Source organism: Succinatimonas hippei YIT 12066, assembly GCF_000188195.1.
GTDB classification, from domain to species: domain Bacteria; phylum Pseudomonadota; class Gammaproteobacteria; order Enterobacterales; family Succinivibrionaceae; genus Succinatimonas; species Succinatimonas hippei.
In genome coordinates, this window is the sequence record NZ_GL830951.1 from 1 (window position 1) to 42,876 (window position 42,876).

Annotated in this window: 39 protein-coding genes and 1 tRNA gene; 19 read left to right on the top strand and 21 right to left on the bottom strand. The window is 38.9% G+C overall.

What is annotated here, in order from left to right; genetic code table 11:
- Nucleotides 1-466 precede the first annotated feature (466 nt).
- Both HMPREF9444_RS01420 and HMPREF9444_RS01425 read right to left on the bottom strand, forming a co-directional pair.
- Entirely contained in the window at nucleotides 467-3,553 is a 3,087-nt protein-coding gene (locus HMPREF9444_RS01420; RefSeq protein WP_009142533.1) for a DUF3427 domain-containing protein, read from the bottom strand.
- Nucleotides 3,554-3,727: 174 nt separating this feature from the next.
- Nucleotides 3,728-5,005: an ATP-binding protein gene (locus HMPREF9444_RS01425; protein ID WP_009142534.1), complete on the bottom strand. Its 1,278-nt coding sequence runs from the start codon at nucleotides 5,003-5,005 to the stop codon at nucleotides 3,728-3,730.
- Between the two features lie 477 nt (nucleotides 5,006-5,482).
- Here HMPREF9444_RS01425 and HMPREF9444_RS01430 point away from each other — a divergent pair, with 477 nt between their 5' ends.
- Both HMPREF9444_RS01430 and HMPREF9444_RS01435 read left to right on the top strand, forming a co-directional pair.
- Nucleotides 5,483-6,613, top strand: a complete 1,131-nt coding sequence (locus tag HMPREF9444_RS01430) for a PDDEXK nuclease domain-containing protein (protein ID WP_009142536.1) — start codon at nucleotides 5,483-5,485, stop codon at nucleotides 6,611-6,613.
- A 186-nt stretch (nucleotides 6,614-6,799) separates the two neighbouring features.
- Complete coding sequence (locus tag HMPREF9444_RS01435) at nucleotides 6,800-7,339, top strand: GNAT family N-acetyltransferase (protein ID WP_009142538.1); 540 nt, start codon at nucleotides 6,800-6,802, stop codon at nucleotides 7,337-7,339.
- Between the two features lie 447 nt (nucleotides 7,340-7,786).
- On the opposite strand, the gene HMPREF9444_RS01440 is transcribed toward HMPREF9444_RS01435, so the two are convergent.
- Nucleotides 7,787-8,677, bottom strand: coding sequence for a LysR family transcriptional regulator (locus HMPREF9444_RS01440; protein ID WP_009142539.1), 891 nt, complete (start codon nucleotides 8,675-8,677; stop codon nucleotides 7,787-7,789).
- A 153-nt stretch (nucleotides 8,678-8,830) separates the two neighbouring features.
- Here HMPREF9444_RS01440 and HMPREF9444_RS01445 point away from each other — a divergent pair, with 153 nt between their 5' ends.
- From HMPREF9444_RS01445 to HMPREF9444_RS01455, 3 genes are all read left to right on the top strand, one after another.
- Nucleotides 8,831-9,859, top strand: coding sequence for an alpha/beta hydrolase (locus HMPREF9444_RS01445; RefSeq protein ID WP_009142540.1), 1,029 nt, complete (start codon nucleotides 8,831-8,833; stop codon nucleotides 9,857-9,859).
- Between the two features lie 74 nt (nucleotides 9,860-9,933).
- Nucleotides 9,934-11,148, top strand: a complete 1,215-nt coding sequence (locus HMPREF9444_RS01450) for an MFS transporter (RefSeq protein WP_050778969.1) — start codon at nucleotides 9,934-9,936, stop codon at nucleotides 11,146-11,148.
- A gap of 157 nt (nucleotides 11,149-11,305) precedes the next feature.
- Nucleotides 11,306-11,971, top strand: coding sequence for an endonuclease (locus HMPREF9444_RS01455; protein WP_009142543.1), 666 nt, complete (start codon nucleotides 11,306-11,308; stop codon nucleotides 11,969-11,971).
- 55 nt (nucleotides 11,972-12,026) lie between these two features.
- Here the strand turns inward: HMPREF9444_RS01455 and HMPREF9444_RS01460 are convergent, their stop codons facing one another.
- The 10 genes from HMPREF9444_RS01460 to HMPREF9444_RS01510 form a co-directional block, all read right to left on the bottom strand.
- Complete coding sequence (locus HMPREF9444_RS01460; protein ID WP_040909058.1) at nucleotides 12,027-13,007, bottom strand: ribonucleotide-diphosphate reductase subunit beta; 981 nt, start codon at nucleotides 13,005-13,007, stop codon at nucleotides 12,027-12,029.
- A gap of 4 nt (nucleotides 13,008-13,011) precedes the next feature.
- Entirely contained in the window at nucleotides 13,012-14,787 is a 1,776-nt protein-coding gene (locus HMPREF9444_RS01465) for a ribonucleoside-diphosphate reductase subunit alpha (protein WP_009142545.1), read from the bottom strand.
- Nucleotides 14,788-15,299: 512 nt separating this feature from the next.
- Complete coding sequence (locus tag HMPREF9444_RS01475; RefSeq protein ID WP_232196217.1) at nucleotides 15,300-17,045, bottom strand: ATP-binding protein; 1,746 nt, start codon at nucleotides 17,043-17,045, stop codon at nucleotides 15,300-15,302.
- 5 nt (nucleotides 17,046-17,050) lie between these two features.
- Nucleotides 17,051-17,716, bottom strand: a complete 666-nt coding sequence (locus tag HMPREF9444_RS01480) for a winged helix-turn-helix domain-containing protein (RefSeq protein ID WP_009142548.1) — start codon at nucleotides 17,714-17,716, stop codon at nucleotides 17,051-17,053.
- A 50-nt stretch (nucleotides 17,717-17,766) separates the two neighbouring features.
- A complete protein-coding gene (gene phoU, locus HMPREF9444_RS01485) occupies nucleotides 17,767-18,420 on the bottom strand; it encodes a phosphate signaling complex protein PhoU (protein WP_009142549.1) in 654 nt (217 codons plus the stop codon).
- Nucleotides 18,420-19,175, bottom strand: coding sequence for a phosphate ABC transporter ATP-binding protein PstB (gene pstB, locus HMPREF9444_RS01490; protein ID WP_009142550.1), 756 nt, complete (start codon nucleotides 19,173-19,175; stop codon nucleotides 18,420-18,422). Before pstB ends, phoU begins: the two co-directional genes overlap by 1 nt.
- Nucleotides 19,176-19,180: 5 nt before the next feature.
- Nucleotides 19,181-20,038 carry a phosphate ABC transporter permease PstA gene (gene pstA, locus HMPREF9444_RS01495; protein WP_009142551.1) on the bottom strand — a complete coding sequence of 286 codons (858 nt, stop codon included), beginning with the start codon at nucleotides 20,036-20,038 and terminating at the stop codon, nucleotides 19,181-19,183.
- A complete protein-coding gene (gene pstC / locus HMPREF9444_RS01500) occupies nucleotides 20,038-20,916 on the bottom strand; it encodes a phosphate ABC transporter permease subunit PstC (RefSeq protein ID WP_009142552.1) in 879 nt (292 codons plus the stop codon). The genes pstA and pstC overlap by 1 nt, the downstream gene beginning before the upstream one ends.
- Before the next feature lie 83 nt (nucleotides 20,917-20,999).
- Nucleotides 21,000-21,806, bottom strand: coding sequence for a phosphate ABC transporter substrate-binding protein (locus HMPREF9444_RS01505; protein WP_009142553.1), 807 nt, complete (start codon nucleotides 21,804-21,806; stop codon nucleotides 21,000-21,002).
- 292 nt (nucleotides 21,807-22,098) lie between these two features.
- Nucleotides 22,099-22,175: transfer RNA gene (locus HMPREF9444_RS01510), tRNA-Arg, on the bottom strand.
- 127 nt (nucleotides 22,176-22,302) lie between these two features.
- Here HMPREF9444_RS01510 and HMPREF9444_RS01515 point away from each other — a divergent pair.
- The 3 genes from HMPREF9444_RS01515 to HMPREF9444_RS01525 all read left to right on the top strand — a co-directional run bounded on the left by HMPREF9444_RS01515 (nucleotide 22,303) and on the right by HMPREF9444_RS01525 (nucleotide 24,509).
- The gene (locus tag HMPREF9444_RS01515) at nucleotides 22,303-22,893 is read left to right on the top strand and encodes an NAD(P)H-dependent oxidoreductase (RefSeq protein WP_009142554.1); all 591 of its coding nucleotides are present in this window, start codon (nucleotides 22,303-22,305) and stop codon (nucleotides 22,891-22,893) included.
- A gap of 205 nt (nucleotides 22,894-23,098) precedes the next feature.
- Nucleotides 23,099-23,557, top strand: coding sequence for a single-stranded DNA-binding protein (locus tag HMPREF9444_RS01520; protein WP_040909060.1), 459 nt, complete (start codon nucleotides 23,099-23,101; stop codon nucleotides 23,555-23,557).
- Nucleotides 23,558-23,576: 19 nt separating this feature from the next.
- Nucleotides 23,577-24,509 (top strand): AAA family ATPase, encoded by a 933-nt coding sequence (locus HMPREF9444_RS01525; RefSeq protein WP_009142557.1) that lies wholly within the window; start codon nucleotides 23,577-23,579, stop codon nucleotides 24,507-24,509.
- 172 nt (nucleotides 24,510-24,681) lie between these two features.
- On the opposite strand, the gene feoB is transcribed toward HMPREF9444_RS01525, so the two are convergent.
- The 3 genes from feoB to HMPREF9444_RS01540 all read right to left on the bottom strand — a co-directional run bounded on the left by feoB (nucleotide 24,682) and on the right by HMPREF9444_RS01540 (nucleotide 27,947).
- On the bottom strand, nucleotides 24,682-26,778 hold the full coding sequence (gene feoB / locus HMPREF9444_RS01530) for a ferrous iron transport protein B (protein ID WP_009142559.1): 2,097 nt from the start codon (nucleotides 26,776-26,778) through the stop codon (nucleotides 24,682-24,684).
- 11 nt (nucleotides 26,779-26,789) lie between these two features.
- Nucleotides 26,790-27,011, bottom strand: a complete 222-nt coding sequence (locus HMPREF9444_RS01535) for a FeoA family protein (RefSeq protein WP_009142560.1) — start codon at nucleotides 27,009-27,011, stop codon at nucleotides 26,790-26,792.
- Between the two features lie 153 nt (nucleotides 27,012-27,164).
- On the bottom strand, nucleotides 27,165-27,947 hold the full coding sequence (locus HMPREF9444_RS01540) for an MBL fold metallo-hydrolase (protein ID WP_009142561.1): 783 nt from the start codon (nucleotides 27,945-27,947) through the stop codon (nucleotides 27,165-27,167).
- A 104-nt stretch (nucleotides 27,948-28,051) separates the two neighbouring features.
- Here HMPREF9444_RS01540 and HMPREF9444_RS01545 point away from each other — a divergent pair, with 104 nt between their 5' ends.
- Nucleotides 28,052-28,471, top strand: a complete 420-nt coding sequence (locus HMPREF9444_RS01545) for a MerR family transcriptional regulator (RefSeq protein ID WP_009142562.1) — start codon at nucleotides 28,052-28,054, stop codon at nucleotides 28,469-28,471.
- A gap of 50 nt (nucleotides 28,472-28,521) precedes the next feature.
- Complete coding sequence (locus HMPREF9444_RS01550) at nucleotides 28,522-29,034, top strand: nitroreductase family protein (protein ID WP_009142563.1); 513 nt, start codon at nucleotides 28,522-28,524, stop codon at nucleotides 29,032-29,034.
- 46 nt (nucleotides 29,035-29,080) lie between these two features.
- Here HMPREF9444_RS01550 and HMPREF9444_RS01555 read toward each other — a convergent pair whose 3' ends face one another.
- From HMPREF9444_RS01555 to bioB, 3 genes are read right to left on the bottom strand one after another with little or no spacing between them, the layout of a single operon-like run.
- Nucleotides 29,081-30,244: an anhydro-N-acetylmuramic acid kinase gene (locus tag HMPREF9444_RS01555; RefSeq protein WP_009142564.1), complete on the bottom strand. Its 1,164-nt coding sequence runs from the start codon at nucleotides 30,242-30,244 to the stop codon at nucleotides 29,081-29,083.
- On the bottom strand, nucleotides 30,237-31,532 hold the full coding sequence (bioA, locus tag HMPREF9444_RS01560) for an adenosylmethionine--8-amino-7-oxononanoate transaminase (protein WP_009142565.1): 1,296 nt from the start codon (nucleotides 31,530-31,532) through the stop codon (nucleotides 30,237-30,239). The genes HMPREF9444_RS01555 and bioA overlap by 8 nt, the downstream gene beginning before the upstream one ends.
- Complete coding sequence (gene bioB / locus HMPREF9444_RS01565) at nucleotides 31,522-32,478, bottom strand: biotin synthase BioB (protein WP_040909069.1); 957 nt, start codon at nucleotides 32,476-32,478, stop codon at nucleotides 31,522-31,524. Before bioB ends, bioA begins: the two co-directional genes overlap by 11 nt.
- A gap of 56 nt (nucleotides 32,479-32,534) precedes the next feature.
- On the opposite strand from bioB, the gene HMPREF9444_RS01570 reads away from it, so the two are divergent.
- The 6 genes from HMPREF9444_RS01570 (at nucleotide 32,535) to rpiA (ending at nucleotide 37,874) form a co-directional block, all read left to right on the top strand.
- Nucleotides 32,535-33,713: an aminotransferase class I/II-fold pyridoxal phosphate-dependent enzyme gene (locus HMPREF9444_RS01570; RefSeq protein WP_083801095.1), complete on the top strand. Its 1,179-nt coding sequence runs from the start codon at nucleotides 32,535-32,537 to the stop codon at nucleotides 33,711-33,713.
- Nucleotides 33,710-34,354 (top strand): pimeloyl-ACP methyl esterase BioG family protein, encoded by a 645-nt coding sequence (locus HMPREF9444_RS01575; protein ID WP_009142568.1) that lies wholly within the window; start codon nucleotides 33,710-33,712, stop codon nucleotides 34,352-34,354. Before HMPREF9444_RS01570 ends, HMPREF9444_RS01575 begins: the two co-directional genes overlap by 4 nt.
- The gene (locus tag HMPREF9444_RS01580) at nucleotides 34,351-35,115 is read left to right on the top strand and encodes a methyltransferase domain-containing protein (protein WP_009142569.1); all 765 of its coding nucleotides are present in this window, start codon (nucleotides 34,351-34,353) and stop codon (nucleotides 35,113-35,115) included. The genes HMPREF9444_RS01575 and HMPREF9444_RS01580 overlap by 4 nt, the downstream gene beginning before the upstream one ends.
- 2 nt (nucleotides 35,116-35,117) lie before the next feature.
- Nucleotides 35,118-35,801: a dethiobiotin synthase gene (gene bioD / locus HMPREF9444_RS01585; RefSeq protein WP_009142570.1), complete on the top strand. Its 684-nt coding sequence runs from the start codon at nucleotides 35,118-35,120 to the stop codon at nucleotides 35,799-35,801.
- A 212-nt stretch (nucleotides 35,802-36,013) separates the two neighbouring features.
- Entirely contained in the window at nucleotides 36,014-37,201 is a 1,188-nt protein-coding gene (gene tyrS / locus HMPREF9444_RS01590) for a tyrosine--tRNA ligase (protein WP_009142571.1), read from the top strand.
- A 10-nt stretch (nucleotides 37,202-37,211) separates the two neighbouring features.
- Nucleotides 37,212-37,874, top strand: a complete 663-nt coding sequence (gene rpiA / locus HMPREF9444_RS01595; protein WP_009142572.1) for a ribose-5-phosphate isomerase RpiA — start codon at nucleotides 37,212-37,214, stop codon at nucleotides 37,872-37,874.
- Between the two features lie 74 nt (nucleotides 37,875-37,948).
- Here rpiA and HMPREF9444_RS01600 read toward each other — a convergent pair whose 3' ends face one another.
- Entirely contained in the window at nucleotides 37,949-38,392 is a 444-nt protein-coding gene (locus HMPREF9444_RS01600; protein ID WP_009142573.1) for a GNAT family N-acetyltransferase, read from the bottom strand.
- 11 nt (nucleotides 38,393-38,403) lie between these two features.
- Nucleotides 38,404-39,291 (bottom strand): PHP domain-containing protein, encoded by an 888-nt coding sequence (locus HMPREF9444_RS01605; protein WP_009142574.1) that lies wholly within the window; start codon nucleotides 39,289-39,291, stop codon nucleotides 38,404-38,406.
- 159 nt (nucleotides 39,292-39,450) lie between these two features.
- Between HMPREF9444_RS01605 and HMPREF9444_RS01610 the strand changes: the two genes are divergently transcribed.
- From HMPREF9444_RS01610 to queC, 3 genes are all read left to right on the top strand, one after another.
- A complete protein-coding gene (locus HMPREF9444_RS01610; RefSeq protein ID WP_009142575.1) occupies nucleotides 39,451-40,605 on the top strand; it encodes an MFS transporter in 1,155 nt (384 codons plus the stop codon).
- Between the two features lie 188 nt (nucleotides 40,606-40,793).
- A complete protein-coding gene (locus HMPREF9444_RS01615) occupies nucleotides 40,794-41,918 on the top strand; it encodes a 5-methyltetrahydropteroyltriglutamate--homocysteine S-methyltransferase (protein WP_009142576.1) in 1,125 nt (374 codons plus the stop codon).
- Between the two features lie 97 nt (nucleotides 41,919-42,015).
- Nucleotides 42,016-42,708 (top strand): 7-cyano-7-deazaguanine synthase QueC, encoded by a 693-nt coding sequence (queC, locus tag HMPREF9444_RS01620; RefSeq protein WP_009142577.1) that lies wholly within the window; start codon nucleotides 42,016-42,018, stop codon nucleotides 42,706-42,708.
- Nucleotides 42,709-42,876 lie beyond the last annotated feature (168 nt).

The window sequence follows — 42,876 nt, forward strand, 5'->3', positions numbered from 1 at the left end:
CTGGTAACTTTCACCTAAAGCTTGAGCGGTGGAGACTCCAAAAGTTAATTTATTGAAAAATAAGGAATTACTGCAAAGTAGCCAAATAAATCCAGCTATATTTAACTTGCTGGTAACTTTCACCTGAGGCTGTTGAATGGTGAAGTGTCCTTTGTTCATAAAAGAACTATAGTGACTCATTTTTGACAACAAAAAATTTGAAAAGCTTAAAAAATAGGTTTAATTTAGAAAATTTGAAAAAATAAAAATATTTAATATCAATAAGATAAATTATAAATACTTTTATAAATATTGAGTGGGAATAGTTAGTTTTTAACTTTTTTCATAAAAGGCCCTGATTTACATTTTAAAGGATGTAAGTCGGGGCTTAATTTTTGTTGCTTTCATAAAAAGAAATTCCAGACACTGTCTGGAATATTTGAAGGAAAAAGAACTCTCTTAAATTTCAAGGTGGTTTTCAAAAAGGCTAATTGTATAGAATACTTTTACTTAAATATTTAGCAGGAATTTCATTTTGAAGTTTTAACTTAAAGTTGATTGGAGATTCTCCTTCGTATGAGATAGGAGTTGCAAATCCAAGACAAGCATATGGAGCTCGTGTTTTATTCTTATTGTATTTTTTATCACGAACAAATAGCAGCATATTGTTTTTAGAGTTGATTAAACGTTGTCCCTCTTTAGATTCTATTTTTACATTATTTGACGTTTGCCAGTGGAAGGTTTGGTTGTCGATGGCATAGTCTTCATAAAGGGTGTTTTCGCTGTACTCATTAAGATTCTTATGTAATGTCACCATTAAGATGTTGATGTTATTTTTTTTGTCGTAAAAATGACCTTTGACCTGTGTAGTAGGGTTATCGTAGTCAAGAGCACTCAATAATTGATCTCTTGTATAAGTTCCGTAAAGATCAAGAGGGCTGTTAGTAGTAAGTGGTTTTAAAGGTACATCAATATTATTTTCTAAGACTGCAATTAACTGCTGTAGTTCATCTTTGATGTTTTTACTAAACAAAAATCTCTTAAAGGCTTCAATATCTCCATTCTTTTCATCCCTGTAATAACTTATAAATAGCATTTTAAAAAATTGATTGGTGATATCAATTTGTTCTTCTAAAAGAGATTCTTTAATAAAAGATAAAAAACGCTGACTATTTATGTGACTTATCTTTTGGAAGAATTGAAAGCCTTGTTTTGAGTTGGTATAAAAATCTTCTTTGATGATTAATGCGTTAGTTAGCAATGAGCTAAAACTACGATTATTGTTGTATATATCACCTAAATCTAGTTGATAATACTCTATAAATTCTTGTAAAGAAGGAACTTTTTCAATCTGATCTCTAAGCTGCATTATTTTGGTTGTAAGATTTTTATTAGTATTTTGGGCAGATTTTATGTTGTCTAAAACGTTCTTCATGGCCTCTTTTTGAAGCTCAATAAAGCAATTTGGAGGTAAATTAATAAACCCGTCTTTAATTTCGTCTTGCAGGCTTTTCGTTCCTTTATTAAGAAGAGCTTGAAAACGCGAGCTGTAATTAAAATTGCGAGCTGCTTTTGCAATAAAGTCCAATACAACTAGATGATCTTTTCCAGGATATAAACGCAGTCCACGGCCTAATTGCTGCAAAAATATGGTTAAAGAATTTGTAGGGCGTAAAAAGAGGACAGTATTTACTTGGGGAATATCTACACCTTCATTGTAAAGATCGACTGTAAAGATGATAGAAATTTTTCCATCAATTAGCTCTTTTTGGGCATTGGCACGTTCTTGTGAACTGCTGCGCGAATTTAAGGCTAATGCTTTTATATCGCTGTTTTGGTTAAAAAAGTTAGCCATGTATTGGGCATGCTTTATATTTACACAAAAACCTAAAGCTTTTGTTTTTTCGATATTATCAACATAATGTAAAAGTGTTTTTATTATATTGTCTGCTCTATAGAATGCGCTTTTAGAGTCGTCAACAAATACTTTTTCAAGTTGCTTTGTGTCATATTCGCCATTTTTCATGGCTATAGAGCTTAAATCAACAGTGTCGCTGATGCCAAAATAAGCAAATGGGCAGAGAAGACCTTTTTCTAGAGCTTGCGGTAACCTGATAGCAGCCGTTACTCCGTTATCAAAGTATTGGAAAATTTGGCGGTCGTCGTTTCGCTCTGGCGTAGCAGTAAGACCAAGAAGAATTTTTGGTTTTAAATATTTAAATAAATCTTGATAACTATCAGCTCCGCCATGATGAGCTTCGTCAACGATAATAAAATCATAAAAATTAGCGCCACCATTGACTGTACAAATGTTTCTTACATCTAAGGATTGGATGGTAATAAATAGATTCTCTCGTGAAATTGGTTTTTCACCCGAACAGCATATTTCTCCAAAATTTGGATTTCTTAAAATATATCTAAATGTTTGTAATGCCTGTTCAAGAATTTCTTTTCTATGCGCAACAAAAAGAAGACGCGAGGTCTGTTTGTTTTTATCTTGTTGTTGCTTAAAACGCAGGTAGTCAAATGCAGCAATAACCGTCTTTCCTGTTCCTGTCGCCGCAACTATTAGATTTTTATTGCGGTTATAAAGTGTTCTTTGTATAGCTAGTTTATCTAAGATTTCTTGTTGATAATCATATGGTTTGATATTAAAAAAAGTTGTATTTTGCGTATTTGTAATATTATTTTTTGGATTTTTTTCTTCCTGAAGAGCGTGTCTTAATTTTTCTATTTCTTCTACTTTTCCGCTAAACTCCTCAAAATCTGGAGAATTTAAGAAAAAATCAAAAGAATTTAGGACTTTTTGATATAAAAAGAAGTCGTAAAGTTCAGAAATCTTAATATTCCATTCAAGTCCGGAATTAAGCGCGGATCGTGATAGATTAGAAGAACCTACGTAAGCAGAACCGCAGCCGTTATTTCGTTTGAAGATAAAAGCTTTAGCATGCATGCGAACTTTTTTACTGTCGTAGCATATTTTTATATGAGTATTTTTAAGCTTGGAAAACTCTTCTAATGCGCGAGATTCTGTTGCACCAATATACGTTGAAGTTAAGATTGTCAGGTTTCCGCCTCTATCTAAGAAGTCTTTAAGATCTTTTTCAATTTGCAAGAAACCGTAATATTTTATAAATGATATGAAAAAGCAGATATTATCGGCACTTCTAATCTCTGCTTTAATTTCATTGATAAAAGGGATTTCTCCATTTACGCCAGTAAAAATTTGGTTGATGTTTAAAGGTAGAGAAGGTCTTGAATATGTTGGAATTAATTCACTTTTTCTTATTTCTTGTAATATAGTGAGAGGATTTACAGGAGCGCTAATGGTAGATGATGGTAATTCTCTTATAGTTTGGTTAAGTATTTTGTATAGACTTGGCAGTAGATTTTTATCATCTTCATGTTCATTAATATATGATCTTAAAATGTTTTTAATAAAATTAACAATTGATGAGATTCCCTCTGGATCTGCTCTAACAGATTTAGTTTCTTTGATTGTAATTTTTTCTTCTTCAAGATCATTTAGATCTGCAAGCGTCAGCAAACGATCGTAAATTCCGTTATGTAGCATTTAATTTTGTCCAAACTGTAACATTTATTTATGCAGCATAAGGAAAAATTAATGGCAATTAAATAGTGAAACTCCACAATTTTTAAGTTTGCTTTCTTTTAATAAATATAGGCAAGATAGAAAAGTACATGGAAAGATAAACTTGAACCCATTTAGGAAGGAGTTAGCAATAAATTAATCTTTTAGGCATCCAATCGGAATAACAAAAACACCATCCGGACGTTTATATCCATACTCGGTTCCTGTTAAAACTATTTTAAGGTCAGGTAATCTCATAGGAACCTGTTTTTCTTTTTCGTTATATTGCCTTACTAACTCCTCAATTTTACAGAGGTGTTTTGCTCCAGCATCGATTTCGTTTGAACCAAGCTTAATCTCAATAAGTGCATAACGGCCGTCGCCAAGATGTAATACTGCATCGGCTTCTAAGTCATAGCGATCATGATAGTATGATACTTGTCCTTCTTGGAGGCTTGAGTACACTCTTAAATCACGTATGCACAGAGATTCAAAAAGAAAACCTAAAGTTTTAAAATCAGTATTAAAGTATTCCGGAGTTAATCCTAAAGCGGCAACCGCAATAGAAGGGTCTATAAAATTTCGTTTGTCTTTTGAACGTATTGCTGATTTTGAGCGAATAGCCGGATTCCATGCCGGGACATCTTCAATAATGAAAAGTTTTTCTAGTGCCTCTACATAGTTCCAAAAAGATGATTCTGATATTCCGCAATTTTGAATATCTTTAAAAATTGTTTGTAATGTGCTTAAAGTGCACAAATTACGAGCATATGATCTTATTAGGTTTTGAGTCCATAATTTATTTCTTTTCGTCCCGTCAATGTTTGAAATATCTACAGAGCAGGTCTGGGCAAACAGATCTTTTGCAATTTGTAATTGAGCTATTGGAGTGGTGTTGTTGATTGCGCTAGGCCATCCTCCGCGGCAAATAGCAAAAATCAGTTTATCTATGCTTAAGTCGGAATGGCATCCATCAAATGAGTTAGGATCGTTGAATAATTGAGAAAGAGAAACCGTACCGTTGGATTCTTCACTTTCATAAAGACTCATCGGATACATTTTCATTGTTGAAATTCTGAGCGTTCCGCTATGAGGTGTCTGCACATTTTGTGAAGTTGATCCTGTAAGGATATATAGTCCGTTTTTCTGTTCATCATCGATGGATTTTCTTATAGCTCCCCAAATTTTTGGAGCATCCTGCCACTCGTCAAACAGGCGCGGTTTTTCTCCTATTAATAATTTTGACGGTTGCACTTGAGCCACGGATAGTAAATTATCACGAAGATCTTCATCTTGAAATTCAACAACACTTTTGGCCTTTTGCTTGCCGGTTGTCGTTTTACCGCATCCTTTAGGTCCGGTGATGAGAGTTGCACCGAATGATTCTAATTTTAGCTCTAATAAACCGTCAACAATACGCTTTTTGTAAATCATATTTTTTGCTTTTAACTTATTAATATTTATAATTAATTATAGTTCAAGATTTTTATTGTTACAACTTTTTGCGGTATTTTGTTACAGTAATTTGCGGTATTTTGTTACAGTAATTTGCGGTATTTTGTTACAGTATTTTGCGGTATTTTATTACAGTATTTTGCGGTGTTTCCTTACAGCTTTTTGCGATTCTTGTGGCATATAAATAAGAAAAACGAAAGTAAAATTTTGAACGGTATCGAAAATCTCCAGTAGTCTAGCCATCCTATGCCAATAAATGGGCCAAGTTGTGCCAACTTTTGGGCCGCTGATTTTTAGCTCTTTTTCTTTATACTATTATCTAATTTAAGATTTATTTTTCCATAGTCTCGATTTTGCTGTGTTTATAAGGAAAAATTTATAGCTAAACCATATTTGGCATTCTCCATTCGTGAGGTTTCATTTTGCTCAAAAAAGATTTGTTGCGGCTCATTTTTGATGTCCAAGAATTTTAACACGTTGAATAATAATATTAATTTAGAACCGATCTGGGGTAATTTTATGGTTTTAGAAACGGCAGTTAGAATTAATTCAATGCAAGATGCTATCCATGATATACATCGAATTCTTTTATCTTCTAGAGATAAAGTTGCTCACCGGATCAATAACGAACTTTTATCTGTTTATTGGAATGTTGGTAAAAAAATTTTTGAGTTTCAACAGAAGTTTAAAGATCAAGTTGTTGATGAGCCAAAAAGCTTGAAGGAAATTTCTAAATCCTTAACTAGCGACTTTGGGACTGGTTTTTCAGTTTCAAATTTGCGTTTGATGAAGCTCTTTTATTTAACCTATCCACAGCAACAGACACTGTCTGTTTCGTTATCTTGGGCACATTATTGTGTGCTTTTGACAATTTCAGATCCATATAAACGCAGTTTTTATGAAAAAGAATCTGTTTATGCAAATTGGTCTGTCCGTGAGCTAAAACGCCAAATTGAAAGTTCGTTGTTTGAGAGATTAATGTTGTCACAAGGTGAAGCAAATAAAGAAAAGCTCCTTTCTCTTGCGCTAAAAGACAATGAAATTTCGCAACCGAAAGATATTTTACAAGATCCTCATGTTTTTGAGTTTTTAGGCATTCCGGAAGACAAAACTCTTGTGGAAAGTGATCTTGAAAAAGCACTAGTTCAACAAATAAAGAAATTTCTTTTGGAATTAGGTCGCGGCTTCATGTTTGTTGGAACGCAGCAACCTGTAACCATCAACAATACGCATTATTATGTCGATATGGTCTTTTACAATAAAATTTTGCGGGCTTATGTTTTAATTGAAATAAAGACGACAAAGTTTACTCCTGAGGCTGCAGGTCAAATTAATATGTTCCTTAATTATTATGCTTCTGAAGTAAATGATTATGATGACAACCCACCTATAGGCATTATTTTGTGTACTAACAAAGATAGTGTCTCTGCAGAATACGCTTTAGGTGGGTTGGCGAATAAAATTTTTGCTTCCCGCTATGTTTTGTACATTCCAAACAAGGAACAGCTGATTTCTCAGGCTGAGGCTGTTTTGCAGAAATGGCATGGCAAGTCAGACGATAAAGATGACAAAGATTCTCCCAACTGAAAGTAAAGAGCTGACTCATTTTTGACAACAAAAAATTTGAAAAACTTAAAGAATAAGATTAATTCCGGATATTTGAAAATTTTTGTTAAATATCAATATAATAAACAAAGTCATATGTTAATTAAAATTAAGTGGATATAAGAATAAATCGGCAAAACCAATAAAAATAAGTTGAAAGGTGACAGAATGGTTAATGATTTTTTCTTGATGTCAAACCGGATAGGATTTTCAAAGTGGCAGAAAAGTGATAGTAAATTAGCAGAAATACTATGGGGCGATCCTGATGTTACAAGATATATTTGTGCAAGCGGCGCGTTTAGTGCGGACGACATTTCTGCTCGGTTAGAAAAAGAAATAAATAATGAAAAAGAATATCATGTTCAATATTGGCCTATTTTCGAACTTTCATCAAAGGCTTTTATTGGATGTTGCGGCCTAAGACCATATCGTATGAATAAATATGAAATGGGCTTTCACTTACGTCCGCAATTTTGGGGAAAGGGGTATGCAACAGAAGCCGCAAAGGCTGTAATAGACTATGCGTTTTCTGTTTTGAAAGCAGAAGCTCTTTTTGCAGGACATAATCCCAACAATATTGCATCTTCAAAGATCTTACTTAAACTTGGTTTTAGCTATATCGGCAATGTGTTTTATGAGCCAACAGGTTTAAACCATCCGTCTTATGAATTAAGACAAAAATTTTATAAAACACATATAAAGCTTTGATTTATCGAAAAAATGCAAATTTTGTTGGCTAGGCAAGGATTGAGATATGCAGAATATAAAAATTCTGCATAAAAAGCATAATTCTAAAAAAAACTTACACATGCGTCTGAATATAATGTTTTGTAATTTTTTTTTACTTAAATCTTAAGCATGGTCGCGTTTTTGATATAGCTTAATGTATATCATTTAATCTCCTTAATTTAACCTGCTCAATAATTTAAGAATAAAACTATGCGTAATAAACCTGTTTTTGTTACTCTCTTTTCCATCATTTTAATCGTTTACATTCTGTTTGGCGGTGATTCTGAGGCTGTTTCATTTCTTTAAGCCTTAAAATCGTTTTTATTAGCAAATCCAAAGTTCTTTTCTGCAAAGATATTCTTTGCAGAAAGATTTTCTATTATTGGGAGATCTTTAAGTCAAAGAGAAACTTTTAAGCAAGAAAGATTACTCCTTATTTAGAACACGTCTAAGATTCTCAATAAATTTTGTAGCGGCTTTGCTTGGTGTTCTTTGCTCTTTCCATACTAAAAAACCAGAAGCTTCAAGAGCGGGTTTTAGCGGTATGAATTTCATTTGCGAATTTTGTTTTAAGTTTACGCAGTCTTTAAGACATACCATGTCGGCAAGATTGGCTTCAGCTAGCATATAAGCGTTTTGCGGCAGATTATAAGTACAAACTATATTAAGTTTTGAAGTGGGGGCATTAAGCCAGGAACGAAATTCTTCGTTTCTTAGTGATTGGCTAGAAAACAGCAGCGGAACTTTTTTTAAATCGTCCGTAGTAACACATTCTTTATCATATAAGGGACTTTCAGGACGTACGAGTACACCCCAGGAATTTTTAAGCGGCAGCGTCAGGTATGAGTATTCGTTAAGTCCGATTTCACTTGCTGAGATCATGACGCCGAAATCACAAACTTCGGTTTTAAGAAGATAACGCACAGTATCATCATTGCAGCTTACTATGTTGAATTTTAGTTTTGGATATTTTTGTTTTAACTCCGTCAGATTGTGGGCCAAAAAATTCAGTACCGGTGATTCGCCCATAGCTATGCTGATAGTGCCGCTTACTTCATCGTTTTCTGCGCCGATCTCGGCTTTGGTGTTGTTGAATAATTCCAAGATCATTAAAGCTCTGCGGTAAAACAATTCTCCTGCATCAGTAAGCGTGATACGACGGCTGCCGCGTTCGAAGAGTTTTTTCCCAAGCTCATCTTCAAGCTCTTTAAATTGCCGGGATAAAGTAGGTTGGGTAATGTGTAAAGCTTCAGCAGCTGCAGTGACGCTTTTAGTTTCAGCGACGGCAATAAAATAGCGTAATACCCTGATATCCATAATATTTTATCCTTAAGAACAAAATTCTAAAGCATGCTTTGTAGGCATGAAATTACATAAAAAGATAGTATTTGATTATAGATTAACACTAATTCATACTTAAATCACATAAAGAACTTCAATTATTCATCAAAAGCATGGAAGGAGATAAGTATGAAAAAGATTATTAAGGTCTTGGTATTAAGCTCAGCTTTATCTTTAGCATTAGGCGTATCAGCTGCCGAAGACCCTGATAACTTTTATAAAAGTGATGTAGTTTATTTACAAAAGGTAAGTTTTAATAACTTGTTCCAAATGAAGGTTGGGGCAAATCTTTATCTGCCTAAAGATTACAAACAGGGAGTTAAATATCCTGCAGTGATTATCGGTCATCCGATGGGTGCGGTTAAAGAGCAGGGATCAAACCTTTATGCACAAAAACTTGCCGAAAAAGGCTTTGTTACCTTGGCAATTGATTTAAGTTTCTGGGGTGATTCTGAAGGTCAGCCGCGCAATGCCGTATTGCCTGATGTTTATGCCGAGGATTTTTCGGCTGCCGTTGACTTTTTAGGCAGCTCGGATTTTGTTGATCGCGATAAAATCGGTGTTTTAGGTATTTGCGGTTCAGGATCTTTTGCAATTTCTGCAGCTAAGATCGATCCTCGTATCAAGGCCGTAGCGACCGCTAGTATGTACAACATGGGCAATGCCGTACGCCACGGACTTAACAATTCATTTACCAAAGAACAAAGAGATGAACTGTTAGCACAGGCTGCAGAGCAAAGATATGTCGAATTTGCAGGCGGCAAGCCTTTGTATACTTCAGGCACACCGCATGAAATTAATGACAAGTCATCTGATATTGAAAAAGAATTTTACAGCTTCTATCGCACCGAGCGCGGTGAATTTACTCCTGAAGGTGTAGATGAGAGTACTACCACTCATCCGACATTAACCTCGCACGTTAAGTTCATAAACTTCTATCCCTTTGAAGATATTGAGACAATTTCTCCGCGTCCGATGCTCTTTATCACCAGTGATAACGCTCATTCAAAAGAGTTCAGTGAAGACGCTTATAAGAAAGCAGGCGAGCCTAAGGAGCTTTATATCGTCAAGGGAGCAAATCACGTTGATTTGTATGATGATACCTCCAAGATCCCTTTTGATAAGATAGCCGATTTCTTTAATAAGGCTTTTAATTAATTTTTGATTTTCTTTAATCGCTAAAAATAAGGTCGGAGCGATCCGGCCTTTTTCTGTTCTAAAAAAGTTAAAAAATGCAGACAATTATTAAAAGTTCACCGCAAAACGCGTTAAGCCCGGTACTTATTACTTTATGTTTGGGCGTAACCTGTCTTATAGCTTCAGAATTTATTCCCGTAAGCTTGTTGTCGCTTATTGCTGAAGATTTGGAGATTTCTAAAGGAACAGCAGGACAAACGGTAACTGCCGTAGGCGTGGTTTCGTTTTTCTCAAGCTTGTTTTTATCTTCACTTTTTAAAAATTGGGATCGAAGAACCTTACTGCTGTTGTTGGCTGTAATTTTAGTTGTGTCTAATTTAATTATTGCGTTTTCCTTTAATGCGATAAGTTTGTTCACGGGGCGGGCGCTTTTGGGAATTAGCGTAGGAGGTTTTTGGTCATTATCAAACGCACTGGTGCAAAGACTAATCGTACCTGAAAAATTGGCTCAAGGATTTAGCACAATGCTTTCAGGTGTTTCGATAGCGACGATTATCGCCCTGCCGTGTGCCAGTTGTTTGTCCCTTTACATTTCTTGGCGAACTATCTTTGTTTTGACGGCAATCGTAAGTACTTTTACTTTTATAGCTTTGCTTGTGACTTTGCCTTCATTACCTCCAAAACAAGGTACGGGGATGAAAGTCCTAAAGGAGCTCATTACAACTAAAATTGTATTTTTCGGGCTCTTGGGTACGTTTTTAAGTTATATGGGCTACCACGTAATTTTTACTTATATAAGACTGTTTTTTGAAGAAAAACTACATCTTGCAGATGAGTTTTTAACTTTTGCTATGCTGTTTTACGCAGGATTAAATATTGCAGGAACAATAGCGGCAGGAAAATTATTTTCCCGATCTTTTAAACGCTTTTTCCGCTTGCTGCCGCTTTTCATGCTCGTATGCGTCATGTCGATGCTGCTTCTTAATAACTCGTTATTGATGGCACTTCCTTTGTTTTCCTTTGCTTTTGGGTTCGGTCTTATTCCTGTTGCCTGGTCTTTGTGGGCAATTTACGTCATTCCGGATAAAACGGAAAGTGCAGGAGGACTCTCGGTTGCAGTAACTCAGCTTGCAGTGGCTTTGGCGGCACTTATCGGCGGCAGGGTGTATGATTCCTTTAATCTTGATTATATTTTGTATGTGGCGCTTGCAATTGAAACAGCATTATTTTGCATTGTCGGTAAGTGTCTTAAAAAAGAAAGAACAACCGTAACTTGTGAATATAACAAAACAAGCGAATCATTAAGCTAAATCCTAGTAAAATTCACAATTAGTTGGTGTAGCCCTGAGTTTGCGGATAGTAAAATCAGGGTATGCTTTTGTTGAAATGTTTTAATCGGTATTGTTATCAAAAGTGCGCTTACATTTTTTAATTTCATTATGTTCACTGTCGCTATCCTGTTTTGCAATGCTAGGCGGTGCAGCACAGGCAATGGATTCATTTAATGCAGCCAAAAAGATTTTGCCTTCAATTTATAAGCAATTGGATGAACCCAAAAGCGTTTATTGCGGATGCGATCTTAATATAACGCGCAATCGCTTTTCAGTTGATCTAAAGTCCTGCGGCTATGCCGTACGTAAACAGCCTAAACGAGCTGCCCGCGTGGAAATTGAGCATATTATGCCCGCATGGGAATTTGGACATCAATTAAAATGCTGGCAGCAGGGCGGGCGCAAAAATTGCTCTAAAAACAGTAAAGAATTTAAGGAAATGGAAGGCGATCTGCACAATCTTTTTCCGTCGGTAGGAGAGGTTAACGGTGATCGATCCAATTATCGCTTTCAATTGTGGAACGGTAAGCCTTACCAATACGGCAAGTGCGAAATGTTGGTTGATTTTAAAGGTCGGCGGGCACAACCGCCTGAAAGATCGCGCGGCTTAATTGCCAGAGCTTATCTTTATATGGTTTCGCATTATGAGGGTTTGACTCTGGCAAGACAGCAAAGGCAGCTGTTTGAAGCGTGGAATAAAATGTATCCGCCAAGTGAGAATGAATGTCTGCGCAACGAACTGATTAAAAAGAAGCAAGGGAACGATAATCCTTTTGTAACCGAGAAATGTGTAAGCAAATAAGCGTTGTTACTTATTTGCTTACAGTATTGTTTTGTCGGTATATCAAGGTTTTGGATTAAGCACCTTTGCCCCAAACGTCTGACCAGTCGCCTGACAAAGCGCCTTTGGCATAGTCCACCACACGATTTTCAAAGAAGTTCGTGTGGGTGACTCCGAGCATGGCATCCACCCACGGCAGTGGGTTTTTCTTTTCGTTGAATATTGCTTTCATTCCCATTGCCGATAATCGGCGGTCGGCAATAAAGCGGATATATTTTTTTACATCTTCTTTTGCAAGCTTTTGCATCTGGTTTACGCCAAAAGCCAGATCGATAAAGCTGTCTTCAAGTTCTACCATTTTTTCTGCAATAGAGTAAATGGTAGACTTTAAATCATCATTCCACAGCTGAGGATTTTGTTCTATATATTCACGAAAAAGCTTAATCATGGACTCTGTGTGCAAGGTTTCATCATTGATGGACCAGGCTATGATCTGTCCCATGCCGCGCATGGTTCCGTTGCGGGTAAAATTTAACAGCATGACGAAGCTTGAAAAAAGCTGCATTCCTTCGGTAAAAGCGGAAAAAGCCGCCATTTTAGCAGCGATGTTTTCGTTTTGATTAAGTCTTAAGCCGTGAAAAAACTCATGTTTGGCCGCCATAGCTTCATATTGCAAAAACTCGTTGTATATAGCATCCGGCATGCCGATGGTTTCAATTAAATGAGAATAGGCGGCGATATGTACGGCCTCTCTTGCGGCAAAGCTTGAGAGCATCATCCTTATTTCAGGCTGCGGAAAAGCGGGAAGATAGGTATGAACATAGGCGGAGCTGACATCAATGTCGCCTTGGGTGAAAAAGCGGAATACCTTAGTCAGAAAGTCGCGTTCATTATCGTTAAGACGCATTTTCCAGTCTTTGACGTCTTCAACCATCGGAACTTCGGTCCACAGCCAATGCATTTGTTCGCTTTGCATGAATGCTTCGTAAGCCCAAGGATAAACGAATGGTTTGTAATAGTCACGGCTTTGCGTTAAAAGATTGCGTTTTTCTGTCATGTTTTTAACCTTCACAGGCAAGGCAGGTGTTATCGTTAAGCAAAGACTGCATATTGATATCGTCTTCGATTTTTTGTCTTTTGATGCTGATCCCGATGCGATCGGCTTTACGCAGTTTATCGCTGCGGCAATAGTAAAGAGATTTAAGTCCCTTTTTCCATGCTAGATAGTGGCAGGCATGCAAATACTTTATTGACACGTCAGCAGGGAAGAACAGATTGACTGATTGCCCCTGATCGATAAATTGCTGTCTGTCGGCGGCAAGATCGATGATAAAGCGTTGATCTATTTCCTGTGCGGTTTTGAATACGTCGCGGATTTGCTGCGGCAGGATATCAAGGTGCTGTACACTGCCGTCATGCGCAATGATATCCGTCCAAATTTCTTCGGTATCAAGATTAAGCTCTTTAAGCGCTTGCTGTAGGTGGCGATTTTTCGTGATATAGGCACCTGAAAGCGTATCTTGACGGTAAACATTGGCTCGACGCGGTTCAATTGACGGTGAGGTATTGCCGACAATTAAGCTTGAAGAGGCATTCGGGGCTATCGCCATCCAATGCGAGAAGCGACGCATTACTCCGGCATCGGACGCATCTGGACAAGGTCCTCTTAATGCGCACAGCCGTTTATCAGCAAGCTCACAACATTGTCTTATATGTGAAAAAATTTGTTTGTTGATGCTTTTGGCGATAACGCTTTCAAAGGGGATCCCCTTCTTTTGTAAATAAGAGTGAAATCCCAATGCGCCGAGGCCTACCGATCTTTCTTTGAATGCTGACAATTTGGCTCTTTTAATAGAATTGGGCGCATGTTCAATAAAGTATTGCAGTACATTATCCAAAAACTCCATGACATCGTCTATAAATTGAGAATCATGGCGCCACTCGTCAAAATACTCAAGGTTTAAAGAGCTGAGGCAGCAAACGGCGGTGCGCTGCTCATTTGTCGGTAAAAATATTTCCGTACATAAATTAGAGCCGTTGATATGCAGATTTTTTGTTTTAAGCCAATGTGGAAGAGCTTTTTCTGCAGTGTCGGTAAATATTAGATAGGGTTCGCCGGTTTGCATGCGCAATTCTAAAATTCTTTGCCACAGATCGCGTGCACTTACGGTTTCAATAATTTTTTTGCTGTGCGGGTCGATAAGCTGCCAAGAGTCATCCGCATTGTCATCCTGCATGCATTTTGTAATTTTTTGCATGAAAGCGTCGGAAATATTGATTCCGTGGTGCAGGTTTAACGTGCGCATGTTTTGATCGCCCGTCGGTTTACGCATTTCGATAAAAGGAATGATGTCAGGATGAGAAATGTCTAAAAAAGCGGCATAAGATCCGCGACGGGTTGTTCCCTGACGGTAAGCAAGACATGCCGCGTCGTAAATTTTAAGATGGGGCATGACGCCTACGCTTTTTTCGTCGGCGCTGCGGATCCCTAAATGAATACCGATGCCTCCGCCTAACATTGAAAGGCGGTTTACTTCAGATAAGGTTTCAATAAGTCCGTCTGCACTGTCTTCCATATATGAAAGAAAGCAGCTTACCGGCAATCCTTGCGAAGTTCGTCCAAAAGAGAGTATTGGCGTAGAAAAACTCAGCCAATGACGGGACGCGTAATCATAAATTCTTTGAGCATGTTCTTTATCAGAACCGAAAGTTTCGGACACAAAAGCAAAACGCTCTTGAGGGGACTTTTCTTCAGGTCGCATATAACTTTCTTTAAGACGCGTAATTCCCAGGTCATCAAATAAATTATCTTTGGTTAAATCTATTTTTAAGGACATCTTTTTTTCCTAAATCCGCATTGAGCGCTAAAGGATACAACAGCATGTGATTATTTGCCTAGGAAGGTTTTGATTAAAAACAAGCAAATAATAATTTTTATCTAAAGAGATCAGTGGCAAAAACCACGTTCTTCAGTCGGAGATCTCCACGGAAATAAAACCGGTTGTTAAGTCGGCGTTTTTTGCTGCTCAATATATTGCCAGATAGTGGATATGGGAGTCCCGCTGCAGGAGAAAGCGAAAAAAAACGGCGACCGTAAAGCATTTCCTCATGCAAATGGACTAATGAAAAAGTTGATTTAGGCGTATTGGAACATTTGTCTTTAAAAAGCAAATTGTTTCCTTGTTTGCATAATCATTTGTTTGTTTTTGCAAAAAACGGCTTTACTCAAGGTTGCAAAGAAAAAGCAAAAAAGATGGGAAATGTGTCTTTAGTGACATTTTCTGAAATGGCAGAAGCGTTTGACTGAAAATTTCTCTTCCGATTAAGGAAGAGAAATATAAATCTACGGTTATTCCTTATTTTGCTCTTCGGTATCAGCAGCTTGTTCTTGTGTCTTATCCGCGGCCAAGCGTTTTTTAAAGCATACGATAAAGGTAGAACCGACACCTTCTTTACTTTCAAGCTTGATTTTGCCTTTATGGAATAAGACTACACGCTTGACGATGGAAAGACCAAGGCCGGTCCCGCCCATACGGCGGGGGGGACTTTTGTCTACGCGGTAAAAACGTTCAAAAATTCGGGCTTGATGTTCAATAGGTATGCCGATGCCGTTATCTTTTACTTTAATGATGATCTTTTTCTCGGTCTCTTCAGTAATAACTTTGACGTATCCTTGGTCTTTTCCATATTTAACGGCGTTATCACAAAGATTATAGATAAGTTCGTAAAGATAGCGGTAAACTCCGTAATAGGTGATGTCAGGACCTTCTTTTATAAGCTCTATATGATGTTCTTCAGCTTTATGAGCAATGCTTTCAAAGACCTCTTTGGTGATTTGATTAAAACTTACGGTCTCGTGCATGCTTTCATGGAGCTCATCAAGACGGGAAAGAAGAATGATGTCTTCAATAAGTCGCACCAAGCGGGATCCTTGAGAGCGGATCCGTCCGGCAAAAGCTTCCAGATCTCCGTTTTTAACAAGTCCGTTTTCAATAAGCTCGGCACAACCGATAATTGATTGCAGCGGGGTTTTTAGCTCATGGGATACGTTTGCCGTGAATTCCTGGCGCTGCCTCTCGGCTCGACGCTTTTCCGTTACGTCAATAACAATCAAAGCAAAACCGGCAATACGATTATTGACAATGATTTGATTGTATCGAATTTGGTAGTCTCGTCCGTCTTTTTGTATTTCTACGATTTTCTGTTTGGTTTTTTTGTCAAGCAGTAAAAATTCTTGAGTGTAGGTATTGGTTCTGTCGATACTTAGAATGCTTTTGCCGATGCAGTCTTCAGAAACATTGAAAATCTTACGGGCGGTTTTATTGACGGTAAGAATGATGCCTTGGCGATTAAGCAGCAGCAAACCTTCCGTCATGCTCTTGGTAATAACGAGAAATTCCTCGTTTTTACTTACAAGTTCTTCAAGTTGGGATTCAATTTGCAGCTGTTGTTTTTCTATTTTTCTTAAAAACGGTTGTACTTCACTGTATGCATCATTGCATAAAGGATGATTTAAATCGATTTCGTTAAGCGGTTTTACAATTGAATTGGCAAGCCAGGCTGCAAACAGGTATGAAATCATGCCTAAAAATACGATGATTACTGCAAAGTATACTGCCATATGTGCAGTAACCGTCAATAAGCTGACAGTAGTTACAGCAGCACGTAAAATAGCGTCATTATCAAGTTTTACCGCGTAATAATATGTCTGCGTTTCCATAGTGTGGGAAAAGCGCATACCTTCGCCTGTGCCTGAAAGACGTGCTTCTTTTATTTCTTCGCGCTCAAAATGATTTTCCATCGTGCTGGTGTCGCCTTCGTTATCAAACAGCACGGTGCCGTCTTTGGCTATATATGTAAGACGGTATTGATTGTTTATGAGATTGTGCGCGAGGAAGCTTAAGCCTAAATGATTTACTTCGGCTGCGGCATTTTGTGTAAATTGCTGCAGTCGTGTTTTTTCATTGCTTACATAAGAGTTGTGCATGATTACGAGCGCAATGGTAAGAGCCGCAATCAAGACAAGTAAAAAAGAACTAAAGACCGTCCAGAAAATCTTACGCTTCATGCTGATATTGGAGGCCTTTTCAATCACTTTAATCAAAATTCCGCCTTATAGCCGATACCGCGGACCGTTTTAATTATATAGTCCATGGACATGAGTTTTTGTCTTAAGGTTCTTATGTGTACATCAACGGTACGACTCTCGCCGTCATAATCGGTTCCCCAGACGATATCCAGAAGCTGCTCGCGTGAATATACTCGTCCTTCATGCTTTACAAGAAGGAGAAGAAGTTCAAATTCTTTATAAGTAAGATCCACTTCTATGTCATTAACGGAGATGGTGCGGCTTTCTTCATTAATCTTTAGTTTATCGACAGTGATTACGGAAGAGGTATCTTTATGGCAGCGGCGCAGTACGGCTTTTACTCTTGCCGCCATTTCAATCATGGAAAACGGTTTAGCAAGATAATCGTCAGCTCCGATATCAAGCGCTTGTACTTTTTCAAATTCAGCGCCGCGTGCAGTTGCCATTATCACCGGCAGATCTCTTGTTTTATGATTGGATTTAAGGCGTTTTAAAATTTCGATACCGTCAAGATCGGGAAGCATGACGTCTAGAATAACGAGATCGGGAACGTTATTTTCAAGAGCGGTAAAAAAAGCTTTTCCGTCTTCAAAACCTTCGGCTTCAAGACCTAAAGATTTTAAAGTGTAGATTTCTATTTCTCTTATGTTGGTATCATCTTCTACACAGTAAATCATAATGACCTCATAAATGCCCTTAACCGCATTTAAGGCTAAGGGCGTTATCTTTAGATAATTTCGCCGGAGGAATGATGTCCGGTTATTGCGAAAATTATCCAATTGGCGACATTACATGAATGATCGGCGATTCGCTCAAGATATTTGGCAATTAACAGCAAATCAAGAGGAATTCTTGCTTCATGATCGTTTTTCTCGATTAAAGAGATAAGGCGTGAACGCATATTAACAAAATGCTCATCCACAATATCATCTTGAGCTAAAACGTTTTTTGCCGTTTCAATATCTAATTTTACGAACGAGTCGATAGCTTCTTTGAACATTTTTTGAGTCTGTTTGGCCATTTCTGACAGTTCTTTGAAGTTTTCGTTGTCTTCGTATTTAAGACGTAAAGCGATTTCAGCGATATCGCAGGCCTGATCGCCGATGCGCTCTAAGTCAGTGATGATCTTAAAGCTTGATGATATTAAGCGTAAATCGGAAGCAACCGGCTGCTGATGGAGAATCAGCGATAAGCATAATGCTTCAATTTCGCTTTCCTTGATATCGATTTTATCATCCGACTCTGCAATGACTGATGCTTTAGTGTCATCGTTTTGTTCAAAAGCGTCAAGAGCGTCTTTTAACATGTTTTCACATAAAGATCCCATTAAAATGAGTTCTTTTTTAAGATCCTCAAGCTGCTTTGCATAGTTGTTTCTCATTATCCGAATCTCCCGCTAATGTAATCTTCGGTTCTTTTATCTTTTGGAGTGTTGAAAATCTGATCGGTTTTACCGTACTCAATAAGGTCGCCCAATAAGAAGAAGGCTGTAGTATCCGAGATACGGACTGCCTGCTGCATATTATGGGTAACGATAATGATGCTATATTTTTGTTTCAGTTCAAGGACCAGATCTTCAATTTTTGAAGTAGAAATCGGGTCAAGAGCAGATGTCGGTTCGTCCATTAAAAGGACATCGGGTTTTACGGCAAGAGCTCTTGCGATGCACAATCTTTGCTGCTGACCGCCGGATAAGCCTAAAGCTGAAGTCTTAAGACGATCTTTTACTTCATCAAAAATTGCAGCGTCAATTAATGATTTCTCAACGATTTCGTCAAGCTTTGCTTTGCTTTTAATGCCGTGAGTGCGGGGGCCGTAGGCAATATTGTCGTAAATGCTCATCGGAAAAGGATTTGGTTTTTGGAAAACCATGCCTACCTGACGGCGCAAAGAGGTAACGTCAAGGTTCTTGTCTAAAATTTCTTCATTGCGGTACAGAATCGAACCTGTGGTTCTCACTGACGGAATGAGATCGTTCATACGATTTAAAGTTTTAATGAAGGTCGACTTGCCGCAGCCGGACGGTCCGATAAGAGCGGTGATGGCATTTTCATCGATATCCATATTGATATCAATTAGTGCGCGGTGATCGCCGTAATAAAGATTGAAATCTTTAACTTGAAATACTTTAGCCATGAGTATTAACCTTTACTTTTTTGAAATCTTCTGCCCACGTAAGAGGCTGACATATTGGTAATGAAAGATAGTACCAGGAGGATTGCCGCGATAACGAAAGCTACTTCGAACTCACCTTGCTCTTTTGCATAAACGTACAGAGCAACGGTCAAGGTGGCACCGGAGTGAGTTAAAGCGTCAAAGAAGCCGTTTAACGCATGCGCAAAACCTGCGGTAAAGAGCAAAGCGGCAGATTCGCCGATCATGCGGCCGGTTGCCAAAATACAGCCGGTGACGATACCGTCGATGCAGCAGGGCAGAACCACGGTTCTAATCATATGCCATTTGCCGGCACCGAGTCCGAATGCGCCTTCGCGATATCCTTGCGGAACGGTTTTAAGGCTTTCCTGGACGGTACGGATAATGGTCGGCAGGTTCATAATTACCAAAGTTAAAGCACCTGACAGTAATGAGGTCTTTAGTGAAAAGAATTGGCAGAAAATGAGCATACCGGTAAGACCGTAAATAATAGAAGGGATACCGGCCAAAGATTCGATTGCATACTCAATCATACCGACCAGCTTTTTGGATTTTGCGTACTCGGTAAGATAAATGGCAGCACCGATGCCTAAAGGCAGAACGAATACCAAAGTTGTGATAATGATATAAATGGTATTTAAAATATCCGGCAGCACGCCGATGCTGTCATCAAGATAGCTCGGTTTGGTGGTTAAAATTTTGACGGAAAAATGCGGAATTGACTCGACTGCTATGTAAATAATGAGGAAGAAGGTCAAAGCCACGGTAATGCCGGTGCACAGCAGCATCATAAAATTCATGGTGCCGCAGTAGGCTTTACGTCTTAAAGGAAGATTGTTTTGCATTAATTTTTACCTCTATGTTTTAAGACGAGGTTCAAAGTTGCATTAATGAGCATAATGAAAACGAACAGAACTAATGCAATAGAGAACAATGCGTCGCGCTGCAATCCTGAGGAGTAGGACATTTCACTTGCTACAGCGGTTGTCAGGAAGCGAACGCTTTCAAAGAGTGACGGCATGTTCGGAGCATTACCCGCAACCATCATAACAGCCATTGCTTCACCGATGGCTCGGCCTACGCCCAATACCACGGCGGCAGCGATACCGCTCTTGGCGGCAGGAACCATCACTTTGTAATAGGTTTCAATTTCAGTAGCGCCTAAGGCAAGAGAGCCTAATTCATATTCTTCAGGCACGGCTTGAATTGCGGTAATTGATACTTTAATGATAGAAGGCAAAATCATGATTGCCAACACAAGAATTGACGCAAGTAAGCTTGAACCGTCAGGCAAATTGAAAATAACCTGAATTCCCGGAACCAGAACTAACATACCGATAAAACCGTAGACTACGGAGGGAATTCCGGCTAACAAATCAATTAACGGAGAAACGAACTTGTAAACAGGGCGCGGTGCAAATTTTGCAAGATAAACGGCAGTAAAAAAGCCCAAGGGTAAACCGATAATGATTGCGCCTGCAGTACCGTAAATGGAAGTTAAGATAAACGGCAAAATACCGAATTGCGGATTAGCTGCGGTAGATGCCCATTTGGTTCCGAAGAGGAAATCGACAAGACCGATTTCTTTGATGGCCGGAAGACCTGCGATAACCAAGTAGATGCAGATGACCAGCACGAAGCCGACGTTTATGATGCCGAGAAACAAAAACACCATATGGGCGATTTGTTCGACATTAATGCCGGTACCTTGTTTTTTTAGCATATTTTTGTTCCGAAAAAAGCAGGTCATCGGGGTTTACGACCTGCTTGTGGCACATTTGATATTGGTTTTAAGTATTTTTAAGATTACTTCTTGGCAACAGGAACAACACCGGCCTTGATAAGGATAGGCTTGGCTTCCTCGGAGAAAGCAAAGTCGATAAACTTCTGAGCACCTTCAGAGAGTTGGGCACCTTTCTTGGTAACTAAAACAAACGGTCTTTGAATCTTGTAGGTGCCGTCGGCGATGGTCGGCTCGGTAGCGGCGACGCCTTCAACGGTAACTCCCTTGACCTTGTCGTTCATGGAGGCTAAGGAGATGTATCCGATAGCATTTTCATTCTTGGAAACTACGGTCATAACGTCACCGGTGGAGGTGAGTTCCTGACGGTATTTGCAAGAATCTTTGGTGTTGGTGATGGTTTCAAAGCCGTCGCGGGTACCTGAACCTGCTTCACGTCCGATAAGAACGATCGGGGTATCAGCGCCGCCGACATCTTTCCATGAAGTTACTTCGCCTTTGAAAATCTTGGAAATCTGATCAATTGATAAATCGTTTACTTTGTTTGCAGGGTTAACGACAACGACGATGCCGTCTAAAGCTAAGGTGGTGCCGTCCAAAGTCTTGGCTTCATCAGCTTTTAAAGCACGGCTTGACAAACCGATATCGCAGCGTCCTTCTTGAGCTGCGGTGATGCCTGAACCTGAACCGGTAGGATTGTAGGTGAAGGTTACATCGTCATATTTATTGGAAAAAGCTTCACCCAAAGAGCCGATAACCTTTTCCATTGAGGTTGAACCGTCGGTTGAAACGGTCATTTCGGCAAAAGACGGGGTAGCGACAGCTGCAGTTAAGCACATAGCGGCTAAAACTGAAACGATTTGTTTTTTCATAATACACTCCAATTAGTTTTTCGTTGTCGCTAAGATTAAAGGTGAAGTGTAAAATTCAAAGCAGTTAAATGTTAAATTTAAGTTAAACGGCTTATTTATTTGAAATACAAGAAAATTTTCTATTAAAAATTTAAAAAAAATATTTTTTTTAATCTAAATTTAACAATTCATTTAATAATGTTTAATAAGAAAAATTAAAAAAAATGGCACAAATACGCTTTAACTGCAGTATTTAAATGAAGTTTGCACTTAATGTTAAAAAGGGAAATTTTAAAACTGAGCTTCTGTAAAATGGCGTCTCTGGGCAGATTCGAACTGCCGACCCCTCGCTTAGGAGGCGAGTGCTCTATCCAACTGAGCTACAGAGACAAAATATCGGGCTTCATTATAGCAATTACGGTGCGGCAATCAAGGCAAAAGCTTAAGTCTGTAATTAAAATGTTTACTTGGTATGCATTTGAGACTATAACTAAAAAAGTAAAGAGTCTTTGGAGAAATGAACATGAAAAAGGTTTTGATTTTAGATGCCGGATGCAAGATATTCGGAGAAGGCGGATCGCTTAATCATTTTTTTACGTCGGTAATGAAGGAAGAGCTTGAAAAACTAGGTTTTGCAGTAAGTGTAACTAAAGTTGAAGATCCTTATATCCCGGAAGAAGAGGCTCGTAAAATTGCCGGCAGTGATTTTGTTATTCTGCAGATGCCGGGATGGTGGATGTCCGCTCCGTGGCAGTACAAAAAGTATGAAGATGAAGTTTTCGGCCATGAGTTAATCTGCGGCGGTGACGGAAGATCGCGGCATGATGCGACAAAACTTTACGGTACCGGCGGAAAGTGCGTTAATGCTTACTACATGGTTTCATCTACTTGGAATGCCCCTCTTGAGGCTTTCAACGATCCAAAGCAATTCTTTGAGGGTGCTGGAATTGACGGGGCTTTGATGGGAATTCACAAGCCGTTTCAATTTATCGGTATGAGGAAGCTGCCTTCATTTATTGCCAATGATGTAATCAAAAATCCGCAGATTGAAAAGGATACCGAACGTTTGCGTCTGCATATTAAGGATGTTTTCGGACCTTTGGTCTAATGAAGAAAAAGCAATTTGCATTAAAAATATTTTTTAGCTTTTTTTGCGAAATTTTTAATCAAGGAAAAAATACCCCTAAATTTTTTCTTTGATATATAAGCCGTTTGTAAAGAGGTTGTCTCACTTTTGCAGTGTTTCTTAGCTTTCTTCCTATAAATTTCCTGTAAGGTAAGCGTCATTTAAGTTAATGAAAAAGAGGTGTTAATTGATAGCTTGCAACCAGGTGATTTTGATTGGTGAGATTGTTTCTGAGGAAATAAATTTAAGCTCTCAGTCAAACGGCAGTCAGTATTTAGCTTTTAATTTGCTTACTAAAGAGAACTGGTATAACAGACAGACTGGAACCTATACTGAGCATAAAGAAACGCATCGGATAGTATTACGGGACAACGGAGCCTATAAGATGGCTTCTCGCTATAAGAATGTGCTTAAAACCGGTGAAAAATTGCTTGTTTCAGGACGCTTGCGCTATAAGAGTCGTACTCAAGAAGACGGATCCGTAAATCGTTTTGTGGAAATTGATTGTATAGGAATTGAGAAGCTTTATTCTGAAAATGCCGAATTAAAAAGTCAAACGCGTATTGAAGAGAATAAAGAAAGTTCTTTAGCTAATTTTCGATCCGAGTTTAATTCTTTGGGGATAGATTTTTCGGCACAACGTTAAAGTTAATATCCGATTTATTATGAAACATTGTGATTTACAGCAAGCCTTTACGCCGGCAAAGCTTATTGTCAGTACCGTTAAAACGCCTGCAGCAGCATTGGGATTTATTCCCGCAATTGATTCTTCATATGTTTTCAATGAAGAATTTTTAAATAATGTTCTATTGTTTTTGGATAAACCTTTAAATGACGCTCTTTATATTGCAGGGCCTTCAGGCTGCGGTAAAACTTCGGCGGTTTTACAAATCGCCGCACGTTTAAAGTGGTCGGTTGAACAGGTAACTTTTTCAAATCGCAGTGAAGTTCAGGATCTGCTTGGACATTTTAGCGTGCAGGATAGGAATGTAACTTTTAATTACGGTCCGTTATCAAGAGCTATGCTTAACGGTTCGATTTTACTTTTAAATGAAATTGATCTGGTTAATCCCGGAGATCTGGCTCTTTTAAATGACGTGATAGAGGGCAGGCCTTTGTGCATTTTACAAAACGGAGGCGAGATAGTATTTCCTCATCCGTTTTTTAGGGTAATCGCTACAGCCAATACCAAAGGCTCCGGAGATGAAAGCGGTTTTTATAATGGTACCAGAATATTAAATCAGGCCTTTTTGGATAGATGGCGTTTTATTGAATGCAGCTATCCTGATGAGAAATTTGAAAGAATCCTGCTTAAAAATAAAATACCCGGACTAAACGGCGAGCTTATAAATAAGCTTTTGCAGTTTGCTTTAGAGTTAAGAAGGGTAAGCACGGAAAGAACCGAATCGATCGGATCTTTATCCGCACCTTTTTCGACTCGAGTATTATTAAGGCTTGCCGGTCTTTTAGCTCAAAGTTCAAAGCTGAACATTTATGCTGCGCTTGATTTGGCGTATGCTTCGCGCCTTTCTCAAATAGAACGCGAATACGTCAAACGCTTATGTTTTGATGTTTTCGGGAGTCAGGAAAGGCGCTGAAATTTACATATATGACAGAGGATTATCTATTGATTTTTTTGATTGAGCACTTTTGATTATTGCATGCAGTGCAGTCCGTACATTTCTTTTTGGTCCTTTTTATCATACCGAAGATTGCCGCGCTTGAACACGCGGCAATGATTAAAGCTAAAATCAGATCTACAAAACCCATTTATAAAAACAAAGTTCCTGCCGTGTTGTAAATGATAAAGGTTATAACGTATGCCGTTACCAGCTGGAAGGATGCTGATAAGGCCACGTACGCAAAAGAGCCTGATTCTTTTTTGACGGTAGCCAAAGTTGCGACGCACGGAATATACAAAAGGCAAAACACCATGAGGCAATATGCGTTTAATGAGTTAAAGCCGATTGATTGTAACTGCTCTGCAAAAATCTGCATACCGACATCCGAGTTAGCGTTAACGACGCTAAATAAGATAGCCATAGAAGAAACCACGACTTCTTTGGCGACGATTCCTGCAATAAGCGCCAGTACGATTTGCCAAAAACCGAGTCCTAACGGAGCAAATAACGGACTTAGAGCTTGTCCTACTACAGCGCCGAAGCTGTCTGACATGGACAATGTGAAACCGTTTGACCCAAAGTGCAGTAAAGCCCACACGGCAAGTGTCATGACGAAAATAGTAGTTCCTGCTTTGCTTAAATAGTCTTTTAATTTATCCCATACGTAAATGGATACGGTATGCAGATCAGGAAGCTTATAGGCAGGAAGCTCAATTAAAAGATAATTGGTAAGAGATCCTTTTCTGTCTAAGAACTTTAGGATAAAACACACGATAAGCGCTACGACTATACCGATTAGATAAAGTGAATAAGCGACAATCATCGCGTTTTCATGAAAGAACATTTCTGAAAACAGTACGTAGATGGTAAGCCGCGCATTGCAGCTCATAAAAGGAGTCACGAGCATGACTTTTAATTTGTCATGGCGGTGTTCCAAAGCACGGGTGGCCATAATGGCCGGGACGGAGCATCCGAAACCTAAGATCATCGGGATAAAAGCTCTGCCTGAAAGCCCGAGTTTTTTCATGATACCTTCCATTACGTAAGCAACACGTGCCATGTAGCCTGTATCTTCAAGGAATGCAAGGGCCAGAAAGAGCACGAAAAGATTAGGCAGAAAGGTAATTACCACGCCCACGCCGCCGATAATGCCTTCAACGATAAGAGAAATAAACATAGGTGAGGCGTTAAGCGAACTTAAGTAGTCAGAGGCCTTGGTTGAAATTAAATCAATGGCGATTTCAAAAAATCCCTTAATGAAGTCACCGAAATTGAAAGTCAGAATAAAGACTACGGCCATAATGGCAAGGAATGCCGGAATGCCGAAAAAAGGATGGGTGAATACTTTATCGATTTTTTCGGTAAGCTTATCCTGACGTTCTTTGTTAACTAAAACTTCAGTGATGACATCATCGATAAAATCATATTTTTCATTAATGATGCGGGCTTCGAAATTTTTACCGTCAGGAAAAATGTCTTGGGTATCAATAGGGTATTTGCTGCTGATTTCATGATCGCCTTCCAAGGTTTTTATGGCGTAATAGCGATAATTGATAAGATTTGGATATTTTTCCTGGAGTCGCGGGATGATTTGATCGATTTTATCTTCAATAAAATCCGAGTACACCATCGCAAACTCTTGATGGTGATCGTGTTTGTGTTCAAAAGTTTCTTTATGTTCGTGAATTATAGGATCGGGAGTTTTGGCTCCTTGGTGATGAATGGCGGCATGAAGCAGAATATCAAGACCCATGCGTTTTCTCGCCGATACCGGAATAACCGGAATGCCGAGCATTTCAGGCAGACGGTGGAGGTCTATTTCCATTCCCCTTTTCAACACGATGTCCATCATGTTAAGTGCCATGACTACAGGCTTTCCCAGCTCTAAAAGCTGCAGTGTCAGGTACAAGCTTCTTTCAAGAGCGGAGGCGTCTACAACATTTATTATGACGTCAACCTCGCCTGATAGTATGAAATTGCGCGCTACCGTCTCCTCCATTGTGTATGAGGTAAGTGAATAGGTGCCGGGGAGATCGACAAGTCTTATATTGCGGTTATGGGAATGGATGGCGCCTTCAACTTTTTCGACGGTGACGCCGGGCCAGTTAGCAACTTTTAAATTTGCACCTGTAAAAGCGTTAAAGAGCGTGGTTTTTCCGCAGTTAGGGTTTCCGATAAATCCGATGGTTAAATCGGTTTTATTTTGTGTAGTATGGTGCGGCAGAATTGAGTGCAGTGATTTCATAGTCTTTGCGATTAAATCTTTTCAACTTCAATGTTTTTTGTTATATCTTCACCTAAAGCGTATTGAGAACCGCGCAGTTTTATAATTAAAGTTCCTTTCCCTTTGCGGTTAACTACTTCAAGTTTTGAATGTTCGGTCATGCCTAAAGCTTCAAGACGGTGGGCAAGACTTTCTTCAAGATTTAATTTGCAAATAAGGCAATGCTGCCGCTTTTCCATCTGACTTAAAAGCATACATATTCTCCTAAAATGCTTTAGACAAGATAAAAAAGCATGCATATTGTAACAGGATGTATAAAACAGTGATTTATTTTTGTGTTTAAGAGCGTTATTGAAGTGCAAAGACGGCTAAGTTTTTACTTTAGCCGTAAAGGTTGTGCGAAAAAATTAAAAGGAAAAAGTTTGTCCGTCGTTAGGGATCTTCAGTTTGGTTAATTGGTTTTCCCGGGCAAAGTCCCTTAATAATGATCGAGTTACGGTCGCATGCGACACACCTTCGACATGAGTGGCAATGACTTCAATTTCAGGAAACTTTCGCATCAGCACCAAGACGTCATATTGATTCATGATAAGAGCATGTCCTAAAGGAAACTGAGCTCCGGCTGCATTTACGGCGATAACTTGCGGGCGATATTGGCAGATTGCGTTGCTTACTCCCTGGTAAAAGATCGTATCTCCTGCAAGGTAAAAGGTTTTTTCTCCGTTTGCCTTAAACACTACTCCGCAGGCATCTTTTTCAAGATCTGCTTCTTGATAGAAAAAAGAAGTAACTGCATCAGATGATCCGTGATCGCACGGAGTTTTAATTAAAGTGATGCCGCTGAATGTTATGCCGTTTTCATCAAGGATCCTGACATCTTTAAAGCCGGATTCATTGAGCTTTTCGGCATCTTCTGCCGATTGACTGAATAAAGGCAGATGTTTGGGTAAAAGTTTGGCCGCGGTTTCATCAAAATGATCAAAATGCAAATGAGTGACGATAACGGCATCGACATTCAGTAAATCTTCAATCTGACAAGGTAATTCACAATCGGGATTTCCTTTCCCTGTTGATACTGTATAAGGGATAGCAGGATAGGTTCCTTGCGGAGCCAGCATCGGATCTATAAGAAAACGCTTGTCAGCGTAGGTTATGATGGATGTTGCGCTGCGAATTTGTTGAAAAATCATGAAGCTCTCCTTTTTTATGCTAAGTTGCGGATAAAGTTTTTTCTTGTTATCGTCATTATAAAAGCTATAGTAACTATAGGTTCAAGCGGTTTTGAGGACAGATAATGAAAATCGGAGAGTTGTCGGCAAAAACGGGATGTCCCGTGACCAGAATTCGTTTTTACGAACAAAAAGGCGTGATGTTAAAACCAAAACGCGGAATAGGCGGGCAGCGTGAATATGGGGATGAGGATCTTACACGGCTTGAGTTCATTATGTCCTGCCGCGTTAACGGAATGAAGCTTGAATGTGTTAAGCGTTTTATTGAGTATGTAGATAAAGGCAAAGGAACTTTGTGGCTGTACGATAGAGTTAATGAATATTTAAAAGAGGTGGAAATTAAACGAAGGCAACTTGATTTGGTGGAAGATTTTTTGACTAGAGTAAAAATCAGGCTTCAAAACGAGCTTTCCGATAATTGCAGCAAGGTTCTTAAAGATCGCTTTTTAAAAGAGCTGACAGATAGTTCTAAACAGGAAAAATAAGTTTTGTTTGCATAAGATATAATCAATACAAAAGCGTAAGGAGAATTAAAATGAAAGATTTTTTTGATTTAGCTAAAGAAAGATTTTCCTGTAGATCTTATGATCCGACCCCTTTGACTGATGATGAAATAAATAAGCTTTTATCTGCGGCAAAGCTTGCTCCGACCGCGTGTAATCGTCAGCCGTTTACTTTGCTTGTGGTAAGAGGGGAAAGCCTTAAGAAAATTCAAAATTGTGCATGGCTGTACGGAGCTCCGTTAGCGATTGTGGTATGTACTAACGAGAGTGAAGCGTGGCAAAGAAAATATGACAGGCAGAACTTTGCTGTAGTTGACGGAGCCATAGTGATGACGCATATGCTGTTGCAAGCGGCAGATATGGGGCTTGGATCTTGTTTTATAGGTGCGATTAAAACCGACCTTTTAACTGAAGCTTTAGAGATTAAGGAGCCGCTTAGAGCTCAGTTTATTATGGTTGCAGGACATATGGCATCTGACGTAAAGCCCGATAAGCTGCATTTTGAAAGAAAGGATTTAAAAGATCAGGTCATTTATCTTAATTAGGCGGTTATTTTTCGGGCAACATGCAGTTTGCCCGAAAACACAAGTTTTACTTTAAGCGTGATTTGACGAAATTGCCGTTCGGCGCCGGGCAAAGACAGCCTAAAATTGTCGGATATTTTGCTCCTGTGGAATGGGTAAGATCGATTGGCTTGCCGTTTATGCACATATAAGTAAACCAGGCAAAAGCTTCAGCTTCCATATATGCAGGATGAATGCCGACTTCATCGGAGCGCATTACATTTAAATTCAGATTACGGCAATACTCTTCAAAGCGTTGTTTGATTAAAGGGTTGTAAGCACCGCCGCCGCAGAGAATAAGATCTCCTTCCTTTAAGTTTTTAAAATGCTCTTTGATTTTAATGATTTCAACGATAACGGCTTTTACTGAAAACTCACAAAGGGTGGCAAGCAAATCAGCCCCTGATGCTTCTTGGTTTTTTACAAGATTAAGATATTTTTTAACGGTATTTTCGTTAAAATCTTCACGCCCGCTTGATTTGGGAAAATCTCTTTTTAAATAAGGATGAGTTAAAAGCTCGTAAAGCCAATCTTTCCTGACTCTTCCCGTAGAGGCGATTTTTGCGTCTTTATCATAAGGTTCATTAAACAGTACGCGGCAGCTTAGATCAAGCAAGGTATTGGCAGGGCCGCAGTCAAATCCTGCTAGGACTTTCCCGCCTTTTTCAATTACGGTTAAATTGGATATGCCGCCTAAATTCAAAATGTAGCGATCGCGGTAAGCATGTTTTAACATCATTTGATGAAATGCAGGAGTAAGGGGCGCTCCATCCCCTCCTGCAGCAAGATCTGCCGCTCTAAAATCAACTACGGTATCGATTCCGGTTAAAGCGGCGGTAAGCGGTCCGAGATCCAGCTGTTTTGAAAAGCGTAATTTCGGTCTGTGCCTTACGGTTTGACCGTGAGTACCTATGGCGATGATATCTTCATTTTTAAGTTCAGCTTTGGATAGGAGATGATTAACCAACTCTGCTTGTTTTTTGGCGATAAAGACGCAGGCTTTGCCTTCTTTTTCGATTTCATCACTAGAACTTTGACAAAGCTCATGCAAGGCTTTTGCTTCTGCTTCTGACCATTTACAGCTGTCAACGTCAATAACTTCAGGTTTGCCGTTTTGCATATCGATAAGACAGGCGTCAAGTCCGTCAATACTGGTTCCTGACATCAGTCCGATGTAAAGTTCTTTAGACATAAAGATTTTTATTCTCCGTGACTGCGGCAATAGCACTGCACAGCTTTTCGAGCTCTGTATCGCTGATTATAAACGGCGGCATTAAATATATAAGATCACCCATCGGCCTTATCCATACGTTAAGTTCAATAAAACGCTGCATGATTTCCCGCATTTTGACCACTGTTTTAGTTTGAACTACGCCGATAGCGCCTAGTACTCTTACATCTTTTACTAAGCTTTTTGCTTTGAGCGGAATTAAAAGTTCTTTTAACTTTGTTTCAATATGTTTGACTCGTGCTTGCCACGGAGAATTTAAAAGCAGTTTAAAAGAGGCAATTCCAACCGCACAAGCCAAGGGATTTGCCATGAATGTCGGGCCGTGCATAAATGCATAAGGCGGATTATTTGAAATAGCAGCGGCAATTTTGTCAGATGCAAGTACTGCAGATAAGGTCATATATCCGCCGGTAAGTCCTTTGCCGATGCACATTAAATCGGGAACGACATCGGCATATTCAAGGGCAAAAAGTTTGCCGGTTCGACCGAAGCCGGTGGCGATTTCATCAAAAATAAGCAGAATATCGTATTTTTTGCAAAGTTCATTAAGGCGCTTTAAATAAACCGGATGATAAAAGCGCATGCCGCTTGCTCCTTGTACTATCGGTTCAACGATTACAGCCGCAAGCAGATCCTTTTTACTTTCTATAAGCTTTTTCATCGGCAGAAAATCATTTTCATCCCACGGATCATCAAAGCGGCATTGCGGAACCGGAGCAAAGAAACGTACCGGTAAGGCCGAGCCGAAAATTTTATGCATGCCGGCAATAGGATCGCATACGGACATTGCGTTCCAAGTGTCACCGTGATACCCGCCGGAGATTGTCGCAATTTCGCTTTTACGTAAGTTACCTTTGGCAAATTGATATTGAACTGCCATTTTTAAGGCTGCTTCTACGGCAACCGATCCGCTGTCGGCGTAAAAAATTCTGGTCAATTCGTGAGGTACGTACTTTAAGATCATTTTGCCAAGTTCAATTGCCGGATCGTGAGTAAGTCCTCCGAACATCACGTGGGCCATGGATTGTAATTGTTCGCACAGAGCATCATTTAATTCTTTTACGTTGTAGCCGTGAAGTGCGCACCACCATGATGAAGTTCCGTCAATAAGCTTCGTTCCGTCAGATAAAGTTATGGTACATCCTTTAGCTTCTTTGACTTTAAACGCAGGAAGCGGATTTAATATTGAGGTATAAGGATGGATAAGGTGATCTCTGTCAAAGGGATCAATGAGATTATCAAAGTTCATATCCGGCCTCCGCAAAACGCTTTTTGTCAGTATCGATATCCGAGCCTAAAGTGGTAAGTAAATCGCCTACTATTGCCGAGTTTATGCCTGCGTATAAAGCTTGTCTTAAAGTTTTTTCGCTAAGCCGCGCTCTGCCTCCTGCAAGACGCAAATAGGCATGCGGCAGAATAAAACGGAAAAGAGCGACGGTTTTTAAAATTTCCAAGTCACTTAATAAAGGAATATTTTCAAGCGGAGTGCCGGGGATCGGGTGCAGGATATTAAGCGGAACCGATTGAATTTCAAGATCTCTTAATGTAAGAGCTAGATCAGCTCTGTCTTCCATGCTTTCTCCCATCCCGATAATTCCGCCGGAGCAAACTTCAAGTCCGACTTCTTTTGCTGCTTTGATAACCGCAATTTTTTGGCTGAATTTATGGGTTGAACATAGATTTTTGAAATAATTTTCCGAACTCTCCAAATTGCAGTGATAGCGGGAAAGACCTGATTCTTTTAGTTTTTTCAAATCATTTTTATTAAGAAGACCTAAGGATGCGCATAAAGCAATCTTGCTATTTAGCTTCAGATATGTCAGTAAAAGGTTAATTTCTTTAAGCTCATTTGGAGAAGGCTTACGTCCTGAAGTTACCAAAGAAAACCTTTTAACGCCTTTTTTCTCGCAATGGAGAGCTTCTTTAAGACATTCCTCATTATTAACGAGAGGATAAACGGCAATATTTGTTTTATAGTGTGATGATTGGGCACACCATTTGCAGTCTTCCGTGCAAAGACCTGATTTTGCATTTATTATGGAGCAGGAATCAAATTTTCGGGAAGCAAATTTTAAAGTTATTTTATGGGAAGAGAAAATAAGCTCTTCCACATTATCGTAAGCAATAATGTATGATATGTCTTCACGCGTAATTGCTTTTCCATCAAGGATTTTTTGAGTAATTAAATTAAGCATTACGATTTTCCAAAGCGATAAAAAATTTTTCGCAAACAAAGGTAAAAACAGAAAAAATGACGGATCAAATGATAAGCGCCTTTTTAGCTTCATGTAAAGCAAACGGATCTTTGCGATCGGTTAACCCTCATCGTCAAAACGATATTTATATTGATTATAACGGTGAAAAGCTTATTAATTTATCGTCAAATGATTATTTAAATTTAGGTCATGATTTGACTATACGCCAAGAATTTTTAGCATTCCTTTCAGCCTCAGATGCCCTTTTTTCATCAACTAGCTCAAGACTTTTAACCGGTACTTTTGCCGAGCATTCATTATTTGAAGAAAAAGCAAGCAAGTTATTTCATAAATCCTGTCTTATGTTCAATTCCGGTTTTGATGCCAACAGCGGTATTTTGCAGGTGTTGGGAGGGAAAGAAACGTTGTTTCTTGCCGATAAGCTTATCCATGCTTCGATGATTGACGGTATAAAAGGATCCGGCGCTAAATTCATGCGTTTTGCTCATAACGATATTGAACATCTTGAGACTTTGATTGTTAAGTATCAAGAAAAATTTAAGGAAATTATTATCATAACTGAAGCCGTTTTCAGCATGGACGGAGACTTTGCACCTTTAAATAAGCTTGTTTTACTTAAAGAAAAATATCCTTTAATCAAATTGTATGTGGATGAAGCTCATTCCTTCGGTGTATATGGTAAAAGCGGTTTGGGTTTATGCTGTAAACTCAATATATTAGATAAAGTTGATTATATTTTGTGTACTTTGGGAAAAGCTGCAGGCAGCTGCGGAGCTTTTTTCTTGTGCGACGCGATGACAAAAGAGTATTTGATGAATACGGTACGGCCTTTTATTTTTACGACCTCATTGCCTCCCGTTAATGCGCTGCATGCATCGTTTATGCTCAATAAGCTTAACGAAGCAGAGAAAAGACGGGAATCTCTTGAAAAGGCAGCCGGACAAGTGAGAAGTTGTCTTAAAGATCTGGGGTTTAATGTAATAAGCTCAAGTCAGATAATTCCAATTGTCGTCAATACTAATGAAGCTGCTGTCAAAGGTTCCGAGTTTTTTAAAGAGCACGGTTTTTTCGTTCTTCCCATTCGTCATCCTACCGTACCTGTAGGACAGGCACGATTACGTCTTTCATTAAGTGCCGGTATGGATGAAACGGTTATTGAAAAACTTTGCGCAGTAATAGAAAAATTTAAAGACTTTTTAGAGAAGGACAAATGAAAACAAGACTTTTAAAAGGTACGGCTCAAGATACGCTTAAAGTGGTATTTCTGGGGTTCGGTCAGGATTTAACTCCGTTTTTTTCATTAAAACTAAGCTCAGATACTCTTTTTGTTTATGACTATGAAGATGACAGCGCTGATTTTGGTGTTATTTACAAATATGAAAAATATGATGTGATTGCATGGTCGCTTGGCGTAATGATGGCGGATATTTTTGTAAGCAAGACGGAGAGAAAGCCGCGGAAAATGATTGCAATAAACGGTACTCCATTTGGCGTCAACAGTGAAAAAGGAGTAGATTCTGCACTTTATCAAGCTACTTTGGCTAATTTAAGCGAGGACAATATGATGCGATTTTATCGCAGAATGTGCGGACGCGGACAAGAGTTTATTGCTTTTTCTAAAGTTAAGCCGCTACGTTCTATTGATTCATTTAAAAATGAACTTATTTTTTTAGCCGGTAAGTCGGCATCGCATTGCCCCGGTGAAAACATTTGGGATGAGGCTTTTATCGGACTTAAAGATGCTATTATTGCGCCTTTAAATCAAGAGCGCGGGTGGCGGGATCTTGCTTTAAACGTTGTCAAGCTTGATGTGTCCCACTATAGTGCTCAATTTTTTAAAGAAAAATTGGAATGAATAAAAATTTAATTAAAACCCGTTTTTCTAAGGCGGCTTTGAGTTATGAAAATGCCGCTTTTAAGCAAAAGCTTATGGCAGAGGATTTAATTGGGTTAATTGATCCGAAGTTATGTGCAAATAAGGTTTATGAAATAGGCTGCGGTACCGGATTTTTAAGTGAACTTTTACTTAATAAACTTGATATTAAGACGCTTTATATAAATGACATCAGCTCTTTGATGCTAAATTATTGTGAAGATAAGTTACTACATTTAAAAGAAAATATTCCTGAAATTTTTTTTATTGAAGGTGATGCGACATGTTTGTCTCTTAAGCAGTCATGCGATTTAATCGTAAGCAACGCGGTCTTTCAGTGGTTTGTTGATTTTAAAAAGGCGCTTTTGCATATAAAAACCAATTTAAAGCAGGGCGGAACGTTGTGTTTTTCAACTTTTTTAAGCGGTACCTGTGTTGAACTTGAGTCTTTAGGACTGCCATGCATTAAATATTTAACCGAACAAGAACTTTTAAGCATTTTAGAGGAATGCGGCTTTGAGATAGATATTTTTGAGTTGCAAAAACAAAGTCTAATCTTTGAAAATCCGTATAAACTTTTAAAGTTTTTTAAAGAAACCGGAACTAATTCGCTTATTTCTCACCAATGGACTCCTGGGATCCTGAAAAGATTTATGTGGGAATATGAAGCAAAATTTAAAGTACCAAACGGGGTAAATTTAAGCTGGATCCCGTGTTATGTTAAAGCTCGTTTAAGGAATTAAAAATGAAAGCTGTTTTTGTGACCGGTACCGATACCGATATCGGTAAAACCTATGTAAGCGCATTAATATGCAAGTCATTAGTTAAGCAAAATTTAAATGTCGGATATTACAAAGCGGCAATAAGCGGAGAAGACAACATTAAAAACTCTGATGCAGGTTATGTGAAAGATGTCGCGGGACTTAAACAGAGCTATGAAAGCTTATTGTCATATTTGTATCAGGATCCGTTGTCTCCTCATTTGGCTGCACGCATTGAGCAAAGATTCGTCGATCTTAAAAAGGTAAGTGAAGATTTTCATCAAGTAGCAGCGCTTCATGATTATGTTTTAATGGAAGGATCCGGTGGTATCGTTTGTCCTATTGTCTATGAAAAAGACAAGAAAATTTTGCTTGAGGACATCGTTAAGCTTTTATGTCTGCCTGTTGTCATTGTTGCCGATGCCGGTCTTGGTACTATAAATCAGACGACGCTTTGCTGTCATTATTTAAAATCTAAGAGTATCGCAATTAACGGCATAATCCTTAACAATTTTGATAAAAATAAAACGATGCATCAGGATAATCTAGCGATGATTGAAGATATTAATAAAGTTAAAGTCATTGCAACCGTTGCAAGTCAAGCTGCAGAGCTTTCTATGAGAGTAGGCTCATTGTCTGATGCTTTTTCTTTAATTACTAAATTTTAAAAAATGATATATTGATTTGATAGTTATATATACATGCTATAACAAGAGTTTCGTTAAGGCTTGAAAGCATCTTGTCCGAAATCTTAGGCAAACTTTAATTTTACTGTGTATTAAAAGCGGGGGTTTGCGTAAAAACCTTTGTTTTACTGCAAATGACCGTTAAATCGTTTAGAATAGTCTGCATTTTAAAGAATTATTTTTTAGGAGAGTCAATGGTAGACGTACAAACAGCGCTTGACGAGATTTGCCGCGGCGCAGAAGAAATTATCCCGATTGAAGAGTTAAAGAAGAAACTGGAAAGCGGTCGTAAGTTAATTGTAAAACTCGGAATGGATCCTACCGCTCCTGATATTCATTTAGGCCACACCGTTATTTTAAATAAATTGCGTACCTTTCAGGAGCTCGGCCACCAGGTCGTTTTGATTATCGGTGATTTTACTGCATCGGTAGGAGATCCTTCAGGTAAAAACACCACTCGTCCGCAGCTTTCACGCGAGAAGATTTTAGAAAATGCCAAAACTTATGCCGAACAGGCATTTAAAATTTTGGATAAAGACAAGACCATTATCCGTTATAACAGCGAGTGGCTCGGTAAACTCGGGGCTGAGGGCACAATCCGCCTTGCCTCAAAGCTTACCGTTGCAAGAATGCTTGAGCGCGACGATTTTACCAAGCGTTATCAGAGCGGACAGCCAATTGCCATCCATGAGTTCTTATATCCTTTGTTCCAAGGATATGACAGTGTGTGCTTGAAAGCCGACATTGAGCTTGGCGGTACCGATCAGAAATTCAACCTTTTAATGGGTCGTGAGTTGCAAAAAGACGCCGGTCAGGAGCCGCAATGCGTATTAATGATGCCGCTTTTGGTAGGTCTTGACGGCGTTAAGAAGATGTCAAAGTCTGCCGGCAACTATATCGGTGTTCATGACGCTCCTAATGATATGTTCGGTAAGATCATGTCTTTAAGCGACGATTTGATGTGGACTTATTTCGATTTATTGTCTTTCCGTCCTTTAAAGGAAATTGCCGAGCTTAAAGCTAATTGTGCATCAGGGCAGATGAACCCGCGTGATGCCAAGATGGAACTCGGTCGTGAAATCGTAGCCCGTTATCACGGTAAGGAAGAAGGAGATAAAGCAGTAGAGTCTTTTATCAATCAGTTTGCCAAAGGGGCTGTCCCTGATGAAATGCCGGAGCTTACTTTAGATAATGCTCCTCTTCCTACTTTGCTGAAAAACTCACAACTTTGCGCTTCAACTTCAGAGGCTATGCGCATGATTAAGCAAAATGCGGTTAAAATTGACGGTAAGGTAATTGCTGATAAAGATGAGGCAATTGCTAACGGCACTTATGTTTTCCAAGTCGGCAAACGTCGTTTTGCGCGTATTACTTTAAAGTAAGGAGCATCTCATGACTCAGGATGAGTTAAAGGTAATGGTTGCGGAGGAGGCGCTTAAATATATTCCCAAAGACGGAATATTAGGCGTAGGGTCGGGATCTACCGTAGTCAAATTTATTGAAGCAATCGATCGTTTTAAGATTAAAGTTGATGCGGCGGTAAGCAGTTCCAATAAGACCACCAAGATGCTTCAGGATATCGGTATTCGCGTACTCGATCCTAATGATGTAGAGCCTTATGGCGTGTATATTGACGGCGCCGATGAAGTTAATCCTGCTTTTGACATGATCAAAGGCGGCGGAGCTTGCCTTACGCGTGAGAAGATCTTAGCTTCAATGGCAGAGAAGTTTATTTGTATCGTCGATAAGTCCAAATTGGTGCCGACTTTAGGTAAATTCCCGTTACCGGTTGAAGTTATTCCTATGGGGCGAGAGCAAGTTGCGCGTTCTTTAAGAGCTTTAGGCGGAAATCCTATTTTGCGTCAGGGCTGCATTACTGATAACGGCTGTGAGATCCTTGATGTTCATGACTTCATGATTGAAGATCCGTTAGCGATGGAGGCCAAGATTAACGCAATTCCTGGTGTAGTTACCGTAGGACTTTTTGCCAAGCGCGGTGCCGATATGGTGCTTTACGCCACAGAGGAAGGCGTTTCAGTAAAAGTTCGTCCGTAATAAAAATAAATCAAAGTTAAATAGCCCGTAGAAAATTATTCTTCGGGCTTTTTGCTTTTAATCGGCAAAGATTTTCAGGCTTTTTTTAAGTGTAAAATGGGAAAAGCTTTTCTCTGCGGATCGAATTCGTCTCGTCCTATAATTTCATAGCCTTTATTTAAGTAAAAATTAAGTCCCTGTTGATTTTCTTCATTCACGTCAACACGTCCGATGCCTTTTTTAGTGTAGGCAAACTCAAGAAGTGCACTGCCGTAGCCTTTTCCTTGCTGAGCAGGATGCACAAAAAGCATTTCTACCATATGATCACTTAAACCTAAAAAAGCGGCAATTTTGTTGTATTCATCATGGATAACAAATAGTTTGACGGCTTTAAAGTATTGATTGCAAATTAACGGCTTGAAAAAAGCAATGTCTTTTTCACTTAAGAAAAAGTGAGAGCTGCGTACGGCCTTGTCCCATATTTCGATTAATTCGCTTATAGTTTTGTCATCAAGTAAGGTACACGGTTTTATCTGCATGAAAAGTTACTCTAAAGTAAGGATATAAGCTGTTTTTCCATTTCTTCCGCGGTTAAAGTGCAATGATGCTGACCTAAACGTATCGCCGGTTTTATTTTGCCGTGATAATCACTGCCGCAGGTGGTGAAAAGATGATTTTGTTTTACGATATCAAAAATATACGCAGCTTGTTCTTTGGTATGGTAACTGCTGAAAGCTTCAATTCCGTCTATTCCTGCTTTTATGATATCAGTAAGAAGCTGCATCTTGCCTTTAAGGTTGACGCAGGGATGGGCTAAAACTGCATAGCCGTGAGTTTGATGAATGATATCTATGATATTAGTCATGTCGGGATATGAAGCTTTAACAAAGCAGGATCTTCCTTGTGCAAAAAAATCCCAATAAAAATTGGCAAGCGGATTATCGCTGCGCTCCCCTCCTGATCTGAACGGCTTTAATAAAGGATGATCTTTATAATCCGGGTGATTTAAGACAATTTCAGCAAACATTTCACCGGTCCATGTTTCAGGCCAGAAACTGTGTTTTGAAAGAGCATGAAGATCGTCTTCTTTTATATTAAAGCCAAGCTCGCGGATTTTTTGAAGTCGTGAATACGAGATTGTCTGTCCTTGAGTACGGATATTGTTTTCTATCTCTTTGTAGACTGCATCATTAAAATTAATACCTAAACCTAATACATGAAAATTAGTATTTTTAAAAGTGCAGTCAATTTCTATTCCGGGAATATAGTCAATATTATGTTCTAATGCAGATTTCTTAGCTTCACCTGTTGCGGCTACGGTATTGTGATCGGTTATTGCCATGACGTTGATGCCGCTTTTAACGCATTGCCTGACAAGATCTGTAGGTGAATATTCACCGTCATTGCTGTATAAGCTGTGAATATGTAAATCAAACATAATGGACAAGAGAAAAGAAAAAATAAAAGAATATTGTAACGTTGTTGCAATATTTTATCGCGCAGTCTGTGTGTTTTTTGAAGTCGTGTAACTCTTTTTTACAAAGCGAACTTTACTATTAATGCACGATAAAAATAATAAAATCAAAAGGTAAGAATAATGATAAAGACAAATGATTCTAGCAACAAAGAAGAAAAATCGGTAAAAGAGACTTTATTTACACGTAATTATCTTTTAATGATTTTAACTAACGGTTTTTTGTTCTTCGGTTTCCAATTTTACCCATCAGGTTTGCCTCCGTTTTTAAAGTCTTTGGGAGCAGATGATTTTATTTTGGGCTTGGCTACTGCTTTGATTTCAGTTCCTGCTATTGTTTCACGGCTTATTGCCGGAAATCTTCTTGATCGCTTCGGTCGATTTAAGGTGTTGTCCTGCGGCTTGCTTTTAATGACGATCCTGGCTTATTTTTTAGGTGTATTTCAGACGATTTTTATGATTTTGGTGATAAGAACGCTTCATGGAATTGCCTGGGGTGTTGCTGCGACCGGATCTGTAACGGCTGTAACTGATTTTATTCCCCGTTCACGTCTCGGTGAAGGAATGGGGTATTTTTCGCTGTCCTGTTCACTTGCTATGGCGATAGCGCCGGCTTTGGCTTTAAGTCTGCCGTTTGAATGGATGTTTCGTTTAGGGACATTGTTTTTTGCCGGGGCTTTTATCATTTGTCTTTTGGTTAAATATAAAAAGATTGAGGTTAATCCCCATAAAAAGCGTACGCTTATTGAAAAACGTTCTTTAATGCCGTCTTTTATTGTTCTGTGCTCAAATGCCTCCTATGGCGCGATTGTAACTTTTGTAGCCTTATTCGGACAGGAGCACGGGGTTTCGCATGTGGGATTGTTTTTTGCTTTTTTCGCGGCAGCTTTAATGTTCAGTCGTCCGTATATAGGTAAACTTGCAGACAGAATAGGCTGTAAAGCGGTTATCGGTCCAGGAATAATCGCTTTGTCTTTATCTTTGGTTTTACTGTCGTTCTCTTTTAATACTGTAACTTTTTTAATTTGCGGCGTGTTGTACGGTTTGGCACAAGGTGCTGTGATGGCGGCGACTCAGACTTTGGCTGTTTTACGTGCTCCAAGTGATCGCGTTGGGGCTGCAAATGCTACATATTCAAGTTGTTTTGATTTAGGACTTGGACTTGGCGCGCTGTTGTTTGGATTTGTTGCAGAGTTTACAGGATACGGCATGATGTTTTTGATTTGCGGATTATCGCAGGTAATTCCTTATGTAATTTTAAAGCTCGATAAAAAATAGAGTGGTGTAACTTTGCTTAGTTGGATGTTTTAGCAGTATTTTTTTAAGATTAGGTAACTTTTTAATTAAATATGCACTTATTAAGAGCAAATTTTATAGAAACTTAAAGTTTGTATGGATTTAAATTTGGTCATCGGTAACAATCTTAAAGCTAAAAAAATCAACTATAAATTTTAAGGATAAATATAATGGCACATGTTAATCCTCCTTATCGTGCCGACCATGTCGGATCTTTTTTGCGTTCTTCTAAAATTGTAAATGCGCGTCGTTTTTTCCAAGACAACAAGATCACTAGAGCAGAATTAACTCAAATTGAAGATGAGGAAATAGCTGCTTTGGTTAAGCTTGAAATCGATAACGGCTTAAAAGCCGTTACCGATGGTGAATTTCGTAGGGCTTTCTGGCATTTGGACTTTTTGGCAGCATTAAACGGTATTGAGCATATTAAAGCAAAAGCCTGGTCCGTAGAATTTGCTGAGCGTCAGCCTAAAGCTGAGACGATAAGAATTGTGGGTAAAATCGCTTTTTCAAACGAGCATCCTTTTTTGGAGGCCTTTTCTAAATTAAAGAATATAGCCGGCGAGCACCAAGTTAAATTCACTATTCCATCGCCTTCAATGCTGCATTTGATTTGCTGTGTACGAGAAGCCAACTACGAGCCGATTGAGCTTTATAAAAATAATGAAGAAGCTCTATTTGAGGATATTGCCAATGCCTGGTGCGATGCGGTAAAAGCTTTGTATGAACGCGGCTGCCGTTATTTGCAGCTTGATGATACTTCTTGGGGTGAGCTTTGTTCTCTTGAAAAACGCGAGAACTACGCAAAGCGCGGCATTGATCTTGATAAACTTGCTGAAAATTATGTAGCGGTTATCAATCGCATAATGCAGTCAAAACCAGAGGATATGGTTATTTGCATGCATATTTGCCGCGGTAATTTCCGTTCTACATGGTTCTCTTCAGGCGGGTATGAGCCGATTGCCCCTGTCTTGTTTGGAAAATGTGCTGTGGACGGCTTTTTCCTTGAATATGATACCGATCGGGCCGGTGATTTTTCGCCTTTGCGCTTTATTAAAGATCAAACCGTAGTTTTAGGTTTGGTTTCTTCTAAGTTCGGACAGCTTGAAGATAAGGAAGTTGTTAAAAAGCGCATTATAGAAGCTTCTAAGTTCGTACCGCTTGATAGATTGTGTTTATCTACTCAGTGCGGTTTCTCTTCAACTGAGGAAGGCAATATTTTAAGTCATGAAGAACAATGGGCTAAAATTCGACTTGTCTGCGAAATAGCTAAAGAAGTATGGGCTGATGCATAGCCTTTAGTATTGAGTTTAAGCGTTAAAAGGCCCGACTTTTGCCGGGCCTTGTTATACCTTGTAGTTATATATAAATTTTTAGAAGGGATAGCATTAAATGTTAAAAGCACTGGTTTTAAGCAGCGGCGGCGTAGATTCAACTACATGTCTTGCTTTTGCAGTTGATAAGCTGGGAGCGGAAAACGTAAGTTCCGTGTCTATTTTTTACGGTCAAAAACATAAAAAGGAATTACAGTGTGCCGCACAGCTTGCTGATTACTATAAGGTAAAACATTATGAGCTTGATTTGAGCATGATGTTTAAAAATAGTAATTGTGCTTTACTTGAAAACTCCTCTCAAGACATTGAAGAAGGATCATACAGTACTCAAATAGCCGTCCATGGTAAAGTAAATACCTATGTGCCGTTTAGAAACGGTTTGTTTTTAGCAAGTGTCGCAAGTCTTGCCGGCTCTATTTATCCTGATGATGAGGTAGAGATTTATTTAGGTGCCCACGCTGATGATGCCGCTTTAAACGCTTATGCGGATTGTTCAATGGAATTTATTGAGGCAATGAATAAGGCTATATCATTAGGTACTTATTCAAAAGAGCGAATTGTCGCTCCTTTTGCCGGACAAAATAAGGCAGAAGTCGTTAAAACCGGATTAAAACTTAAAGTTCCGTATGAAATGACGTGGAGTTGTTATGAAGGTAAAGATAAACCCTGCGGAAAATGCGCGACGTGTATAGACCGCAGGAAGGCGTTTGAAGCAAACGGAGCAGTCGATCCTGTAGAGTACAAGGAGTAGAGACTAAAGGATAGTGGCTGATTAGAAATAAAAAAGCTCGTGCTTTAGGAAGTATGAGCTTTATTTTTAAGCGAGAGGGGAAGTAAGTAGGAAAGAAGGTGACGGAAAACTAAAGGTATTAGAGGTAAGGAGATAAAAAAATTTTAAATAATTTTAATGTGAGCAAAA

Coding starts and splice junctions, on each gene's coding strand:
- phoU (WP_009142549.1), bottom strand. CDS start 18,420: ATGAGAAACAACTATGCAAAGCAGCTTGAGGATCTTAAAAAAGAACTC.
- pstB (WP_009142550.1), bottom strand. CDS start 19,175: ATGGCTAAAGTATTTCAAGTTAAAGATTTCAATCTTTATTACGGCGAT.
- HMPREF9444_RS01435 (WP_009142538.1), top strand. CDS start 6,800: ATGGTTAATGATTTTTTCTTGATGTCAAACCGGATAGGATTTTCAAAG.
- pstC (WP_009142552.1), bottom strand. CDS start 20,916: ATGCTAAAAAAACAAGGTACCGGCATTAATGTCGAACAAATCGCCCAT.
- HMPREF9444_RS01545 (WP_009142562.1), top strand. CDS start 28,052: ATGAAAATCGGAGAGTTGTCGGCAAAAACGGGATGTCCCGTGACCAGA.
- HMPREF9444_RS01555 (WP_009142564.1), bottom strand. CDS start 30,244: ATGTCTAAAGAACTTTACATCGGACTGATGTCAGGAACCAGTATTGAC.
- HMPREF9444_RS01605 (WP_009142574.1), bottom strand. CDS start 39,291: ATGTTTGATTTACATATTCACAGCTTATACAGCAATGACGGTGAATAT.
- HMPREF9444_RS01450 (WP_050778969.1), top strand. CDS start 9,934: ATGCAGACAATTATTAAAAGTTCACCGCAAAACGCGTTAAGCCCGGTA.
- bioA (WP_009142565.1), bottom strand. CDS start 31,532: ATGAACTTTGATAATCTCATTGATCCCTTTGACAGAGATCACCTTATC.
- HMPREF9444_RS01515 (WP_009142554.1), top strand. CDS start 22,303: ATGAACATGAAAAAGGTTTTGATTTTAGATGCCGGATGCAAGATATTC.
- HMPREF9444_RS01455 (WP_009142543.1), top strand. CDS start 11,306: ATGCTAGGCGGTGCAGCACAGGCAATGGATTCATTTAATGCAGCCAAA.
- HMPREF9444_RS01445 (WP_009142540.1), top strand. CDS start 8,831: ATGAAAAAGATTATTAAGGTCTTGGTATTAAGCTCAGCTTTATCTTTA.
- HMPREF9444_RS01550 (WP_009142563.1), top strand. CDS start 28,522: ATGAAAGATTTTTTTGATTTAGCTAAAGAAAGATTTTCCTGTAGATCT.
- HMPREF9444_RS01535 (WP_009142560.1), bottom strand. CDS start 27,011: ATGCTTTTAAGTCAGATGGAAAAGCGGCAGCATTGCCTTATTTGCAAA.
- pstA (WP_009142551.1), bottom strand. CDS start 20,038: ATGCAAAACAATCTTCCTTTAAGACGTAAAGCCTACTGCGGCACCATG.
- HMPREF9444_RS01610 (WP_009142575.1), top strand. CDS start 39,451: ATGATAAAGACAAATGATTCTAGCAACAAAGAAGAAAAATCGGTAAAA.
- HMPREF9444_RS01525 (WP_009142557.1), top strand. CDS start 23,577: ATGAAACATTGTGATTTACAGCAAGCCTTTACGCCGGCAAAGCTTATT.
- queC (WP_009142577.1), top strand. CDS start 42,016: ATGTTAAAAGCACTGGTTTTAAGCAGCGGCGGCGTAGATTCAACTACA.
- HMPREF9444_RS01570 (WP_083801095.1), top strand. CDS start 32,535: ATGACGGATCAAATGATAAGCGCCTTTTTAGCTTCATGTAAAGCAAAC.
- bioD (WP_009142570.1), top strand. CDS start 35,118: ATGAAAGCTGTTTTTGTGACCGGTACCGATACCGATATCGGTAAAACC.
- HMPREF9444_RS01575 (WP_009142568.1), top strand. CDS start 33,710: ATGAAAACAAGACTTTTAAAAGGTACGGCTCAAGATACGCTTAAAGTG.
- HMPREF9444_RS01600 (WP_009142573.1), bottom strand. CDS start 38,392: ATGCAGATAAAACCGTGTACCTTACTTGATGACAAAACTATAAGCGAA.
- HMPREF9444_RS01465 (WP_009142545.1), bottom strand. CDS start 14,787: ATGTCCTTAAAAATAGATTTAACCAAAGATAATTTATTTGATGACCTG.
- HMPREF9444_RS01425 (WP_009142534.1), bottom strand. CDS start 5,005: ATGATTTACAAAAAGCGTATTGTTGACGGTTTATTAGAGCTAAAATTA.
- HMPREF9444_RS01480 (WP_009142548.1), bottom strand. CDS start 17,716: ATGATTTACTGTGTAGAAGATGATACCAACATAAGAGAAATAGAAATC.
- HMPREF9444_RS01505 (WP_009142553.1), bottom strand. CDS start 21,806: ATGAAAAAACAAATCGTTTCAGTTTTAGCCGCTATGTGCTTAACTGCA.
- HMPREF9444_RS01615 (WP_009142576.1), top strand. CDS start 40,794: ATGGCACATGTTAATCCTCCTTATCGTGCCGACCATGTCGGATCTTTT.
- feoB (WP_009142559.1), bottom strand. CDS start 26,778: ATGAAATCACTGCACTCAATTCTGCCGCACCATACTACACAAAATAAA.
- HMPREF9444_RS01440 (WP_009142539.1), bottom strand. CDS start 8,677: ATGGATATCAGGGTATTACGCTATTTTATTGCCGTCGCTGAAACTAAA.
- HMPREF9444_RS01420 (WP_009142533.1), bottom strand. CDS start 3,553: ATGCTACATAACGGAATTTACGATCGTTTGCTGACGCTTGCAGATCTA.
- HMPREF9444_RS01430 (WP_009142536.1), top strand. CDS start 5,483: ATGTCCAAGAATTTTAACACGTTGAATAATAATATTAATTTAGAACCG.
- HMPREF9444_RS01580 (WP_009142569.1), top strand. CDS start 34,351: ATGAATAAAAATTTAATTAAAACCCGTTTTTCTAAGGCGGCTTTGAGT.
- bioB (WP_040909069.1), bottom strand. CDS start 32,478: ATGCTTAATTTAATTACTCAAAAAATCCTTGATGGAAAAGCAATTACG.
- HMPREF9444_RS01460 (WP_040909058.1), bottom strand. CDS start 13,007: ATGACAGAAAAACGCAATCTTTTAACGCAAAGCCGTGACTATTACAAA.
- tyrS (WP_009142571.1), top strand. CDS start 36,014: ATGGTAGACGTACAAACAGCGCTTGACGAGATTTGCCGCGGCGCAGAA.
- HMPREF9444_RS01540 (WP_009142561.1), bottom strand. CDS start 27,947: ATGATTTTTCAACAAATTCGCAGCGCAACATCCATCATAACCTACGCT.
- rpiA (WP_009142572.1), top strand. CDS start 37,212: ATGACTCAGGATGAGTTAAAGGTAATGGTTGCGGAGGAGGCGCTTAAA.